Below are 57,671 nucleotides of genomic sequence, written 5' to 3' on the forward strand. Positions count from 1 at the left end.
AGATGTGTATAAGAGACAGCCCCCAGGCCCTTCAGGACCGTCCTCACAGATTATCTCGACGCTACCATCCGGATTGACAACTTCACTGCAACCTTCTGGTGGGTCAGCGCTTGCTGGAGCGGACACCCCGAAAGCGATAAACGCAACCCCAATCAAGACACCAAGGACTTCTCTCAGCATTCTTGCTCCTGATTGCGCTCTTCGGAAATTAGCGTCCACTTGCTGCCTACGCCTTGATGGCGAAGGCCATATGCGAAATGGTATCGAGTGGGCACGGAAGCATCGCGCGGAATTCTGACACCGTCTCCATCGAACGTCTTTACAGGACCAAAATCGATGCAGACATCTAGGACGATTTCCTCCGAGCCTCGCGTATAGGGCTCGTACTTATTGGCCGTCATCGACACCACTTGAGCAGCGCCCTCGGTGTGGATGCCGCTCTCACGGTTTCGCTCATACACGGTAGTTATTGCTTGCCACGAAGACCTAGTTCCCCAGAACGGCCCGAGCTTGTCCTCCCAATCACGATATGAATCGTTGGCAACCTCGGCCACCGTCGCGTAGTACTCGACGAGGCTCGCCTTCGCATCCGCAATATTCTTTGCCTTGATCTGCGCTGCCGTGCTCGGCGAGGGCGATCCGGAAGGCGATGGCTCGATGCCCGATGCAGTCTGCGACTTCCCCGGGGAGGGTTCCGAGGTGTCGGGTTCAGTCGGGCTGGCCCCGAGAGCTCCCTGGACCCATCTGCCCTCGCCAGGGCCGTACGCATAGACGAGGCCGGCCGCAACCACGACGACCACGCCCAACACGACCGCGCCCACGCGCAGCGGCGTACTGAAGCTGTTCGACATCCTGGGCCTCCGCTGGGGATCGGGCGGCTTCTGGCTTTTCCTAGGCCTAGTGTCCGCGTCCAGCGCGTATGCGCCACCGGGCACCGCATACAGGGTCCAGCAGAAGGCCTGTGCCAGGCAATGGGTAAGGCGTGATACTTCACAACATCTCGCCAAGAGCGGACGCATCCGGCGGCAGGTGCGAGCGCAGGCACCCATGCTCGCACCGAATGATTGCCAGCGCCACCATAAGTTGGTTTTCCACAGTCATAGTTGCAGATCGGAACCCAAGATGCGAGTGGGCTAGATTGCTATGACGATTGTTCCATGACGATGACGACCACCCTCCCGGCTGCTGCGGAGCCCGTCGGGTACACGGAGTTCTACGATGCCCTCTGCAATCGCCTGCGCGAAGGTCGCCTGCGCGCTGCGCAGGCTGCAAACATCGAGCTGCTGCTCGTCTACTGGCGTACCGGCAAGGAGCTCGTCGAGCGCGACAGTGTGTACGGCTGGGGAACCAAGGCTGTCGAGCGCATCTCAGAGGACCTTCACCGTGACTTTATGACCAAGGGTTGGACTGTCGCCGATATCGTGCACATGCGGCAGTTCGCAGAGGCGTGGCCGGACGACGACGTGATCGCTCGGGGCCCTGTGGGACTCCTGCCGTGGGAACACGTCATCGTCCTGCTCGATCGACTCGACACGCGGGACGGCCGCGACCGGTACGCGGCCAAGGCGATCAAGCACGGCTGGTCCGCAACCACGCTCGCACACGCGATCGAGCACGAGCCGCGCCGGCGGTTGACGGAGTGCCTCATCGATCGACGGGTGCTCGGCGGACACGGATTCGATTCATCGACAGCATGAGACAACTCCCGATTCGCCACGCACGTCGGCGGCGCGCCGTCGCCGACGGCGTGGCGCCTGAAGGATCCGACGGGTTTCTCGCCGATCTGAGGTCCCATTCCCAGAGGTGTCGACACCGTGCCGCGCGCCGTGTCACCGCCGAGATGCTCCGGCTCTACTGGCAAGCGGGCCGGGAGATTCTCGCGCGCAAGAAGAGGCACGCCTGGAGCCTGCGTGAAACGGAGCACATCGCCGCCATGGTCGCCGCTGAACTCGAGCCGCTGCGATGCTTGAGCCGATCGCTGACCGAACCCGTCAGCCACAACCGCGGGCCGAGGCAGACCACGCGCATCACCGAGGCTGTCGAGGACCTGGAAGCGCTGCGCGCGGCCTTCGACGACGCACGCCGTCAGGGAACACCTGATCAGTTCTACGTGAGCGGCTTTCACTCGTACGACATCTGCGTGCGCGAACTGCTGGCCGCGCTGAACGACGAGGGTGAACACGATCCGCCAGACCATGTCGGGGGATCTGTGGCTCCACCCCTCCGGTCTCGCTGACGGCGCCCGTACCGTACCGGATGCCGTTCACTGCCCGTCATGTTTGAGTCGTATCGCGCGCACTCCCCACGCCCGACCGTGCCCGGCAGCGGCCGCACACAGATCTAGGGAGCGAACATTGCGCAGTTCGATCAGTCCCGCACTCACCGGAGTCCGACGCCTGTCCGCCCTACTCACCGGCATACTCCTCACAACGGCGGGCGCTGGGATCGTCAGCACGGTGACCGCAGCACCCACAGAGGCCGCACCCGCTACCCAACTCCAGTCCGCCACCGTCCACCAGAACCGCACGATCAGCATCGTGGGCTCGGGGTTTACTCCCGGTGGCACGGTCACGTGGGATCTCGTCAGCCCGAACGGCAAGGTCGTCTCGGTCGACGAGGGATCGGTCGACGACGACGGCAAGGTCTACCGCCAGGTCACGCCAACCCTGACGACCCCTCCGGGGGACTACACGCTGGAGCTCACGGACACCGCGAGGGGTGGTGTCGCTGACGCCCCGCTCCAGGTGCTCCCGGCCGCGGACGCGCCGCCACTCTGGGCGTCGTTCAGGACGGCGCCGAGCTCCGACGGCCAAGTGCTTGTCCACGTGTCCGGGCTGCCGTCGGACAAGGTGTCGGAACTGGCCCTCACCCGCGAGGGCATCTCCGGCCTGGCACACATCACCTCGTTCCGCGCCGATCACGACGGCCACTCTCGCGTCGTCGTCGACACGGCCGAGCTCAAGGGAAGCTCCTGGGTCCTCGTCGTGAACACCGGAGACGGTTGGTTCACGGACGGGACCACGGTCTCGCCCCCACCGTCCGGTCCGTTCATCCATTTCGGCGGCGGCAAGGCAGCTGTTCATCAAGGACACATCGCGCGGATCTCGGCTCACAACCTGCCGGAGCACAGCTCGGTCACCTGGCAGGTGCACGGACCCGACGGAACCGATGCAGGAACCTGGAGAGGAACCGCGACGGAAGGAAGCGACTCCCAGTGGCTCGCCGCCCCGGCCTGGATGGAGCCCGGCATGTACACGGTCGAGATCGTCGCCCCGTCGGACTCCACCTCCGACGCGGTCACCTGGTCGGCGTTCGAAGTCCTCCCCGCCGACGACGCACCCGCGAACCACTACAGCGCAGAGGTGAGCGCCAACTCCGTGGCACGAGGCGACGTCGTCAATGTGACGGTCAGAGGCGGAGGGATCCACGCGGGCCTGATCCCGGTCAACACGATCACCAACCGGTCCGTCTCCGAAGATCTGAGTCTGCCGGACGAGATCGGCAGGCGAACCGCAGAGCTTGACACGGCGGGACTCCCGCCTGAGTACGACCTCTTCTACGTCGCCGTCCACGACGGACACACCTGGCACCTCACAGGGACAGAGATCTCCGTGGAGGATCCGGGGCACCCCAGGGCTCGCGCGTGACCACCAGAGCGGACCTGGCCCATCGCCGGATCAATGACTCCTGACCGACGACCCTCGCAATCCCCGAAGTGGCCCGGCCAGGACCATCCTGGTCCGGCCCGGGCCACCCCGGGGATGAACCCCATTCGGCCGCCCCGGCGCCGGGTACTGTTCGTTCACCTCGCCCGACTCAGCGGTTCCGTCCTGCGGCGTCGATCTCACTGATCAGTTCTTCTGTCTCCGGCTCCGGCTCCATGTCGAGCTGCTCCAGATGATCGCGCAGACGGTCGATCAGACGTCCGGCCGCATCCATCCGGCCGCTCGCATACTCCGTACGGATCGAGTTGCGCCAGGAGCGCTCGTCGGCCGGGTCCGCGATCCGCCCCACGCGCGACGCCTCACGAGCGACAGCGAGATCGCCCTCGGCGAGCGCACGCCGCGACACCTCGTGAGCCACGTCGACAACACCCGCGGCCATCTCCTGCATCAACACCTCAGCCCAGACGTACTTGCGCGGCGGCGTGTCCTGGAACGGCACTCCCCGCACCAGCTCGAGCGCGCGGCGCAGGTCGTCCAGCGGAGTCGCCGTCAGATCCGGACCCACCAGCTCGCAGAACAGGTCCCAGTCCGTTGTCACGCCGCGCAGCCGGTAGCCGGCCTTCTCCTGATCCACCTGCGAACCGTCGTCCGTTGACCAGTAACGCGGGAGGTACTCGAACCCGTAGGCATCCGTGCCGAGCCAGCGCCGCGCGCGCGACACAGCGCTTCGCCTCGTCGCGAGATTCGGGTCCCGCGAAGGCCACAGAGCCCGCGAGATGTCCGACCCGCGCGCCCCCGGATTGAACGCAAGGAACGCGACGAGTTCCATGGCCTGGCGCTGATGGCTGGCAGGCAGGTCGATACCTGCACACCCTGCAAGTTCTACGCCGCCGAGTACTCGTACGACGGGCGTGCGTGCGCCCTGTGGCTCCTCCGGAGCCTCCAGGTCGTCATGAACGACAGCGGTGATCGCGCCGCCGTCGGTGCCACCAGGACCATCCTCGTCGAGAGCTGTCACCCACGGGTTGGCGGCGTCGGCCCATCCCTCAGGCTCGTCGCCCGAGGCCGTCCCCGGACCGACCGGTGCCGGCGCAATGCTCTCGGTGTCCCGCGCTGCCGGCTCCCCGGCCAGGTCCACGGACGCGGATCCTGCCGATCCAGGTGCCGGACGCACATCCGTGCCCCCACCGGCCCCCGCGCCGACCTCGACCGCAATCTTCTCCCCCACCGGAGCCTCCACGACATCCCCTGCAACAGCTTCTGTGTCAGCGCCTTCGTCCGTGCGGACGATCTCGTCGAAGTCCGGCAACGCCCCCGGCTCGACCAGCTCCGGTTCCTCCGGAACGAGGTTGCGCGCCCATGCCGGCCCTGCCACCGGCTCCGGGTCGCCGAGCAGTTCGAGTGCCTGTACGTAGGTCTCGCTGTCGAGTTGCTGCGGCCGCACGGCGATGTAGGCAGGCACGAGCACGCCACGTGACTTGTCGCCGGAGGTGAGCTCGCCACTCAGGTCGAGCATCCACTCACCGATCTCCGCGCACGACGTCACCGCGGCGATCCCGACGCCAGGGACCCGCTCGACCAGGCTCTCCAGTCGCGTGCGCTCGGCAGTTCCGAGCGACTCACCGACCAGGAGAATCTCCGGCGTCCATGCGTCCATGGCCAGGCCACGACCGCGCGCATCAGGCAGGTTGACCGCCCCGACCTGCGCGAGCGTGCGGTCGACGTCGGCAGCCCGAGCCTCCAGCTCGCGCACGATCCCGGCGACCGACGGCACGTGACGGATGCGACCCGTGTCGACGACTCCCGGCAGGTCCCGGAGGGCACCGACCACCGTGACCTGCAGGTCGTCGGCCCAGAGCGACGTGGCCAGTTCGACCGCGAGCGCGGCAAGGGTCGCCTGTGCGGCCGCGTCGCTGCCTCGGATGTCCAGGCAGCCGATGTTCTCGAGGTCGACCATGAGGTGGGCATCCTCGTCGTCGTGGCCGAGGGTGACCAGGGAGGGGTAGGGCGACTCCATGAGGTCGGGTGTGGCTTTGTCGCTGGCCACAGCTGGGTTCTCCCGGGCGGGGAGCTGCCAGACGTAGCGGTCGGTCGTACTGACCCAGGGTGTCGGGAGATCGGCGGCGCGGTCGAGGTAGAGCTCGAGGAACTCACCGGACTTGAGCCGCGCGACGCGGACGCCAGGAAGGGCGAGTCCACGTTCGCGATGCCAGCCGGCGAGGGTCCGCAGCGCGATGTCGACCTGCTCGCGTCCGAGCTCGTCCGAGACGGCACGCAGATCCGTCTCGAGCTCGGCGGCCGGCGATCCGGACGGTGGCAGGGCAATCCGCTCGCCGGGCTTGCGACGCCGGCGGGCGCGACCGCGGCGCGCTGCGAGCAGGCTGAGGATGCCAGCGGCGAGCAGCCCGCCGACGCCGGCCGCGGTCCGGACGTCGAACGCCTCGAGGAGTTCGTCGGAGAGATTCGCGTCGACCAGCGCTGCGCTGACGGCGGGGTCGGGCTGCGGCGCCGCGGTAGACCCTGCGGTGGAGGACTCGGACGCCGCGACGCCGACCGGGCCCCCACCGCCGCTCCCCGCCGGTGCGGACTCGGCGATCTCCGGGACAGCTTGCGGGCCGCCTTCGAGCGTCGGTTCGGCGGCCAGGTCATCGGGTGTGACTTCCTGGTACGCCGGAACAGGGGTGTCCGTCCCGGCCGACCCCCCTGAAGAGGTGGGGGCGGTCACGCCGTCGCCCGACGCTGACTCACCGTCCCGATCCGACGTCTCGTCGGTCGCTGCTCCAGGCGGTACGACGGCGGCCGCCGTCTCCTCGTCGGACGGGGTGTTGTCCTCGACGGGCCTCTCCGTGACCGGAGCGGACTCCTCAATCTGCGGGGACTCGGTGTCGGATGCCTCGACCTGGTCGAGCGCAGGCGCCTGCGGCTCGGGCGTGGGCTGAGATTCCGTCGCGTCGCCGTCTGCCGGGCCGCTGGACTGCTTGGCTTCCGTGGGAACGGCATCCTTCTCGCCGCGCTGTGCTCCTCGGGTGACCACCTCGGCCCCGTCGTCGGCGCCGGCGTTCTCGACCCCCTCGGCCGACCGGTCCGCAGGAACCTCGTCGGACGGCCCCGGTTCGTCGGCGCCGGAGGCCTCGGCCGGCTTGTCCGCCCGTTCAGCCGATCGTTCAGCACCCTCCGGTGCTGGCACCTGCGGTGTGGCCTCGGCGGCGTCCTCAGGTGTGCTGGGCGTGTCGTCCCCCGACGACGCGGCGTCGGTGGCGACGTCGGGCTCTTGCGCGCCCGCGGAGTCACCGGACGTGTCGGCCGCAGATCCGGAAGCACTGTCGTCGGCCCCGGCTTCCGGCGCCGACTCGCGGTCCGGCGTGCCTTCGTCCGTCCCATCCGCGGCCGGAACGGTGACGTGCCAGCCTGGGTAGATCGTGTCCGGATCGGTGAGCTTCCGACCGTCGGGCTGTGGCGTGGAGCGTGACGCCTCATACAGTTCCGGATACTTCGACCCGTCGCCGAGCTGTTCCGCAGCGATGTCCCACAGCGTGTCCCCGCGCTCCACCGTGACGTCGCGCGTCTCGGCGGGCGTGACGTCCGAGACGGATTCGACGTCCACGACCTGATCGACGGACGGTCCCGAGGCGTCGTCGGGCAGCGTCAGGACCCATCCAGGCCGCACCCAGTGCGATCCGTCGAGCGCGCGGCCGTCGTCCTGCGGCACGCCGTAGTTGAGGTGAGCGATCTCCTTGAACCGCGTGCCGTCGCCCAGCATCTCCTGTGCGATCCGCCAGAGCGAGTCTCCCGGCTGCACCGTGTAGGTCTTCGTGTTCGCGTCCGACGACGCCCGCGCGCTCTCCGCCTTCGTCTCGGCCCTCGTCTTCGTGATCCGGGCCTTCGACGTGTGCGGTCCGTCATCCGCCTGCGTTTCCGGGTGCCCGGCCGGTGCCGAGACAGCCCCTTCCGTGGCCGGACCGTCGCCGCGCTGCCCGGTGTCCGGCGAGGCGTCGCCACCCGGGACGGACTCCAGCACGCTGCTGGCGACCGGGTCGGTGGCCTGCCCGTCCACGGGGTCCACCACCTGCGAACTCGCCACGGCCTGGCCGGAGACCGGCGTGACGAGCACCATTGCCACCACGGCACCGATCAGCAGGGCGGCAAGCCGCTGCTGCAGCCCGAGCCCGTGCAGTCGGGGTGCTCGCACGCCACGTACGACCGCGAACAGCTCCACCAGCACGGCAACGGCGAACGTTGCCCACGCGACCCAGCCCACGACGGTCACGAGGCTGAGCAGCACCTCCCCCGTCACGTCCGGGGCGGACATGACTGACACGAGCCTGGCCCATGACAGGTCACCGTTCAGCACGGGGACACCGGTGAGCCACAGTCCGATCGGTATACCGACCACGAGGGCGGCCAGCACCAGCACGGAGACCAAGCCGCGGACCACACGACCTGCGAGGCCGCCGGGCGAGGGTCCGTGCGACGGCGTTCCGAAGGGCACCTGCGACGGTGCGGCCCCTGCGTTGCGTTCGGTCGTGGTGCTCATCAGGATCCCTCCTGGGTGATACCGCGCACGGCTCTGGCTTCGGCGGACCCCTCCGCGGACAGCGAGGGAATCCCGATCAGGGAAAGGAACTTCGTCTCATAGGTCACGGTGGCGCGGACGCGGATGGACGCGTCCTGCACGTATACGACCTGGCCTCTGACGCCTGCCGCCGCAAGGTGAGCTTCGGCGGTCGCAGCGGCTGCTGCCGGATCGAGCGTGGGTGGCCGGCCGTACTGCGCCTCGGAGATGTCCTGCTCCTGGGCTCCGGCGCGGGCGGCCTGCTCCGCCGCGTACTGCGCCTCGTCGGCTGCCTGGAGCCGGCCCCCTCCGTCCACCACCAGGCCGATGGCGATGATCAACGCAGGAACGAGCCCCGCGACGAGGATGTTGATCTCTCCTCGCTGCGACGCCGTACGAGCCGCCGCATCCCGGTCCTCTGTTCCGAAGGCACGGTTCCTCACGTCAGCCCCTTCCCCGGTAGGCATCCAGCACGGACGTCGCCGTCGCGTGCATCTTCCGGGTGCCCGGGGCGCCCGGAAGTCCGAGATCCGCGAGCGGGACCACGCACGACACCTCGACGCGAACCTCGCCCACCGTGCCGAGGGGCAGGGTGAAGGCGTCCAGCACGGGAGTGACCTTCGTCGACGAGCAAGAGATGCCCGAGTTGTTCAGCGTGCTGCGCGCCGTCTGGGATGCCGAGATCTCTGCGGCGGCGGCGGTGCGACTGATCGATGCCGACCGGGCCGCCTCGTTCGCCGCCGACTGCACCGCGCCCTGCGCCAGCACCATCCGGCCGGCCATGAGCAGCAGCATCGCGATGAGCAGCACCATCGGGAAGACGACAGCTGTGTTGATCGCGACGTTGCCACGCTCACCGACCGGGTCACCCGACGATCCGCCCCCGATGCGACGACGCGCTACGGCGGCGCGGAACGGCACGACGCTCCGGTGACGTGGGAAGTCTCTGCTCCGTGTCATGGGCCCACCGCCGGTGTGAAGCGCTCCACCGGACCGGTCGCGGTCTGCTCGATGCGCAGTCCCCGGAACCCGGGCACGAGCGACGGCGCCAGACCCACCACCGTCGCCGTCGCGACCTCGTCCCCGCGTTCCACGAGGATGTCCACCGAGGCGAACACATCCCGTCCTCGGTCGAGCCGAGCCGCGGCCTCGGCATACCCGTCGGCGACGGTGCCGTTCTCGAGCCGGGCCGCCTGAACCGCCCCGTTCGCCACCGAGCGGGCGACGTTCTGGGCGTGGTAGTAGATCACGCCCTGCACCATGCCGAAGATCAGCAGGAGCACCACGGGGTAGGTGATGACTGTCTGGATGGAGGCAGCCCCGCGCTCCCGCCAGGAACTCGGCTGGGCCGAAATCCGAAGCGGCAGTTCAGGGCGTCTGCGCTCCCTCACTCATCCTCCGCGTACTAGGTCGGCCATGTAGCTGTCGACGAGTCCCTTGATCGCGAGGCCGAGCCCTACCGCGATGCCGAGGCCCACCACGGACAGCACGACGACCTCGATCGACTCGAGGCCGGCGTCCTCAGGCAGGCCCTGCCGACGCGCGGCGAGGCGCGCGCGCAGCTCGGCGGTCCGCTCGGCGAACCGCGCGGAGGTCCGGCCCATCAGGCCGCTGACCCCGGTCAGGCGAAGGTGCGCTTGCACGACGCCGGACGCCGCGGCGTCGATCCTTCGGCCTGGCCGGTGCTCTTCAATGGACATAACAGCTCCTGGGGTGCTCTCGAAATCAACAAATGGGCAAGATCCGGTTCGTGTGACACGTGCGACACGAGTCTTCGCGGAAATCGCGCGGCTGTGAAGACCTGGGCATGATCTGTTGCCCGCAGTTCACCGAAGGCGTCGGCGTTCGCCGAAGCAGATCGTCACGGAAGCTGCTGGAACATGGTCACGCCGATCGGGAAGATCAGCATGATGAAGTAGACGAACACCGTCAGCGTCCCGGGCACCGTCATGCGGACCGTCGCGTCGTGCGCGAGCTGCTGCTCCACGTCGAGCTGCGCATCACGCATGGCGGCCGCCTTCGACTGCAGCTGATCGTGGATGGCCGAGCCTTGCGTACCCGCCAGTTCGACGATCGACGCGACCTCACCCAGCGCGTCGACCTCCACCTCCCTGCCCAGGTCCCGCAGTGCCGTCCAGGGCGGCTCGCCCTCCCAGCGCCCTCGTTCCAGCGCCTCCGCGATCCGCCGGAACGGCCACGATTCCGCCACCTGCGCGGCGGCGAACGTCGCCTGGGTCGCCCCGGCACCGGAGATGCGCTCGATCGCCAGGAGTTCCAGGTAGGTCGATACGGCACGGGTGAACTCCTGCCTCGCCCTGCGTGCCTTGCTCCGCGCCTCCAGATCCGGGAGGAACCAGGCACCGAGGGCAAGTACGAGGGCCGCACCGAACGGCAGGCCCACCGGAAGGCCGAGCTTGAGCAGTCCTGCCATGAGCCCGATGAACGGCACGCCCACCAGGACGACCACGGCTCCCAACGCCTTGGCCCCGTAGTGCTCGGTCGCGGTCTTGCCGATGAGGTCGAGATCGGCCGCACTCGGACCTGCCCGCATGAGCATCGGCAGCGGTAGCCGTCGTTGTGCCCAGGCCCCGAACCTCTGCGTCATCTGCTCGGTGCGGCTGAGCCCGGAGCCGTCGTCGTCGGACACCTCGATCGCGGCGAGCTTGTCCTCGCCGCTCAGCCGATCGAGCGCCGACTGCAGTCCCGGCTGTGTCGGCACGAGGGTCCGTACCACCAGCCACAGCCCGAGGCCGGCCACGGCCCCCGCGACGGCGGACGGCCAGATGCTGCCGAGAATCATCCCAGGCCTCCCTCGTGCGGGAGGAACCGCGGGATCGGCTGCCCCATCGAGATCCGCCGCATCCACAGCAGGCAGCCGCAGTACGCCGCGAACAAGGTGATAGCCACGATCTGCCCTACCGGGGAGTCGTACCCGTCGAGGTAGCCCGTCATGGCCGTCCCGCCCAGCACCACCAGGGTCACGACCGTCACCCAGCGAACCGTCGCGCGGCCCGTCGCCCGTTCGGTCTCGATCTCACGCCGGGCGCGTGCCTGGGCAGAGAGCGACTCCGCGAGCTGCTTGAGCGCCGGGGCGACCGCACCGGTGCGGTTGTCCGACTCGAGGATCAGTGCCGAAGCGATCATGTCCGACGAGTAGTCGTCCATCTCGTCGGCCCAGCGGTACAACGCCGGTTTGATCGGCTGCCTCGCCTCCAGGCGCGCGACCAGCCGGGCGAGTGACGGCCGCACGGAGGGCGCGGCCGAGGGGAGCGTCGCCGCGATGCCCTGCTCCAGTCCTACGGCTCCACCGCTGAGCACACCGATCAGTGAACGTACCCAGGCCGTGAGGTCGATGAGCTTCTCGACCTCGCTCGACTGCGTGGTGGTACGGAACAGCGCCGGGAGTCCGACCACCATGACCGGCACGATCACGGTGAGCGACCACCAGCCGGTCAGGATTCCGACCACGAGTCCCGCAGCCGCGCTGACCAGCACGGTCCTGCGCTTGGAGTGGAGCGGACCGCCCTCGTCGAGCCCGATCAGCCGCAGCAGCCCCTCGAAGGGCTTGCGGCTGGACGACGGCGGCCGCGGGGTCGCCTCGCGCTTCAGCAGACCGACGATGACGAGCCAGATCCCGATCCCCACGCCGAGACCGGCGGCGACGGCGAGAAAGGTGGTCATCGGGTGACCTCCCAGAGGCCGTCGTGGAAGTTGAGCAGGTTGGGGTCGAACCCGACCGCCGTCAGATCGTCGAGGAACGACGGCGTATGTGCGGGCACCGCGCGACCGTCCGGGCCGGGACGGAACACGTCGGTGATCGCGACCGGGTTGCCGGCTTCACCGCGGGTCACCTCGATGACCTCCGAGACGTAGCGTGTGCGCAGCCCGGTCTCCGGATCGATGTTCACCCGGAGGAACACGATGAGGTCGATCGACTGCGCGACCTGCCGATACGCGTACGTCTCACTGAGGGTGCTGTCTTGTACGGCCATGCCGACCAGACGCTCGACGACGTCGCGAGCGCCGTCCGCGTGCACGGTGGACAAGGAGCCGTTACCCATCTGCATCGCCTGGAACATCGAGACGATCTCCGGCCCGCGGACCTCGCCGACGATGACCCGGGAGATGTTGTGGCGGAGCGACTCGTACACATTGATGTTGGTGTCGATCTCCCCGACCCGGCGGCCGGCCGTGTTCATCTCGCCCGAGCCCTCACGGGTGCGCAGGGCCACCACGCGGCGATGCTTCTCGGGCTCGAGGTGCAGGTAGAGCTCGTAGTCGGTCTCGATGGTGGCGACGGACTCCCAGGGCGAGAGGCTCGCACAGAGCGCGCGGAGCAGAGTCGTCTTGCCCGAACCCTGTCCCTGCCCCGAGACGACGACCGACTTGCGCGCGCGCACCGCGGCGCCGAGGAACTCCTCCAGGACGGTGTCCACGGTTCCCGTCCCGCGGAGCACCCCGAGATCCACCGACTGCAGGCGCTGAAGACGAATGGTGACGCGCGGCGAGGGCACCACCCAGCCCACCGCCGCCAGGCGCACACGGCCGGGCAGGTCCAGGTTGAGAAAGGGGTTGGCGCGGGTGAACGAGCGCTCGTTCGCGGGATCGCGGGCCGCGAGGAACTGCAGGAAGTCGATCAGCTCGGCGTCGGAGTCGGCGATGGGGTCGGTGTAGATGCGACGACCGTCGCCCATGAGCATCAGCACCGGCTGCGTACCGGTGATCTCGATGTTCTCCGCCTCGGGGGTGTCGATGAGGGGCTGCAGCCGCCCGAGCCGGAACAGCGCGTCGAACAAGGCTCGTGTGATCTCGACCTGGTACTCGGCGGTCCAGGGCCGCTGACCTCCCGACAGCATCCCGTCGTTGTGGTCGCGGACCACCTGCTGGATGAGTTCTTGGCCGAGTGCCTCGCGCTCCTCCTCGTCGAGCTCACGTGCGGCCAGGGCGTTGGTGAGGCGAGAGGACACCTCACCGCGGAGGCTGTTCACCTGGCGCCAGAACTCGGCGTCCCGCATCCCTCCGGGATTCGATGCCTCGAGCGTCCGTACCTGACGTCCGCCCGCAACCCACGCGTCGATCCCACCACCGCCGGCCGGGACCTGGGAGTCCCCGCCCGGTCCGCCGTCGGGACGGGCGAGTGGGGTCGTAGCGGGAGAGGCTCCCGCCGGACCACCATCGTGGCCGGCCGAACCCTGCGCGGCCGGCTCCGCAGTCGGAGCGTGCGCAGTCGGAGTCTCTGCCGCGGCAGGCTGCTCGGTCACCGGCTGCCATACGGGCCGGATGGTGGTCGGAACAGCGCCCGTCCACGGGCCGGCGGAGGCGCGGCGGTCCCCTGACTGCACATCGGCCGGGCGAGCCGACGGAGGTGCCGGGCGACGGCCCGCGGCTACGGCCCCGACCGCGCCGCTCAGACCTCCGGCCGAGGGCGGCGGCTGCGTGGTCCGGGTGTCCGGGTCCTTGGGGTCCGCCGACCCGGCCGTCGCGGGACGCCCCTTCTCCGGTCGGCGTGCCCGTGACCGGCCGTCGCCGCCGAAGATCGGAAGCCCGTCCAGATCCTCACGCTTCCGGCTCATCGCCCGATACCTCCGGTCGAGCCGTTCCCCGTCGACGTGCCTCGGGCCGGGCTGCTCGTGGAGAACCGCTCCCGCCGGGCTGCCGTTCGCTCCTGGATCGCCGAGATCACCGGGCCCGCGCTACGCACCAGAGGAGACGACCCCCACTTGCGCCCCGTCGGCGATCCGACGGACAGCACCTCGGCGTTCACCGGGTCCCAAGCGAGCGAGCCGAGCGACCCGAGTCCCAGCGTCCTCGCGATCTCCTTCGTGTCGTACGGCCGGCCGGGGCCGATCGTCAGGGTGGCCAGGTTGGTCAGGTCACGCGCGGCAGCTTCGATGACGGACGTGCGCGACCGGACCAGCTCGCGGCTGACGGCGATGTCGGGCAGACGCGATCCCGTCGTGACGATCACCTGGTCGGCAAGACGGAGAAGCGGCTCGCGATCGTCCCGGCCGGCCGGCCCCAGCCTCCCGAGGTCGACGATGACGTCCATGCCTCCGCGCTCCAGCGCGACGAGCTGGTTCGCGAGCGCGGTCCAGAGATTCGCCACCGATGGTGCGAGGTGCGGGGACACGATGCCGGGCAGCAGCTTCTTGTCCTGACTGTTCTGGACGAGCGTGAGGGTCTGGTCCCACAGTGCGGTCTCGAGCTCACCGTGGCTGTGCGCGATGGCGAGCTGGCTCAACCCGCGGTCGTGCACGAGCTGGCCGCGGAAGTATCCCGCCAGGATCGAGGCACCGGCGAGATCCGCCTCCACGAGCAGGACCGGCCGGGGCCAGGAGATGGCGAGCACCAGCGCCGTCGTGGTCGTTCCCGGCGAGCCCTTCGCGTTCGCGAGTGCGACGAGGGCCACTGGATCACCCGTTCCCGTCGGACGCGACCGTGTCGAGCACGAGAGCCACCCGCCCGGTCGCGGCGCGCGCCGCGAGCGCTCCGGCCTGGTCCCGGGCGACCTCGACGTTGACGATCTGCTGGTCGCCGATCTCGGCCGGATGCGCCTCGACGACGACGGCGGCAATCGCAAGGGGTTCCTCGACCGGTGCGTCACCGCCGCTGACCGGCGTCTCGATGATGCGTACCGAGTCACCCGCGTGCAGCGGCGGATATGCAGGCATCTGGTTCGGGTTGAGTGCGACACCGACGATGGACCGCCCGGCGGCAGGCTTCAGCTCCGTCGTGTAGCTCTCGGGAGTGAGCAGCGAGCCCGCGGGCAGGTCGACACTGGCGTACTGCCCCGTGACGGCCGCGAACTGTGTCGCGTCCACCGGCTCCAGCAGCGTGGGACTGGTCGGCAGGTCGACGGTGACGAGGACGCTCTCCGTGATCTTCTGCCCGCGCTGGATCTCGGACGTGACGGCCAGGACCTTGTGCGTCTTTCCCAGTGTGGTGGTCAGGGAGACCGACGCGAGAATGCCGAGGGCGACCAGAGCCAGACCGAGGGCAACGACAGCTGGCCGGCGACGGGCGCGCGTCGGTTTCTGGGGCGCGGGAATCCTGGGACTCGCGGCGCGCGCGTCCCTTCCGCTGGGGGGCGGGGTCCCACCCCCGCCCACACCGGTGCGTCGCGCGCCGACGCTCGTCTCACTGCTCACTTGCCGTCCCCTCCCGGTCATGTACTCCCGCAGGCAATCCTGATGCACGCGGGCGAACCCGGCAGGTTGAACGGTAGCCGGATGACTCCGGGCAAGGGAAGGTCAACGAAAGTTCACATGCTGTGGAGATGCCCTGGACGTCGAGTAAACGTCAACAGTGGCGCTGACCTGGGGAAACGCTCGAAATGGGAAGTTCACCCGCGCGGATCAAGCTCGGCCTCATGCGGGCTCTTCCTGCTGGTGAGTGTCTTACCTGTCGACACTCGATCAAGACACGACATGGGGGGCCGCCGACTGGAGGCGGACGACCCCCCATGCCAAGGGACGGGGCTGGTGTGGAACCCCCCGAGAGTCACGCACCCCCCAGTGGTTCTCCCGATGCCGTTCCACGGCCCTCGTCCTTCCGCCCGTTCGGTGATCCCCCAGACAGACCTCCGGTGCGGACGGCTTCCGCCAGTCGGCGAACCGCTCGGCTCGCGCGCTGGCGAAGTGTTGCGTGCGAGATGCCGAGCTCGTCGGCAACTCGCTTCTGGTATGTACCTCTCCCGGCGCCAAGCTCGGCGTACTCGGGCAACTCTGGGTCTGGAGCGTAAACGCGAGCGAGAAGTGACGCTTCTTCTGTTGTGATAACACGAACGTCAATGCCCCAGGCGATCACGTCGAGCACCTCGCCCGTGGCCCCTAGCGACGCGCTGGCCAGCGAATATACCGCTGCTGGCCCCTGTTCCTCGGGTTCGGCGCGCTCGAGATGCGGCAGTACGGCCACATCGGTGGGAATCTCCTCGACCTGTGGCGCCCGGCTCGCACGTGTACCGCGCGCGAACGGCGCCTGGTCACCCACCACCCGGGTGAGCGTGTGACCCTGCAGCCGCATCGCGACCTTGTCCTCGCGCGCGAGGTCGTAGTGGCAGATCGCGTCCCACATGGCCGCGGCGGCCTCCTGTTCGAGGTCCTGGAGGTCGCGGTAGTGCCGACGCGAACGACGCACGATGGAACGCACCGCCGGCAGCATGCACTGCAGCACGGCGCGGCCGGCGGCGAAGCTCCCACGGGCATGTTCGACGAGGAGCGCGTGCAGCACGACGTCGGCCTCGTTCGCGGTGAATCGGACGGGACGGCCGTCGGCCAGGCCCGAGAGCTGCGGGAAACGGCGACTGAAGCGATCGATCTCGTCGGCGAAGGACCGGGTCGCCACGAGGTCGGCCCAGTCATGATCGAGCTCGGTCATGAGCGTCCCGGAGGCAGCTGAGGACATGCCTGGCATGGACGTGACTCCTCGGTCGTCTGGGCGGCGAGATGCCGGAGCGCTGGTCAGCGCCTACGGGCCAGTGCACCCGAAGACTGTTGCCCGCTACTGTTGCCCGCAGATTTACCCTTGATGTGACCTAGCTCACATTTCTCTCTTGATCGGCAATCTCCAGGTCACACGAACCCCTCGTGACCCATTTGTTCGAGGTGACGAAGCGACAGCAGCAGGAAGACAAGCAGCCGCACCGGTGACTGGGAGAAGCGAGATGAGCAAAGAACCCGCCCCCGAGCTCCACCACGACGACGTGACCCTGGGGCTCCTGCGCGACACTGCCGAGGTGCATGCCGTCCGCGGCGAGGTCAGGCCAGTCATCGACGCACTGGTGGCCGCACTCAAGCAGGACCCCCTCGGGAACGACGACACCGCACACAAGATTGCCGACGCCCTGGAGAGCCCCCGCACCCGCAGTGCGCGGGCTGCCCGCGCCCGGCTGTCCCGAGACCTCTCGAACGACCTGCCCGACGAGGTGCGCACGCGATGAGTTCCCTCCTGACCGGGCGCCGCGGCAAGAAGCGCGCGGCGTCCCCGTCGACCATCCCGGCGCACCCCCAGCGCGCCGCGGAAGGGGCCGGCGGACCGGTGTCGGCCAACCCCTGGAGAACCGACGGAACGGCACCCGCCGGCCCCGACCCGGCGTTCCCGGCCGACGACGCGCCGCCGCCGCAGGTGGTGGAGTGGTCGCAAGGCTCGGCACTCGCCTCGAAGGCGTGGACGGCACTGCTCGTGCTGGCCCTGGTTTCCGGACCTGTCGCACTCGTATGGACCGCGCTCCGCCCGGAAGGCGGCCCCGTCGCGGCCGGCACGGTCTCGGCTGACCAGGGCGCGGCGGCGGCCGCTGCCGAGAGGGCGGTCGAACTCACGGAGACCTGGCTGCGAGCGGACCGTGACGACCAGGCACTCGTGGCCTCGCTCACCGAGGCGTCGATCAGCACCCTGCCGGCCACCGGTCTGACGATCCGGGACAGCTCGGTCGCGTCGGTCACCGCGGGCGACCCGAGCCCGACAGGCACGACGTGGATGGTGACCGTCGGCGTGGACGTCGCGGAGCCGGCCCCGGGGACGACCGTTCCCGTGCGCGGCGAATCGGGCGACGATTCGGAGGCCTCCGAGCCCGTGCTCGTGTGGGTTCGCCGATATTTCCAGGTACCGGTGCTGATACAGCGGCCCGCGGACGAGGACGAGCCGTTCGCGGTCGCAGCGCTGGCACTTCCGGCTCCCGTGCCGGGACCGTCGGGTGCGGATTCTCCCGGCCTCGACTACCCCCGCACGATCCCGATCACGTCGGACGCGGGCGAGTCCGTCGCGGCGTTCCTGGGAGCGCTCGTGGCGGGCGACGGCGAGATCACCCGCTATCTACGCCCTGGCACGGCGATCCAGCCCGTGACACCCGCGCCATATACGGCCGTGTCCGTGACCTCGATCGGCGGCTCCCACGAGATCTCCGACCACCCGTCCGACGGCGACGGTACGCATGCCCTCGTCACCGCGGAGCTGACCCGCCCCGACGGGGAGAAGACCACCGCCCAGTACGTCCTGACGCTCGTGGCGCGGGACGGCCGCTGGGAGGTATCTGGCCTGGACCAGACCGTCCGCACCGAGATCCCGGTCGCCGGCTCCGGCGATTCCGGCACCGAGTAACAGGAGAGGGAACCATGTTCACCGAGATCGTGACCGCCGCCCCCGAATTGACCGCGACAGCCCAGACAGTCCGCGCCGAGGGCTTCCTCGACCTGATCACCGTGAAGTCCGAAGAGGTCAAGGCCGCGATCGAGTCCGTGACCTTTGTGATCGTCATCCTCATGGTCGTCATCACGGCGGTGAAGACCAAGATGTCGATCGCCGCGATCCTGATGTCGGCGATCGTCGGCGGCGTCGTCCTCTGGCTGGTCAACGGAGGCATCAACGTCACCAAGGAACTGACGGACGACGAGTTCAGCATGCCGGCCGTCGTCAGTACCACAACGGTCTGAGGCCGATCACGCACTAGGGGGTCGTGGTGGACGAACGGGAGCTGGAGACCGCGAAGTTCTATACGCGCGCCCGGCGCATCCCCATGCTGGTGGGGAAGATGCCGAGCGGGGGTCGGATCTGGGGCGGTCCGTACACGATCACGCAGATCGGCGCGGGGGCCCTGGTGGGGTTCGTGCTGTGGAAGACAGCACCCTTGTGGGCCCAGCTCGGCGGGTTCATGAACGTGGTCCTGGCCGCGGGGATCGTGATCGGGACGGTGTGGCTCACCGGCAAGATCCCCAGTACCGGACGCAATCCGGCGACCTGGCTGATGGATGCCCTGAACCTCACGACGAGCCCAGGGAGGCTTTCCGGCGGCCGGCTGGTGATCGCGCGACCCCGCAGGCTCAATCATCGGGTCATGGTGCTGCTGCCCGACGGCGATCGCGCCGCGCGGCTCGCGCGGACGCGCGGCTGGACCGGCCCCGACCTGGTACCGGTGGACGACGTCGACCAGCGCGAGGTCGCCACCGGCACCGGCGAGATGCCGCTGCCCCCACTCACCCCGACCGACCTCATCCGCGACGACGATCGGGAGACCGCGTCGCTGACCGGCGTCGGCGAACTCCTCGCCGGCAAGCTTCGCAGGAAGGACGGCTGATGCTCAGCCACATCTCCGCCCTGACAGACGGCCTCATGTGGACCCGCTCCGGGATCGTATGGGCCGTCTGGCGGGTGTCGCCCATCCCGTATGCCTACCAGCCCGACGACAAGAAGCACGCCGCACGGCGGCACCACACCGCCCTGTACCGCGCACTGCGCGGTGAATCCCTGCACCTGGGGCTGGTCGCGGCAACGGACCCGGTCTCCGTCGTGGAGGCGATGGTCGAGGGTGTGGACGTGGCGGAGCACGAGGCATGGGCCGCGGAGTGCAACGCGACCCTCGACTTCCTGGAGCACATCGAGATCGGACGGCGCGTCCACTGGATCGCGGCACCGCTGCCGAACCCGGGCGCCAAGGCCGTACTCGAACCGCTGCAGGCGAGCTGGGCGGCGCTGAAGGATCAGCTGATGCTCCCGCGCGCGGTTCCCTCCAAGCACGCAATCGGCGAACGCGCTGCTCAGGCGGAGATGTTGCGCAAGGAGATGCCATCCGCGTTCGACCCCCGGCCAGCGTCGGTGGCGGAGATGGCCTGGTTGTTCGGCCACGCGATGCAGCGTGGCCTGGGCCTGGACATGGATGTCCCGGTCCACGGGTCGCTGGACGCCGAACTGCACCTGACCGGGGCTGCCGTGTTGCCGGCAGCACTCATCGACCCCGCGGGGCAGACGGACGCCACCAGGCGCCTCACCCCGATGCAGATCCTCAAGCGCCCGTACGTCAAGGTGATCGACCCGGAGTATCCGGACCGTGCGTCGTACCAGTCGACGCTCGTCGTGAGCGATACGCCGTCCGGCGGGATCGTCTATCCCGGCTGCGAGTGGATCGGGCGCGTGGACGAGTCGAGCGTCCCGTGCGACTGGGCGATCCGGATGACCGTCCGTTCACGCGAAGAGGTGACCGGCCGCAACCGGCGTGCCGTCCGCACCCTGAACGACCAGTTCGACCAACGATCCGAGGAGGAGCGTGCGGGGTCGTCCCTGGACGGCACGGCCCGTGCGCTGGGCGAGTACCAGGCCGTCATGGACGCCGACGAGCTCGAGGTGGAGGTCGACGCCACCACGATGTTCACGGTGTCCGGCCCGAGCGCGGAGCAGGTGCTCGACGACGCCCGCGACCTCACCAAGTACTTCGCGTCCATGCAGTTCAAACTGCGCAACGACCCGACCGTCCAACCTGCCCTGTTCGACGCGACCCTGCCCGGCATCCCGACGCCGCGGGCCGTGCGCGAGTATTCGCAGATCACCACGGCGCGCTCGTTCGCGGCGGCGGTCCCGTTCGCGACGACGGACCTGGGCGACACCTCGGGATCGCTGTTCGCCCTGGAGATCAGCAACGGAGCCTCGCGTCCGAACCCGGTCTTCGTCAACCTGGGTGGGGCGTCCGACAAGCTCGATGTCGCGCTCGCGATGGGCTTCGTCGGCGAGCTCGGGAGTGGCAAGTCCGTCGCCCTGAAGTCCGTCGCCCTGGACAACATCGATCGCGGAGCCACGCTGATCGCGGTTGATCACACCGACATGGGTGAGTGGGGCACCGCGGTCTCGGAGGTGGCCGGCTCCCAGGTGGTCGAGATCGCCGAGGACGCCACTCTGTCGATGGACCCCTTGCGCTGCCTACCGCCGGCCACGGCGCCTCGTGTCACCCGCTCGTTCCTCACGGTGCTGCTCAGCGTCCAGACCAAGTCCGAGCAGAACGTTCTGCTGTCCAAGGTGCTTCAGCCGAGCTACATGGGACGGTACGGGATCACCTCGCTCGGCTCCCTGGCGCGGCACCTGGAGTCCGAGTGCGAACTCGCCGGTGCCCACACCCTGGCGGACGAGATGCGGATCTTCTCCGAACTCGACTTCGGCCGGGCCGTCTTCGACGACACCCTGCCCGCGATCGATCTCGACGCCCCAGCGATCGTGATGCACACGAATCGGCTGCAACTCCCGTCCAGGTCGGACATGGAGCACAGCCACCTGTTCGCCGAGCTGAAGGCGGAAAAAGTGTTCGGTCGCGCAGTGTTCGCGCTGATCGCCGCCCTCGCCCGGCACCGATGCTTCAAGGACCGCACGCGCCTCGACATCTTCGCCGCGGACGAGGCGCACAAGACGATGTCGTCGCCGGAGGCGGCCGAGGAGATCGGCATGTTCATCCGCGACGGCCGCAAGCACAAGGCCGCGCTGCTTCTCGGCAGCCATGACGCCGAGGAGGACTTCGGCAACGAAGTGGTGCGCGGGCTCATCCCGTTCCGGGTGCTGCTGCGGCACCGCGACGAGAACCTCGCCCGCCGCGGCCTGCGCTGGCTGCACGGCCAGCAGTCGGACGCGCAGGTCGACCCTCAACTCATCAAGCTGATCACCGAAGGCACAGCCCCCGTCATGGATGGCGCGGTGGGCGTGCCCGAGGAGCGCCGGGGTGAGTGTCTCGTGCGGGACTTCCAGTCACGGTACGGACGTGCCAAGGTCTTGGCGCCGCTCGTCGTGTCGCGCGCCGAGACCGTGAAGACGACGCCCACCAGCTCCACGGGAACGGTGATCCGCTCATGATCGCAACCCTCGTCAACGCGGCCGTCCACAGATCCGGCATCCTCGAGACGGCCGTCGTCGGCTCCGTGCTGCGTGCGGCGGAGGAATCCGACGGGGCAGGTACTGCGAGCCTCCACCTCGAGGACACGAGCGGCGTCTCCACCGACCGCTTCGTTCTGCAGTGGGACACCGGATCGGCTTGGAACCCGATGAACGTGGACTCCGAGATCTTCTCCACGCTCGCCGGCATGTTCTGGTCGTGGTACCGCGACATCGTCGCGGTTCAGATCTGGGTGCTGGACTGGGTCCTCGGTATGGACTGGCTCGGCTACGTGCTGTCTCCCTTGGCCGGCCTGAGCCTCATCGTGCAGTCGATGATCTCCCAGATCGGCCTGCTCAGCCTGACCCTCATCATCCTGGCGTTCGTCGTCGGGTTCTGGCTGCTCAAGGGCCGGTACGCGGGCGGCTTCATGGAGCTGATCATCGGCTGCGTCATCGCGGCGCTGGCCACGGGCTTCCTCGCCAATCCGATGGGGACGATCGGCGGCGACAACGGCGTCATCATGCAGTCGCGTGACGCGGGCATGGACATCGCCACCGGGTTCGCCACCGAGGGGGCTTCGTTCCAGCGCGACGCCGCGGCCATTCGCGACGGGCTCAAGGGCCAGCTGGTGGACACCCTCATCCGCACTCCGCACCAGATCATCAACTACGGCTCGATGATCGACGGCACCCGCTGCGCCTCCACCTACACCGATGCCGTGGGCACGGACGACGCCGTCGAACGCATCGGTGACTGCGACGAGAGGTATGCCGAGGCGGCGCAGCAGATCGACGCACCGAAGGTGGTCTCCACCCTCAGCCTGCTGAGCACGGGGTTCGTCTTCCTGCTCCTGAGCGTCGTCATCGTGGGCGGGACGCTCTTCGCGGTTGTGCTGCTGGGCTGGTCGGCGATCAAGCTCCTCTGGCAACTTCCCGTCGGCGTGGTCTCCAGCGGCACCCGTGCTCAGCTCTTCCGTACGTTCGCAAGCATCGGACTGGGCTGCATCCTCGTGGCGATGGCAACGATGTTCCTCGTCGCGTGGATGAAGATGCTGCTCGGCTTCTACGACGCCACGGACGGCATGCCCTTCCTGGTCCGCCTGTACCTCTTCAACACCCTGGTCGTCGCCGGCGCCGTGTTCTACGTCCTGATGGGGACGAGCGTACGGGCCGGGCTGCGCAACCTCGCCGACAAGCTGGCCACCGCTGGTGTGCCGTCCCAGGTGGGCGAACCGCAGGCCATGCCCTGGGCAGGCCAGGCCAAGTGGACCGAGCGGTACAACAAGGCGAAGGACTGGGCCGGCATCGGTCTGGGGCCGGCGCCCGCGTCAGGCGACGACGGCGCCGGGTCGGGCGGCGGCTCCGAGGATTCAGGTTCCGACACGACGCCCGGCTCCCCGAACCCCGCCGAGATGGACCTGAACGACAAGGGAGCCGGAGCGGTCGCGGCGGGAGCTCAACGACCCGGCGATGATCACGCGCCGGCGGACGGCGCCGATGCTCGCGGGCCTGGTGCGGCGGGCGGACGGTCCGCCGGGGAGTGGTCCGACGCCGCGAACACCCTGCGCGAGCAGGACCGGGACCACGTCCCGGCGGTCGTCGGAGCGCAGGATCCCGGTTCGGACGCGAACCTGCACGACAAGCACACCGACCAGACCCCGCCACGCACCGAGTCCGAGAAGTTGCGCGACCGCATGGCGAACGCTACTCGGGCTGTCACCCGAACTGGTCTTCAGATGGGCGCGGCCGCCGCCACCGGTGGCACGTCCGCCGCAGCAGTCGGAGGGTCGCGCGCCCTCGGCTTCGTGCAGCGGGCCAGAAAGGTCAGCAGCGCGGTCCGCAGCGGTGCCCGCGCCATGTCGAACTACTACCAGCGCCGAGCCGACCTGGAACGGAGGCTAGGAGGGCGCCGTTCGGGTCAGCGGAGCTCCACGCCGGGCGTCGTGTCCCGCCCGAGCTCGCGTGACCTGAGAGACCTGGGCCGCTGATGCGCAGAGCGACGATCATCGTACTGACCGTTGTCGTGCTGGTGGTGGCGGCCTGGATCGGCTGGCCCCGGGAAGGCACATCGGACCAGGGCAACGAGTTCGCGAGTGGTTCCGGGAACGCCGTCGAACCTGGCAACGGCGGTGCCGTGACGAACGACGACGCCGACGACCCCGGAGCGCGATCCGAGACGGCTTCCGACGGCACGGTCGACCCGGGTGACCCGGCACTCGACGTGGTCGACGAGCCGGAGTTCGACCATGACGGCGAACCCACGACGCAGGTCGAAGCGGCCTGGGACGACGGCGTCCGGGCGTCCGCCCGGGAAGCCGCCACCGCGGCCGTGACGGCGTTCTCCGATGTCGACCAGCCCGCCGATTCCTGGTGGACGGAGTTGTCCCCGCTGCTCACCCCGCAGGCACGTGCCGTGTACGAGGACGTCGATCCGCGCAACGTCCCCGTACGCGAGGTCACGGGGCCGGCGCTGGTCGTCGACGAGTCCGCGGTGCTGCTCACCGAGGTCACGGTGCCGACGGACATCGGTGACTACACCGTCGTGCTCGTCCGCGCCGACGGGGGCTCACCCTGGCTCGCCGAGCGGATCGGGCCACCGTCGTGAACGGATCACAGCTGGCGAAGCAGGGCGGCCGGCTCGCCGCGAAGGCAACGGGGCGGGCAGTTCGCCGGGCGGCGACGTCGGGCAAGGACCCCAGGAAGGACGACCACACGAAGCGGGCTCTGGTCGTGCTCGCGGTCCTGGGAACCGTGACCCTTGCACTGCCGGCTGCCCTCGTCGGCATGGTGGTGCTGGTCGCAGGGATGATCGGCGGGCAGCAGTCCATGGGCGGCGGCGGGTGCGGGATATCAGGCTCGGTCGTCGTGGCGGCCGGCGACCACGTCGAGCAGGTCGCCGCTGGGGGGTTCACGGCCGAGCAGTTGCAGAACGCGACGGTGATCCTACAGGTCGGTGCAGAGCGCGGCGTGCCGGCGAAGGCGCAGGCGATCGCGGTGATGACCGCACTCGGCGAGTCGGGGATGCGGAACCTGACCTATGGCGACGACCGGTTCGGCGTACGGAACCCGGATGGGTCTCTGACCTCTTCCATCGGCATGTTCCAGGAGCAGAAGTGGTTCGGGACGGTCCAGGAGCGGCTGGACCCCGTGGCGTCATCGGGCCGCTTCTACGACCGGCTGCTCGCCGTGGAGGGCTGGCAGGCGATGGAGCCGACCATCGCCGCGCACAAGGCGCAGCACAACGCCGATCCCTACCACTACGCGAGCCAGTGGGACCGGGCGCTTCAGGCGATGCGGCTGGTCAGCGGAGCGGACGAGCAGGACCTGGAGGCCCTTTCCGCGTCGATCCGAGGCGCCACGCCTGCGGCTCCGTGCATGACGGGGGCCATCAGCCAGGCGGCAGTCAGCGCCGGCGGATGGGCGAACCCGGCCGTAGGGTCAAAGGCTTCCGGTTTCGGGCCGCGGAACACGGGCATCGCGGGTGCCTCCCGCTTCCACGAGGGGCAGGACATCGCTGCGACCTGTGGCACCCCGGTGTACGCCGCAGCAGCCGGACGTGTCGTGATCTCCGGTGGGACGGGCTGGGGAACTGGCAACACGATCCGGATCGAGCACGGTCTCGGGCTCGACACCACCTACGGGCACCTTCTGACCGGAACGAATCTGGTGTCCGTCGGGGACGTCGTCCAGGCAGGGCAGCAGATCGCGTCGATGGGGGGAGACTCCCGGGTCGACCCGGCGGGCGCCGGGACGTCGTCGGGCTGCCACCTGCACTACGAGGTGCGGCTGAACGCCAGGGCCGTGGATCCCGAACCGTTCATGGTGCAGCAGGGAGTGATGCTGGGAACGGCTGCGCCGGCGCGAGTGCCGGAGCCGATGAGGCCGGGTGACGAGCCGGCGGTCGATTCGGCCCAGGCAGCTCCCTGAGCAGGCATTCCGTGCGGATGGCTCGAGCATCGGCGGGCAGCCTCGGTACCCCGCCAAGCCACACGCAACCCTGTTCGTGACCCACCGATGAGTTCTGCCCATGGCAGACGTCTCCATTAAGAGGTCGCGTTCGGGGCACGGAATACCTGACCATGAACGTGCGTCGTACTGGCGTAGGTCGTGCGCGATGGTGCTCGCGGTCTCGGCCCCCACACTTCCCAGGAGAGGGACCCCGACATGAGTGCACGAACCGATACGATTGATGACAGTCCGCACGCTCTACCCCCCGGTGAGGGAGCCACGGGGTCGATGACGACCGAAGCACCGGAGGCGGAGGCGGCGATCAAGCTCGCACCCGGCCATTTCCGGGTCATCGCCCTGCTGATGGTGTCGGCCTTCACCGTGATCCTCAACGAGACCACGATGACGATTGCTCTGCCGACAATCATGACGGACCTGGGCATCACCGAGACCACCGGCCAGTGGCTCACGACGGCGTTCATGCTGACCATGGCCGTCGTGATCCCGACGACCGGATACCTCATCAACCGGCTCGGCACACGCAACGCCTACATCCTGGCAATGGCGGTGTTCACCGCGGGCACGGTGCTGGGCGCGCTCGCGCCGACCTTCGGTGTCCTCGTGGGCGCCCGCGTCGTTCAGGCGATGGGCACCGGAATCATGATGCCGCTGCTCATGACCACGATCATGACGATCGTCCCACCCCAGATCCGCGGGAAGATCATGGGGAACATCACGCTCGTCATCGCGCTGGCACCTGCGACGGGTCCGACCATGTCGGGCATCGTGGTCGACCTCGCCGGATGGCGCGCCGTGTTCGCCGTGGTGGCGCCGGTGGCCCTCCTCGTTCTTGTCGCCGGACTCGTGTGGATCCGCGACGTGGCGGAGAAGGAGCTCCAGCCGATCGATCCGCTGTCGGTCCCGCTCTCGCTCCTCGCGTTCGGCGGAGTCGTCTGGGGGCTCTCGCAGCTCGGTGAATCCGGGGACGAGGCATCTCTCGTGAGCCCGTACGTTCCGCTGAGTGTCGGTGTGGTCATGCTCGGTGTGTTCGTCTGGCGTCAGATCGCCCGCCAGCGCACCGACTCGGCTCTCCTCGACCTGCGGACGTTCCGCTCACGGAACTTCCGGATCGCGGTAGGCATCATGGCGATCGCGATGATCGCGATGTTCGGCGCGATGATCCTCCTGCCACTGGTGCTGCAGGACGCCATGGGTTACTCGCCCACGCTCGCGGGACTGGTCGTGCTGCCGGGCGGTTTGGCGATGGGTCTCCTCGGGCCGGTGGTCGGCCGGCTCTACGACAAGGTCGGCCCGCGCCCGCTCATGCTCCCCGGACTTGCCGGAGTGACGCTCGCGGTAGCGCTTCTGGCGACCATCAACGTCGGAACGCCGCCCTGGTTGGTCGTCACGGCGCAGCTGGTGCTGATGGTGGGCCTGAGCTTCACCTTCACGCCGCTGTTCAGCTCGGCGATGGGTGACCTCGAGCCACACCTGTATTCCCACGGTTCCGCCACGATCAACACCGTGCAGCAGGTGGCCGGTGCCGCCGGTACCGCACTCTTCGTCGCGCTCATGACGATCCGTTCCACGACGATGACCGACGCCGGTGCCTCCGACGCGGAGGCACTCACGGGCGGTGCCCGCCTCTCGTTCACCGTCGGGGCGATCATCGTCGCCACGGCAATCCTCCTGGCCAGCCGAATCAAGCGGGTCGAGGGCGGCGCGGCCCACTGATGGTGTCCCCGGAGCCTCGGTCCGGGATGCGGGGTGATGGCGCGGCGGCAGCTTCGGCGGCCGCCGCGTCGTCGTCCCGGTCCGACGGTTCCGCCGGCGGGTCTGGGCCCGCCAACCCGCGCGGGGAACTGCGGTGACGCCTACACTTCGACCATGGCCGAGGTTCGGGTCTTCGCCGGCTCCGCAGGTCAGCGCTTCGCTCAGAAAATGTGCGCTGACCTCGGCGTTCCCTTGAGCCCAGCGGAGATCAGCCGCTTCGCCAACGACTGCCTCCAGGCGCAGCTCATGGAGAACTGCCGCGAACGCGACGTGTTCCTGGTCCAGCCCGTCATCACTCCCACGCAGGAGAACCTGATGGAGCTGCTCCTCATGATCGACGCCGCCAAGGGAGCCTCAGCACGACGCATCACCGCGGTCATGCCGCACTTCGCCTACGCGCGATCCGACAAGAAGGACGCGCCACGCATTTCGATCGGCGGTCGCCTTGTCGCTGATCTGCTGGAAACGGCAGGTGCCGGGCGCATTCTCACCATGACGCTGCACGCGCCGCAGGTGCACGCCTTCTTCCGCGTCCCGACGGATCAGCTGAATGCGTTGCGCGAACTCGCCTCGCACTTCGCCTCGAACGACCTGTCCAAGACGACGGTCGTCTCTCCTGATCTCGGCAACGCCAAGCCGGCCAGTGCGTTCGCGAAGATGCTCGGAGTCCCTGTGGCCGCAGCGGCAAAGGAGCGTTTCCATGGCGATCGCGTCGAGATCACGTCGCTGATCGGTGACGTCGGCGGCCGGGACATCATCGTGCTCGACGACGAGATCGCGGGCGGCACAACGATCGCGGCCATCCTCGACCTGCTCCGCGAGCACGGCGCCCGCTCGGTCCGGATCGCCTGCACCCACGGCATCTTCGCGGGTGATGCCGTGTACCGCATCGCCGCCGACCCGGACGTCGTCGAGATCGTGACGACGGACACCGTCCCGTCCACGGAGCTCATCGTCCATCACAAGCTGACCGTCATCAGTGTCGCCGCGGCCTTCGCCGAAGCGGTGCGCCGCATCCACTCGGGCGAGTCCGTCAGCGCTCTCTTCGACCCCACTCACGTCTGAGCCCCACGGGTCAGCTCTGCCGCGCCGTCCACCACTTCTTGAGTTCCTCGGTCGCGGCCTCCTCACCCAACGGGCCGTGCTCCATCCGCAGCCCGAGCAGATGCTGATATGCCTGCCCCACCTCACGACCGGGTGCGATACCGAGGATCTCCATGATCCGGTTCCCGTCCAGGTCGGGCCTGATGGCGTCGATCTCCTCCTGCTCGCGGAGGACGTCGATCCGCTTCTCGAGGTGCGTGTACGCGTCCGAGAGTCGCTTGGCCTTGCGGCGATTGCGGGTCGTGCAGTCGGCACGCGTCAGCCGGTGCAGACGCTCGAGCAAGGGGCCGGCGTCGGTCACGTACCGCCGTACGGCCGAGTCGGTCCATTCCCCGTCGCCGTAGCCGTGAAACCGGAGATGCAGCTCCACGAGCCGGGAAACGTCCTTGACCACCTGCTTCTCGTACTTCAGGGCACGCAGCCGCTTCGACACCATCTTGGCGCCGACCACCTCGTGGTGATGGAACGACACTCCCCCACCCGGCTCGAACCTGCGAGTGGCGGGCTTGCCGACGTCGTGCAGGAGCGCCGCGAGCCGCAGCACGAGATCCGGTGCCGGAACCGCCCCGTTCGGTCCGGTCTCCTGAGCGATCGCCTGCTCCAGCACGATCAGGGAGTGCTCGTACACGTCCTTGTGTCGATGGTGCTCATCGATCTCCAGCTGCAACGCCGGCAACTCAGGCAGCACATGGTCGGCAAGGCCGGTGTCGACGAGAACCTCGAGCCCGGCGCGAGGGTTCGGTGACATCACGAGCTTGCTCAGCTCCGCCTGAACCCTCTCGGCCGAGACGATCTCGATCCGCCCGGCCATCGCCACCAGCGCGGCCAGCGTTCCTTGTTCCACGTGAAACGAGAGCTGGGCGGCGAACCTTGCCGCCCTCAGCATTCGCAGCGGGTCGTCATCGAACGACCGTTCAGGCGCAATGGGCGTGCGCAGCACCTTGCGCGCCAGATCGGTGAGCCCGTCAAAAGGATCCACGAATGTCAGGCCGGGCAGACGTACCGCCATCGCATTGACAGTGAAGTCGCGTCGGGACAGATCGCCGTCGAGCGACGTACCGAACTCCACCAATGGCTTGCGGGAGTTCGGGTCGTACTTGTCCGTGCGGTAGGTGGTCACCTCGACGATGACATCGCCCTTGCGCGCGCCGATGGTGCCGAACTCCTTGCCGATGTCCCAGTGGGCATCGCCCCACTTCGCGAGGAGCCGCTGAGTCTCATCAGGCGTCGCGGACGTCGCGAAGTCGAGGTCGTTGCTTGCGCGGCCCAGGAACGCGTCCCGCACCGGCCCGCCGACCAGCGAGAGCTCGTGACCGGCCGCCCGGAACACTTCACCGAGGTCGACGGCGGCCGGAGCCATCTCGGTCAGCACGCCAAGTGCGCGGCGCAGGAGTTCCAGCTCGGGCTTGGCACCAGAAGGGGTTGACACGAGCATCGATTCTCCCAGACGACCGCGCGTGTACGTAGTCCAGGAACGCGGCAGACCGCGTTCCGTGCGGTGCGTGTGATCGGGAACGGTCCGCGTAGTCGGTAGTGTTGGGGCATGTCCACCCCCGCGCCGGCTGGCGATCGACACATCGGTCGCCCCGACGTGCCCACGCCACCTGGCGGGGCGCCTCTCCGGGTGGATCCGTCACGTGTGGTCGCCATGCCCGCCGCGACAGCACATCTCCCCGTCGTGGACGAGACGTCCGCCGGCGGGCTCGTCCTGCGCTCCAACCACGGACGTGCCTCAGACCCCGACGGATTCGATGCCGCCGTACTCCTGCGCCGCAACCGCAGCGGACGGATCGAGTGGTGTCTCCCGAAGGGACACCTGGAAGGCGAGGAGACCCCGGAGGAAGCGGCAATCCGCGAGATCCGGGAGGAGACCGGTATCTCTGGCTCGATCCAGGTCGATCTCGGCGTCATCGACTACTGGTTCACCGGCGAGGACCGGCGTGTGCACAAGGTAGTGCACCACTTCCTGCTGCGTGCGGACGGAGGCGCCCTCACGGTGGAGAACGATCCTGACGGTGAGGCCGAGGACGCCGTCTGGGTCGGTATGCGCGACCTTCCTGACAAGCTTTCCTACCCGAACGAGCAGCGGCTGGCCGCCGTCGCCGCCGAGCGCCTGGGTTCGTCCCCCGAACTGCTCGCGGCCCTGCGATCCGGCATGTCCCACCTGGAGACTCCAGACCACCCATGACGCAGCATCACGGTGCCCGACGGCGTTGCGCCCGCACCACCGCAGGAATCCTCACCGCGTGTCTCGTACTCCTGGGCACCTACCTGCCCATGAGCACGTCATCCGCCACCGCGCGCCCGGCCGGGAACGGTTCGGTCGCGGACGCCGCGACGGTGGCGTTCGCGAACCAGGCGTCCGCGGACCAGGCGCACATCTCCGCGGCCGGCTCCCCAAGCACCGTCGTCGGCCAGGAGAGCGACTCGGCCGCTCCCGTCTCGGTGGTCCTGCGGACCGTCTCCCCCACGGTGGCACGGCCAGGCGACCAGGTGAAGGTCACCGCGGAGATCACCAACGACACCGACCGGGCGCTCACGGGCCTGACCGCCAGGATCGCCGTCAACGCGGTCGCACTCACGCAGCGCTCCGCTCTGTCGGCATGGGAATCGCTGTCGCTCGTCGACCGCGTCGCGGGAAGCGGCCCCAGCCCTCAGGACCTGGGCAAGCTCGGCCCTGGGCGGTCGACGACCATCGAGCTCACCTTCCCCACCGCCACGTACACGTTGCAGGGCTGGGGACCGCGCGAGATGTCCATCGAGATCCGTGATGCCTCAAGCAGGGTCGGCGTGCTGCGCACCTACCTGATGTACGACAACGGAACGACCCGGACCGCGTCACCTCCGATGCGCCTGACCATCGCGGCGCCCGTGACCTCGGGCACCGTGGATCCCGCGGACCTGGAGGCAGCCCGGCTCCGACTGGCCCAGGAGGCCGCCGACGAGGGGCGACTCGATCAGATGCTCCAGGTCGCGAGGACGGGAAAGATCTCGCTGGCCGTGGATCCGAACGTCATCGGTCTCGCACGATCCGCCGAGGACGACGAGTTGCGAGCGTGGGGTGCCCAGTTCCTGGCGGCCACCGAGGCGACGAGCACGTTCGCGCTCCCCTCCTGGGACACGGACATCGCGGCGCTCGCCCATGCAGGGGTCTCGTCGGGCCGCATGCGTGGCATCCTCAACACGCCGGTGGCCGGCGAATGGAAGGTCCCGAAGTCGTGGGGCGAGGGGCTGGCCTGGCCTGCGGACGGGGTCGCCGACCAAGTCACCGTGGCCGCGGCCACCTCCGCGAAGCGGCCATACGTGGTGCTTGCGAACGGAACACACGCACCGCTGGCGGCGAACAGCGCCGAGAGCCGCGCGGACGTGAGCCTCGACGACGAGACGGCACGGACCGTGGTGGCGGACAAGGTGCTCAGCGAGCTCTTCACCAGCGGGACGGACCTCGCGCCGGCACTCCGCGCGGCCGAGTCCGCAGAGGCCGACGACTCCGGAGCAGGCGGGGCGGAGGCAGGACCCGCAGCTCCACAGCGCTCGGGGGCGGCTGCCGCGCAGCGGCTCGTTGCCGAGACCTCGACGATCGTCGCCCAGGCCGCATCGCACCCGCCGCGTGCTCTGGTTGCGCTCGACCGCTCCTGGTACCCCGATGCGGACGCGGTCGACACGATCCTGGCCGCCCTTGACAACGCCGACTGGGTCGACGTCGCCCCACTGGGCTCCCTTCTCGCCTCCGACGCGCCCTCGGTCGAACGTACGCCGCTGCAGAGCGACAAGCCCGCGAAGCAGGAGCTCGACGTACACGAGGTGTCCCTCATCGATGAGACCCGCACAAGGGTCATCGACTTCTCCTCCATCGCGGACGACTCCGCGGAGCTCCGCCGCAATTCTCTGTGGCACCTGGTCACACCACTGTCCATCACGTATCGCGCCGACCCGGAGCAGCGGCAGGCGGCGGTCGACGAGGGCATCAACTACGCCGAAGAGGTACTCGGCGCCGTGACCCTCGTTCCCCGCGAGGGAATCAATCTGATCTCGGACCGCGGCGATCTGCCGATACGCGTCCAGAACCGTCTGGACACTGACGTCACGGTGACCGTCCTGCTGCGGCCCGACAACCCGCGGCTGACCGTGGCACACCCGGTGAGTGGGACGGTTCCCTCCGGCAAGGAGATGGACCTGCCGATCCCTGTCGAGGCGATCGGGTCCGGCGATGTCACCGTGACCGCCGAACTGCTGGCTCCCTCGGGGGTCCGGCTCGGGTCGGAGACCTCGTTCGAGGTGCGCGTTCGTGCCGGGTGGGAGGAGGTCGGCACCTGGATCGCCGCAGGGCTGGTCGGACTGCTGTTTCTGGCAGGAATCTGGCGTACCGTACGGCGCGGGCGTTCTCCGAACCGAGCCACGGTAGAGGACGTCCGGGCGGCGACCGGCGAGATCGAAGCCACGGCCAGGTTCACGGATACCGCCGGGCCGACGACGGCCGGCACCGCGCAGCGGACGGATTGATTCCTGGGGCAGCCCGGGGCGGACGGGAGTAACCCCACATGACCTCACAGGCCACCGGCAACCGCGGGCTGGGACGCAGCTCGCTGGTAATGGCTGCCGGGACAGCCGTGTCTCGACTGGGCGGGCTCGTCCGGAACATGGTAATGGTCGCGATCATCGGCAGCACGGGCCTGGTTGCGGATGCGTTCGACGTCGCCAACAAGCTGCCCAACGTCCTCTTCGCGATTCTCGCGGGCGGCATGCTGAACGCGATCCTGGTGCCGCAGATCGTTCGTGCGTTCCAGGCCAAGAACGCGCAGGAGCGTCTCGACAAGCTGCTCACTCTCTCCGGTGTCGGGATCCTCGCTCTGACCGCGATCCTCACCGGGGCATCGTCGATCATCGTGTGGCTGTACACCGACGGCTGGACCGATGAACAGCTGGCCCTGGGTACGATCTTCGCCTTCTGGTGCATCCCCCAGCTCTTCTTCTACGGGTTGTACACCTTGCTCGGGCAGGTCCTCAACGCTCGCGAGCAGTTCGGCCCTTACATGTGGGCCCCGGTGGCGAACAACATCATCTCCATCATCGGCTTCGGCCTCTTCTGGGTGATCTACGGGAGCGCACCAGAAGGCGGCATCAACGAGGTCAGCTCGTGGGATACCCCCCGCACCATCCTGCTCGCCGGCACTGCCACCCTCGGCATCGCATCTCAGGCACTGGTCCTCCTCGTGCCCTTGATGCGCTCAGGGTTCGCCTGGCGGTTCCGCCTGGGATACAGGGGTATCGGGCTGCGGTCGGCAGGCTCGGTGGTCGGGTGGACGTTCGCCGCAGTCGTGCTGGAGCAACTCGGTGTCCTGTATCTGACACGCGTCGCCTCCCAGGGAGGCGCGGAGAATGCGGTCGCCGGCGAGCTCTCGAACGCGGCCGCGGGCAACGCTGCCTACACCCAGGCACTGATGATCTACCTGCTCCCCCACTCCCTGGTCACCGTCTCCATCGCAACCGCGTTGTTCACGGGCCTGAGCAAGGCCGCTGCCAGCGGCGAGACCGACAAGGTCCGCTCGGATCTGTCGCTCGGCCTGCGAACGGTCGGGGTCTTCACGGTCTTCGCCACGGCTGCGTTCACCGTACTCGCGGCACCTCTCACAGCGACGATCGTGCCGACGGCCGGCGCAGCGGGCACGGCAGCGATCGCACCGGTCCTCTTCGCCTTGTCCCTTGGTCTGATTCCTCTTGGGGCCATGGTCCTCATGAAGTGGGTCTACTTCGCATACGAGGACGGCCGCGGCGTCTTCTGGATCACTGTTCCTGCGACCGTCGCACTCGTGCTCGGTCTGCTCGCCGCCCAACTCTGGCTGCCCCGCGAGAACTGGGTCACCGCTGCGGGCGCGTCGTTCGCCCTCGCCAACTGGGTGACCTGTGTCCTGCGCACCCACGGCCTGCGCAAGATGCTGGACGGCCGAATGGACGGCCGCCGTGTCCTGCTGTTGCACTCCTGGGCACTGCTTGCGGGCCTCCTGGCTGCCTGGGCGGGCTGGGCTCTGTACCAGTGGATCGGTGGGTTCGACGCATTGCAGTTCGACCGCGGCGTCGGTGGCACCTTCCTCAGCGGCCTGTGGATCACCGCGGCCTGCGGACTGGCGATGTTGATCGTCTACGTCGCACTGCTCAAGCTGTTCCGCGTACGTGAACTGGACACGCTCATGGTCCCGCTGCGCCGCCGTCTCGGGCGGTGAGGACAGGGCCGACGGAGGCCGTGGCGAACCACCGGAGCGCGACCCGCGAAGGGACCGCATCGGCGCACTCTGCCTTTCGGTCGTGTCGTTCCTGAATGCCGGGGCCAGCCACAGCCGTCCGTGCACACGCTGTGGACGAACCTTGCCGGATCCACGGATTGTCGGTATCGCCGCGTAGCATTGCGGGCAAAGATCCCGCCGTCCACCGACGGCCGTCTGATCAGCGAGGGAGGCAGTGTGGGTACGCCCGGACCCGGCGACGTCGTCGTCGAACGCTATCGCCTGGGCTCCAAGCTCCGGACCGACCTCGCAGCCGCCGTCGCCTGGGAGGCCTTCGACCAGGTGTTGGACCGCCAGGTCCGGCTCACCCTGGTGGACGGGCCACGGGCCGCCGATGCCCTGGACTCCGCGCGGCGGGCGGCCCTGGTGGTGGACCCGCGGATCTGTCGGGTCCTGGACGTCGGCACGGCGGACGTCGGGTCCTATGTCGTGACGGAGCCGTACCCGGGCGAGACGCTCACCGAGGTCGTCTCACAGGGTCTCGTCGACGAACAGCAGGCTCGCGCGATCGCCGGTGAGGTCTCGGCCGCGCTGGCCGTCGCAAGTGCCCGCGGTGTGCACCACACGGTCCTGCGGCCCGAGGCGATCCGCATCGAGCGGGACCGTGTCGTGGTCACGGGTCTTGGCCTTGACGGCGGCATGGCCGGCCGGGAGATCGATCAGTCTCCGGCCACGGGAGATGCGCAGGGAGCGCTTGCACTGCTCTATTATGCGATGACGGCGAGGTGGCCCGGCATCGATCTCGAAGTGCCGTGGGTCACGAAGGACACCGTGATCCCGCTCCCCGCACGGCGTGACGAGGACGGTGCGGTGGTCCGTCTGTCATCGCTCGTGCCGCACGTCGATGCGATGGTCGACGCCCTGGTCGCCCGAGCGTTCGCCCCTGTCCCAGAGGCGGGCACCCCCAGGACTCCGGACGATGTCGTCGCGGCCCTCGAGCCGTGGGGTGAGGTGTCGGTCCTGGCATCCCTTCCCTCGTTCGTCCAGCAAGAACCCGAAGCGACCGAGCGGCAGGCGCCCCCGGCGCCGCCGGTCCGGAGGCCGGTGGTGACCGGCCGCATCGCCAGAGCCGAGGAGGCACCAGCAATGTCATCCGTCCCGCCCGAGGGAGCTCCGCAGGGGTACCCGCCGCCGGTGCCCCCGCCCCCGCCCGGCTACCAGCCTCACCAGCAGACCGCTCAGCAGTCCGGCTACCAGCAGCCGCCCCAGTACGCACCTCAGCAAGGCTACGAGCAGCAGTACGCGCAGCCGCAGAGCTACGACCCGTCGTCGTATCAGGCTCAGCCGCAGGCGTACGCCCAGCCGGGTTACGAGCAGCAGTACTACAACCAGAACCAAGGATTCCAGACGCAGCCGGCGCCGAAGCGCGGCGGGGTCAATCCCACGCCAATCGTGCTCGGGGTTGTCGGTGTCGCCGTCGTCGCCGGACTGATCTGGGCGGTCATGGCCATCCTGGCGCCTTCGGAGAACACGCCGGTCGTCGGGGCGGGCTCGACCGCGAACACCGACACCGATACCGGCAACGGCGATGGCGACGGCCAGAACGGAGGCGACGGCTCCGCCAACGGCGAGGAGTCACAGGCACCGACGACCGAGGCCCGGCCGGTCATCACCGGTTCCACGCTCGTGGCAGCCGACGGCGCTCCGGTCGAAGGCGAGGACGCCGACCACCCGGAGACCGCAGCCCGCGCGTCGGACGGTGATCCCACGACGTTCTGGTACACCCGCACGTTCTCGTCACCCGACTTCGGGGGAATCAAGAGCGGCAGCGGTGTCGCGCTCACGCTGCAGGAGGCAGCGGCCGTCTCCACGATCGAGCTGTCCACGAACAGCGAAGGCGGAAACGTCCAGATCCGCGCGACGACACCCGACGATCCGGCCGGTGGAGAACTGCTCGCCGAGGGGCCCGTGTCGTCGAGCACGACGTTCTCGCTGGACGAGCCGGTCGTCGGTAGCTCGTTCGTCATCTGGTTCACGGCTCTGCCCGAGTCCGAGCCACTTCCTGATCTTCCTGATCTCAAGTACCGGATCGAGCTGAAAGAGGTCACCTTGAGCTGACCCGCCAGGCGACCGCCGGAGGGCCGCCTTCGAGGTGGTTTCCAGGAGTGCTCGACAGAGCGCAAACGGAGACCACCTCGAAGGCGGCCCTCCGGCATGCCGCGAGCCTTCCGGCGAGAGCGTCGCTCAAGACGGGCGCACCAGGAGCACTCGACGCTGTATTGACAGACTTCGATATAGTCGGGTGTGCCGCGCTTCACGCGCTTGAAAGCCCGGATCCCGCGGTCGGCTGGAACACTGGGAGCGCCATCCGTGTTGACGCGGGCGAGACTCGAGGAGAAGACGTTGACCGAAGAGCAGACCATCCACGATGTAGTAATCGTCGGGTCCGGCCCCGCCGGGTACACCGCCGCCGTCTATGCTGCGCGCGCCGGGCTTGCGCCCGTCGTGCTGGCCGGCTCCGTGACCGCGGGCGGGGCGCTCATGAACACCACTGACGTCGAGAACTTCCCCGGCTTCCCTGAAGCCGTCATGGGCCCTGACCTCATGGACAACATGCGCGCGCAGGCCGAACGGTTCGGCGCCCAGGTGGTCTGGGACGACGTCGAGCAGGCAGAACTGACGGAGGACGTGAAGGTTCTCACGACAGGGCTCGGCGACGTGTACCGCGCACGTGCCGTCATCCTTGCGACCGGTTCGGCCTATCGTGAGCTCGGTCTGCCGGACGAGAAGCGACTCTCCGGTCGGGGCGTCTCCTGGTGTGCGACCTGTGACGGATTCTTCTTCCGCGACCAGCACATCGTCGTCGTCGGTGGTGGGGACTCCGCGATGGAGGAGGCGACTTTCCTGACTCGCTTCGCGTCCAAGGTCACCGTGGTGCACCGGCGTGACGAACTGCGAGCCTCGAAGATCATGGCTGATCGCGCGAAGAACGATCCGAAGATCGAGTTCGCCTGGAACAGCAAGGTCGTCGAGATCTCGGGCGAGGAGAAGGTCGAGTCGGTGACCCTGGAGGACACCGTGAGCGGTGCACAACGTGTGCTCGACGCGACGGGCCTGTTCGTGGCCATCGGACACGAGCCCCGCACGGACCTCGTGAAGGGACAGGTCGACCTCGACGAGAACGGCTACATCCTTGTGGAGGGCCGCTCCACACGCACGAACCTGCCTGGTGTGTTCGCCAGCGGTGACGCGGTCGACCACACGTACCGCCAGGCGATCACGGCTGCCGGCTCCGGATGTGCCGCAGCCCTCGATGCGCAGGCATACCTCGACACCCTGAACGACAGCACCCCATCAACTGTCTGAACGTCACTCCAACCACAAGTTCCACATCACCTGAGGAGCAGGCCATGAGCACAGTCAAGGTCACCGACGACACCTTCAAGAGCGAGGTCCTCGACTCGGACGTCCCCGTCCTCGTGGACTTCTGGGCCACCTGGTGCGGCCCGTGTCGCATGGTCGCGCCGATCCTCGAGGAGCTGTCGGAGGAGTACGGCGACAAGATCAAGATCGCGAAGCTCGACACCGATGAGAACCAGGCCACTGCGATGGCCTACAACGTGGTCTCCATCCCGACCCTGAACGTGTACCAGGGCGGTGAGGTCGTGAAGTCGATCGTGGGTGCTCGTCCCAAGCGCGCACTCACGGAGGAGATCGAGAGCGTGCTCGCATCCAGCAGTTCACAGGGCGCCGTCTGACCCGTCCCACGGCTTCATGCGCCGGGAAGGCCCGGGCTCCGATCAATCTGATCGGAGCCCGGGCCTTCTCTCTGCCCTCAGTGGTCCACCCGTCCACTGAGCTGGGTCATCTCCTTGGGCGCATGGAGGTCCACATGGTCGACGCCGGGCTATGCAGGGTCTTCACCACTCCTGAGCAGACCTGGATCGTTCGGGGACAGCACTCCCAGGATCCGATTCAGGTCGCTCACGTCAGAGAACTCGATCGTCATGCGGCCCTTGTTCTTGCCGAGTGCGACCTTGACGCGTGTCTCAAAGCGATCGGACAGTCGTGTCGCAAGCTCGTCCATCGCCTCAGTCCGGGCTCCCGCACGTGGAATCTTGCGCGCGTTACCGGCCTTGTCGCTGCCATCAGACATCGTGACGAGTTCTTCGGTGGTACGCACCGAGAGTCCCTCCGAGACGATGCGCTGGGCAAGGCGTTCGATCTCTGCACCATCCGTGAGCCCGAGCAGAGCGCGGGCATGTCCCGCACTGAGCACTCCGGCCGCGACCCGGCGTTGGACCAGTGGCGGGAGCCGGAGCAGTCGCAGCGTGTTGGAGATCTGCGGCCGGCTGCGAGCGATCCGTGTGGCGAGCTCTTCATGCGTACAGCCGAAGTCGTCAAGCAACTGTCGGTAGGCCGCAGCCTCCTCCAGCGGATTCAGCGCCGCACGATGCAGGTTCTCCAGGAGCGCGTCCCGGAGCATGTCACCGTCCTCGGTGTCACGGACGATTGCCGGGATCGTGTCGAGGCCTGCGGCTTGTGTCGCCCGCCAGCGGCGCTCACCCATGATGAGCTCGTACTTGCCGGGATCCTGGGGATCCGGGCGAACGACGATCGGCTGCAGGACGCCGATCTCCTTGATCGAGTCGACCAGCTCATCGAGTTCCCCGTCGTCAAAGACGGTACGTGGCTGCCACGTGTTCGGCCGGATCGCGGCAGGGTCGAGCTCGGTGAAGCGTGCGCCAGGAACCGGAAGAAGGTCTACCTCGGTTCCACGTGAAACATCTGACTCCTGGGATCTGAAGAACGCGGAGTCAATGGCTGTCTCACCGGACGTCCCCTCCCCTGACACCGAAAGGCGTCCACTTGCGATCGCCGAGTCCCAGTTCTCTGTGGAGTTGCGGCCCAGGCCACGGGCACCACGTGATTCACCGGCAACGCTGCGTACGGACGACGTTGATGGAGTTGGGTCCTGTGACACATCTGCTACCACCGGCGTTCCGCTTCCGGAGGCGACCGATACCGGGGCCTCAGCGCCAGCCAGGGCCGTGGGTTGGTCTCCAAGGTCGGAGTCTGCAGGCAGTGTGGCAACCGCCGACTCTGATGGGAACGCCCCCTCGTCCCCGTCAGGCCCTGTGGGAATCAGGGCGCCGAGCCCCCGGCCGAGGCCTCGCCTCTTCGCACTCATCGCTTCTCCTCATTCGTCTCCACCGTGCAGCAGCCATGCCGAGCGGACCGGTGGTGCTCCGTTGCGTTCAGGACCGCGCCTCTTGCATCTGCGCCGGCCGACGAGGACTTGACGACCCCTGGCCGCGCTCAGCAAGTTCGCGCGCCGCCTCAAGGTATGCGAGTGCACCGGTCGATGTCGCGTCGTAGGTCATCACCGTCTGCCCATAGCTCGGCGCCTCGGAGATCCGGACTGAACGTGGAATCGTGGTCCGGAACGTCTCTGCCGGAAAGTGTGACCGCACCTCTCCAGCCACCTGCTGCGCAAGGTTTGTGCGTCCGTCATACATCGTCAGCAGGATCGATGACACTCTGAGATCAGGGTTCAGATGCGAACGGATCAGGTCGATCGTCTTCAACAACTGGCTCAGTCCCTCCAGGGCGTAGTACTCGCACTGGATCGGGATGAACACTTCCCGGCCGCCAACGAAGGCGTTGACGGTCAGAAGGCCCAGGCTGGGAGGGCAGTCGATGAGCACGTAGTCCATCTGCGACTCGCCTGCCGCCTCACGATCAGCAATGAACCTGTCGATTGCCTTCCGCAGTCGCGTTTCACGTGAAACGAGAGACACCAGTTCGATCTCGGAGCCCGAGAGGTCGATGGTTGCAGGCACGCCCCAGAGGTTCTCGATGTGGGGGCACTCCTGCATGGTGTTCACCAGCAGCTCGTCTTCGACAAGGACCTCGTACACCGAAGGAGTACCCGCACGATGTTCGATGCCAAGGGCTGTGGATGCGTTGCCCTGTGGGTCGTTGTCGATCACCAGGACGTTGAGCCCAGACATGGCAAGTCCGGCGGCCAGGTTGACGGTTGTGGTTGTCTTGCCGACCCCGCCCTTCTGGTTGGCCACGGTGATGACCCGGGTCTTGGAGGGTCGGGGGAATGTGCGACCTTGCAGTTCGATGCGACGCCGGGCGTCCATCGCCAGCTGTGCAGCAAGGGGGGTGGATTCGTCGACGGCGGGAACCGACGCGATCAGAGCCTCTCGGCGCTCATCGTCGCCGTCGTACCCGCCGTCCGTGGACTCTGGATTCGAGGGCGCGCCAGCACCGGGCGTTTCACGTGAAACGCCCGGACCCTGGAGCCCTTGCACAAAGATCGGATCGGTCACGCTGACACTGTAATCCGTTGACGTGTCCCTGTGACCGGACTCGCCTGAACTTTCCACAACATCACCTGGTGCCTCTGAGCTCTGACCGACACCAGGAGTGCCTGCCGCACCAGGGAGGACTCGCACGGTCGTGACCCTTGCAGCTTCTGCGAGTGCGGCTGTCATCCTCACCTTGTTGCTCGGCCCCTCCATGCCTGACAGGTGATTACCTGCAACAACACTCCGCGGCGTGGCAGCGCCTGTGCCCTCAGCTGTGTTCTGGGAGACCCCTGTTTCGGGGACCACCGTTTGAGGAGCCCCTCTGAGGCGGGCTACTACAGCCGGGTCGAGCACTCGTGACGTCCGATCTGGCCCTGCATCTGTGTCACCTGGTGAGAACTCGGCCAAACCAGTCGAACCTGGGAGCGAACGTAGGTGCTGGACCCTCCTGGAGTCATGGTGGTGATCAGAGCCCTCACTGCGGTCCCTGACCTCCGACTCCGGAAGGGCCCACTCCCCTGGCATGTGACTCCCAAGGCTGGTGCCGTCGCCATCAGGCACGTCCATAGCCGTCGCCATCCCCTCTGGGTTCTCATGAGCGCTCTGAAACTCCGTTGCCCGACCGGTTCGCGGCTCAGTGTCCTCGATGTGATCGAGCGTTTCACGTGAAACGTCGCTCACGTCTGACGGTAGCTCCACACAGCCGGCGGGAGTGGGCCTGGACGTCATGCCGCCAAGGCCTGACTCCTCCGGTTCAGCCTCCACGTCACCCGCTTGATCGGCCAGGACCATCCTGCCCAGGCCCCCGGGTTCGCCATGATGACCGCTTGGCTCGCTCTCACTGCCCCCTGGGCCGTGCGACTCAACTGGCCCTGGCTCCACACGATTCTCGGCTCTTGTCGCCTTGGACGCCGTGCCCTCGTCGACCTTGCTGCGTGCAGTTGCCTGCTGCCTGATCCTCCGCTTCAACCATCCCCAAATTGAGTGCACCCACTCACGCTAGGCAGGTACGCCCTGACCGGCCTGTCGAAGCGTCAATATGCAACAAGGCCGACAACGGCCTCGTGCCCGTTTCACGTGAAACGCTCGACCCGCCATGTGACACTCCCCCACTGATGTCCTGTTGATGCCCCGTGGGCATGCGAGTGACAGCATTGACGCCCTGGGTCCGAGCTGAATCACCTCATCCCGCTGCAGAGCTCGAGACGGACTCAGCGCCCAGCCCTGAATGCAGGGGCGGCAGAGAACTCGGCCGGCACAGCACGCCCCGACCACCAACCTCCGGGCGGCACGGCAACATGCCCCGTCTGATGACGGGTGGCTTGCGAGAGTTGAGTGTGCTCCCTGTCGACCGTCCATGGCGTTTCACGTGAAACCGCTTGGCTACTTCCGCCTCTCCACCCGGAGGACCGTCGTCACCTCAACCCCCTCGATGGTCTTCCCCGGCAGTACCTCTGGATCCCCCGCACCGAACTTCCGGAGCACCTTGCGTGCCGCATCGAACTCATCGCGCACGTTCCGCCCCTTCAGCAGCACCAGCTCCCCACCGACACGAACCAGAGGCATGGAGACGCGGACGAGCTTCGACAGCGCGCCCACGGCCCGCGACGTCACTGCGTCCACCTCAAATGCCCCGCCGTACTCCTCGGCACGGCCGCGCTTCACCACGACATTCGACAGCTCGAGCTCCTCGACAACCTCCAGCAGCCAGGTGGTACGCCGCTCCATCGGCTCCACGAGGAGCACCTCGGCATCCGGCCGCATGATCGCCACCACCACGCCGGGCAACCCGGCCCCCGAGCCGACGTCGGCCACTGACCGTGCCTCCGCGAGATATGGCACCACGGCAGCGGAGTTCAAGATGTGCCGCTCCCAGAGGCGTGGCATCTCCCGCGGCCCGATCAGCCCTCGAAGCTCACCCTGGTCCAGGAGCATCTGTGCATACCTGTGCACCGTGTCATACCGATCTCCGAAGTACTCACGGACAGCATTGCTCCTTCCGAGCGTCTCCATGTCTGGCACCAGATCATCCATGCCCTCAGTCTTCATCACTCACTCCCCTCACGCGCACGTGCATTCGGTCTGTCACCTTGTGATGGCCCGACCAACATGGTGAGGGCCGGTGCGACACCGCACCGGCCCTCACTCGTTCCACCGTCCGGTCACCACCGGACGTCGTATCACTCCACCATGCCGGCCGACTCCGTGGGCGCATCGGACGTCGCCTCTGCCACCTCACTACCTGATCGGACGGATCCGGCGGCTGACTCGGTGTGCGCGTCGTCAGCTGAAGACGTCCCTTCCGCGGCATCCGCAGGGTGGATCACCACATGCCGGTGTGGCTCGTCGCCCTGGGAGTCGCTCACCAGTCCAGCAGCCGCGACGACGTCGTGCACGACCTTCCGCTCGAACGCGTTGAGCGGCTCCAGGGCCACCTTCTCACCGGACTTCCGGACCTCGGCGACCGCCGACTCCCCCAGCTTCGTCAGCTCGGCGCGCCGTGCCGCACGGAAACCTGCGACGTCGAGCATCAGCCGAGACCGCTCACCAGTCTTCACCTGAACGGCAAGGCGCGTCAGCTCCTGGAGCGCATCGAGTACCTCACCGTCACGCCCCACCAGCCGGTCCAGGTCCTTGCCGCCGTCCTCCGAGAGCACCTCGACGGCGGCCCGGCCGAACCTGATATCCAGGTCGATGTCGCCGTCGAGGTCGGCGATGTCGAGCAGCTCCTCGAGGTAGTCGGCCGCGATCTCGCCCTCTTCCTCGAGGCGGACGGTACGGTCGTCAGTCGTCGACGCACCGGCAGTGGACTCGCTCATCGCACTCCTCCTACTTCTTCTTCCGCTTGCCCGACGGCGTGCTGCCGGCAGGCCTCGTCTTCGCCTTGCCCTTGTCCCCGTTCGGCGACCCGTTCTCCGACGTACCACCTGCCGACGCTGCGTTCGACGTGGACGACGACCCGGCCGTGGCACCAGGGGCACCATCATCATCCGACGACTCGTCCGAGGGCGCGGCCTGAGCTGTTGCCACGGGCTGACGGGGAGCGCCCTTCCGGCGGTCCTTCCGCTTGGGCTGAACGCGCTGACCGCGCTGCTTCGGCTCCAGGACCTCGACGACCTCCTCCGGGACGGGCTCACCACGCTTGAGCGCCCGCTCCTTGGCCTTGCGGGCCTTGCGCTCCTGCATTTCCTTCTCGGCCCTCGATCCGGGAGCCGGCATGCGCTTGATCGTGTAGTACTGCTGGCCCATCGACCACAGGTTCGTGACCGTCCAGTAGATCAGCACGCCGACCGGGAAGTTCACACCAGAGATCATGAAGATCACCGGCAGCATGTAGAGCATGATCTTCTGTGTCTGCGCCATCGGCCCCTCGAGGGCCGCAGGCGGCATGTTCTTCATGGTCAGCTGACGCTGCGTGAAGAACGTGGTGGCGGACATCGCAAGGATCATCACGGCAATGACGATCTTCGCCGTGACCGTCGAGTCCTGCATGAAGACGTCGGACAGGTGTGCACCGAACAGAGTGGACTGCTCGATGTCCGAGGCGACCTCCTGCGTGATGGGAGTCAGTGGCTCGCTCTGGCCGTCCGCGATCGGCTTCAGGCCGCGAAGCACACTGAACAATGCGAAGAAGATCGGTGACTGCAGCAGCAGCGGCATGCAGGAAGCGAACGGGTTGGTCCCGTGCTTCTTGTAGAGATCCATCGTCTCGCGGGTCATGGCCTCGCGCGACGCCGGGTCGGTCTTGCCCTTGTACTTCTTCTGCACGGCCTGCAGCTCGGGCTGCATCATCTGCATCCCGCGGGACGCCTTGATCTGCTTGAAGAACAGCGGGATCAGCAGGATCCGCATCACGATCACCAGCATCACGATCGCGAGCACCCAGGCAACGCCCGGGCCGTCCGGCAGACCGAGGAACGTGAACAGCTCGTGCGAGCCGACCATGATCCAGGACACGCCTTGCTTCAGCCAGACCCAGAGGAAAAAGTCACCCATCGGTCTCAGTCACTCCTGATTGTTGCGGAAGTCGGGGGAAACCGGGGCCGCTGCCCGGCAGCCACGCGCGACGACGACCCCTCAGGCCGTCGTCGCGCACGGACGAGTCTGCACGAGCGGTGCTCAGTGCAGGTGCGGCGCGGCGGGCGTGGCGCCGTCGTTCGGGGCACCTGCCCGACGACGACGATCACGCGCGGGCGGGACGTCGTCGACACCGCCCAGGCTCCAGGGGTTGCAGCGCAGCAGGCGCCAGAGAGCAAGGCCCAGCCCACGGAGTGCACCATGGCGACGCAGCGCAATCACCGCATATCGCGAGCAGGAGGGGTAGTACTTGCAGGTGGGACCACTCATCGGCGAGATGAATGCCTGGTACACCCGAATCATCGCCACCAGCACGATCACGGGAAGGTCACCCAGGCGACCACCTGACGACTCGGGCCGGAGCGCCGCGAGCCGGAAACCATCGGTCCACGAGGTCATGCTGTCGTTCCGCCGTTCATGGGGTTCGTCGGCGCCGTTGTCGGGTCGGCCGCCGAGCCGGCCCTCGTCTCAGCCAACGACCGTCCGGAACCGCTGGTTCCCCGTGCATCTTTCTTCACGGCGCGCCACAGGCAAGAACGGAGGTCATCGTCGAGCTCCTGGTAGGAGGCCGACGCCGACGGCGGCAATGCCCGCACGACGACGCTCGCACCGTGTGGCAGTGCATCGACACAGGCGGCAGCAGAGGCGCGGATGCGCCTCTTGACCAGGTTGCGATGCACGGCATTGCCGACCGCCTTGGAAACGACAAGACCGACCTGAGGCGGTCTTCCACTGTCCTCACCGCGATCGGTGAACAGATGGACCACCAAGGTCGGTCGTCCCGCACGCGTGCCGCGGCGCACCGTCCGTTCGAAGTCAACGGAACGGCGCAGTCGGTGCGCCGCTGGCAGCATGATCAGGCGGAAAGCTTGGCGCGGCCCTTGGCGCGCCGGTTGGCGAGGATCGCGCGTCCCGCACGGGTCTGCATACGCAGACGGAAGCCGTGCGTCTTGGCACGACGACGGTTGTTCGGCTGGAAGGTCCGCTTGCTCACGAGGTACTCCTGGAAGACGTCGGGAAGGGCACAGCCTGTCCTCGACGAACAAGTCGATGCAGGGGCGAGTGCCGATGCAGGGTTCGTCCGGTCGACACTCACATCGACCGGGCTGCCGACCCGGGCCCGGCCACGCAGCCCGGCGGATGACCGGCGGCGAGCGCGCAAAAGTACCTGGAACGGCTGTCTGACGTTACGCTTTCGGGCGGCCTTCGGTCAAACCCGAACGGCGTTCGACGGTGTCGTTCCTGCCACACCGACAGCTCGCCACCGGGCTCCTGCGACGCCACGGGTCCTGCCCGCATAACCGCCGTCCACAGTATCCACAACCTGTGGACAACTGTGTGGACGGTGCCTCATCATGGCAGACTCCGGAGAGTCCCCGCGCTACGAGACGACGTCGAGCGGACGGGCTCTCCGTCACAGATTCAGCACCGGTCTCGCAGCATCGCGCGACCCGACCCGTTAGGAACGACCGTGGCCGACCCGGACGACAACCTCGCCGATGTCTGGGCAAAAGTGCTGACCACGCTCGAGGCGCGTCCCGACATGAGCCCACGGCAGCTCGCCTTCATCCGGCTGGCGAAGCCGATGGCGATCGTCCACGACATGGTGTTCGTCGCGGTCCCGCACGAGCAGACCCGCACGTACCTCGAGACCGCGGTCCGTGACGAGCTGTCGTCTGCCGTATCGGAGGTGCTCGGGCGGGACGTACGTTTCGGCATCACGGTGGACCCGGAGCTGAGCAGTTCGTCGCTTGCCGGACCGTCGCAGATCTCCCACGCCCCGACCAGCCTGACCGACGAGGCTCCCGAGCCGGCCGAGGCGCAGATGCCGGTGGCTCCGCAGCCTGCACCGAAGCCGACGGGCGAGCAGACGCGTCTGAACCCGAAGTACATCTTCGAGACCTTCGTCATCGGCTCGTCCAACCGGTTCGCGCACGCCGCCGCCGTCGCGGTGGCTGAGGCTCCGGCCAAGGCGTACAACCCGCTGTTCATCTACGGGGACTCGGGACTGGGCAAGACCCACCTGCTGCATGCGATCGGGCACTACGTCCACAACCTCTATCCGCACATCCGCGTGCGGTACGTGAACTCGGAGGAGTTCACGAACGACTTCATCAACAGCATCGGCGAGGGCAAGGCAGGCTCGTTCCAGCGCCGGTACCGCGACGTCGACGTCCTCCTCATCGACGACATCCAGTTCCTGCAGGGCAAGGAGCAGACGATGGAGGAGTTCTTCCACACCTTCAACGCGCTGCACAACGCCAACAAGCAGGTCGTCATCACGTCGGACGTGCCCCCGAAGCAACTGAGCGGCTTCGAGGACCGGCTGCGCTCCCGCTTCGAGTGGGGCTTGATCACGGACGTCCAGCCGCCGGATCTGGAGACGCGGATCGCCATTCTGCGCAAGAAGGCCGCATCCGAGCACCTGGACGTGCCCGACCCGGTGCTCTCCTACATCGGCTCACGGATCTCGACGAACATCCGCGAGCTGGAGGGTGCGCTGATCCGCGTGACGGCGTTCGCGAACCTCAACCGGCAGTCGGTCGACCTCACGCTCGCTGAGATCGTCCTCAAGGACCTCATCACGGACGACGACGACACCGCGGAGATCACACCTGCCGTCGTGATCGCCCAGACCGCTGCCTACTTCGGTCTGCCGATCGAGGACCTGTGCGGCACCTCGCGTTCACGCGTGCTGGTCACCGCCCGACAGATCGCCATGTACCTCTGTCGTGAGCTGACCGAGCTCTCGTTGCCGAAGATCGGCCAGCAGTTCGGCGGCCGGGACCACACAACGGTCATGCACGCGAACAAGAAGATCGCCGGGCAGATGGCTGAACGCCGGTCCACCTACAACCAGGTCACAGAGCTCACTGCACGGATCAAGCAGCAGCACCGCGTGTCCTGACACCTCAGGCGGCCCCCTGAGGGCTCCTTCCGCGCGACTTGGTGTCATGCACCCTCGCCGGCCTGTACACAACCACGCTCACACTCCTGACCTGTGACGACGCTGCTGTGTCGCTCGTTCATCCACATCTCCACAGGCCTGTGGATTGCGGTGTGGATAACTCTGGTCCTGCTCCACACCCACGAATCCACAGACTTGTGCACAACCAGATCCGCAGGATTCCGGGGGTGACTATCCTCCATCCCCAGGCCTGTGGACAGAATCTGTGTATAACCTCGCTTCGAGGCGATCCATGGAGGAACACCCCTGTGGATGAACCTGTGGAAGACGTGTGGACAACCTGCTGAAACCTGTGGGCAACAGAGCCAGAACTGGGGATGGCTTGTGGGTAAAAATCGGCCGTCCACATGTACCCCTAGTTTTCCCACAGCTCCACCCACAGGCTGTCCACACCCGCAAACCCCGCCTGACCAGCGAAAACAGCGGTTATCCCCAGTATCCACAACCCCTACTACTACGACTACAGATTTCTTAGAAGGGGAACTCGAACGCCTTCATAGGCTGTGGGAGCCGAATCTGACCATTCGAACATTAGTACGACTCATCGCTGTGAGCAAGCACCTCCATGCGAACGCTCCTCCCCCGTCGTCAACGTCAGTCACCTCGCGTAGGCTCTGGCACGTACGGAACGAGGCTCTGCGAGGGAGATGGAACGGGATGAAGTTCAGGGTCGAGCGTGACGTGCTGGCGGACGCCGTCACGTGGACGGCGCGCACTCTCCCCACGAGGCCTCCGGCACCGGTTCTGGCCGGCGTCCGGATGGAGGCGGATCCCTCCGGCATTCTCAACCTCGCCAGCTTCGACTACGAGACCTCTGCTCGTTCCGAGCTTCCCGCGGAGGTGGCAGAGCCCGGAACGGTTCTGGTCTCCGGCAGGCTCCTCGCCGAGATCTCCCGTGCGCTCCCGAGCAAGCCGGTCGATGTCACTCTCGAGGGCAACAAGGTCGTCCTCACCTGTGGCGCGAGTCGCTTCACCCTGCTGACGATGCCGGTCGACGAGTACCCTGCGCTGCCGGCCATGCCGGAGCTGAGCGGGACGGTTCCAGGTGAAGCTCTGACTGCCGCCGTTGCACAGGTCACCGTCGCCGCGAGCCGGGACGACACTCTTCCGCTCCTCACCGGCGTCCGTGTGGAGATCGAGGACGAGAAGATCACCTTGCTGGCCACGGATCGCTACCGGCTCGCCCTGCGGGAGCTGACCTGGACTCCGTCGACCCCTGGGTTCTCCGCCATCGCGCTGGTCCGTGCCCGCACGTTGAACGACGTCGCCCGCTCGCTCGGCGCGAGCGGCGGCGCGGTGAACGTCGGCCTGTCCACAGGGAACGGTGTGGATCTCGTGGGCTTCGAGGCCGGCGGACGCCACACCACGTCCCAACTCGTGGATGGCGACTACCCGCCAGTTCGCCGGCTCTTCCCCGACAGTTCGCCGATCCACGCGGTCGTGGCAACGGCGCCGCTCATCGATGCGGCCAAGCGGGTCAGCCTGGTGGCCGAGCGGAATACGCCGATCCGGATGTCGTTCAGCGAGGGTCAGGTCGTGCTGGACGCGGGCCAAGGTGACGATGCCCAGGCCTCCGAGGCGCTGGAGGCCGTGCTTACCGGCGAGGACATCGCCGTGGCGTTCAATCCTCAGTACCTGCTCGACGGCCTCGGTGCTCTCGGCACCGACTTCGTGCGTCTCTCGTTCACCCACCCGAACAAGCCGGTCGAGTTCACCGGGCAGGACTCGCTCGACGGCGAGGACGACTCGACCTACCGTTACCTGCTGGTCCCGATTCGCTTCACGGGCTGACCTCCGCCCGGCCGGTCGTGCGCTCTCGTCGCCTGACAGGCCATGTGTGTCGTGCCCGCGAAGGACTTCCTGGAGGAAATACATGGTCAGCCACATCGGCCTGGTCGGTCTCGGCAAGATGGGCAACAACATGCGGGAGCGTCTCCGGCGCTCCGACATCGAGGTCACGGGATTCGATCCCCGCCCGGAGGTGTCCGACGTTGCCTCGCTCGCCGACCTCGTCGCCGCACTCCCTGCGCCTCGTGTGGTGTGGGTGATGGTCCCGGCCGGCGACCCGACCCGGGGCGTCATCGACGAGCTGGGTGGCCTGCTGACCGCGGGCGACATCGTGGTCGAGGGCGGCAACTCTCACTACGTCGAGGACCAGGAGCGAGCTGCCGAGCTGGCCGAGCTTGGCATCGGGTACGTCGACTGCGGCGTCTCCGGTGGCGTCTGGGGTCTGGACAACGGGTACGGACTGATGTGCGGCGGTGAGGCGTCCCACGTCGCGACGGTCATGCCGGTCTTTGACGCGCTGCGTCCCGAAGGTCCGCGCGAGGAGGGCTTCGTTCACGCGGGGACCGTCGGCGCGGGTCACTTCGCGAAGATGGTCCACAACGGCATCGAGTACGGCCTCATGCAGGCGTACGCGGAGGGCTACGAGCTGCTCGCAGCCAAGAAGGACGTCGTCACCGACGTGCACGGGACGATGAAGGCCTGGCAGCGTGGCACCGTCGTTCGATCCTGGCTGCTCGACCTCATGGTCAAGGCACTCGAGGAGGACCCGGGCCTCGCAGGTCTCGACGACTGGGTCGACGACTCCGGCGAGGGCCGCTGGACCATCGACGAGGGCGTGGACAACGCCGTGCCCCTGCCGGTGATCTCGGCCGCTCTCTTCGCACGGTTCGCCTCGCGGCAGGAGTCCTCACCGGCGATGCGTGCGGTGGCGGCGCTGCGACAGCAGTTCGGCGGTCATGCGGTGAAGAAGGCCGAGTAGACCGCTGTACGTCTCCCACCTGAGCCTCCTCGACTTCCGCTCGTACCCGAGCGTCGACGTAGAGCTCGAACCCGGGGTCAATGCGTTCGTCGGGGCCAATGGCCAGGGCAAGACCAACCTTGTCGAGGCCATCGGATACGTGGCGACCCTGGGTTCGCACAGGGTCGCCACGGACACGCCGCTGATTCGTGCGGGGGCGTCTCGCGCGGTGGTACGCACCCGCATCGTGCGGGGAGACCGGGCCAGCACGGTCGAGCTGGAGATCTCACAGGGCAAGACCAACCGCGCCCGGATCAACCGTGGTCAGCCGGGCCGCGCCCGGGACGTGCTCGGCATTCTGCGCACTGTGCTCTTCGCGCCGGAGGACCTGGCGCTCGTCAAGGGTGATCCTGACGGCAGGCGTCGGTTCCTGGACCAGCTCATCGTTCTGATGGTTCCGCGGTTCGCGGCAGTGTTCGCCGACTACGACCGGGTGCTGAAGCAGCGCTCGGCGCTGCTCAAGTCGGCCCGAGCCGTTCGTCGCTCGGGAGGGCCTGAGGCAGCGGCGACCGCAACACTCGACGTGTGGGACGGGCGCCTCGTGGAACTTGGCGCGGAGATCGTGTCGCTGAGGCTTCAACTCGTCGAGGCGCTTCGTCCTGTCGTCGCCACCGCCTATGAGTTGGTGAGCGAGGGCAAGGGCGAGGCCTTGCTCGACTACAAGTCGTCGTCCACAGAACCTGTGGATAACTCTCCGTCCGGAGGCGGCTCAGGCGGTCCCGGGTTGTCCCGATCGGCTCCCGCGCCGGCGGCATCCGGTGGGGTGTCCGCCGGTGACGAGGGGGTGCGGACGGAAGCCTTCAGGGGGTCGGGCGACAGCGTGGAGGGCGCCACGTCGGTGGCTTGGATCCGGGAGCGGATGGTGGCCGCGCTCGACGCGGTCCGGCAGCAGGAACTCGATCGTGGCGTGAGCCTTGTGGGCCCACATCGGGATGATCTGCTGCTCACCCTCGGCGGTCTGCCCGTCAAGGGATACGCGAGCCACGGGGAGTCGTGGTCGTTCGCCCTGGCCCTACGGATGGCCTCGTTCTGGCTGTTGGGAGGCGCTGCGCAGCTCGGTACACCTCCCCCGTCGGCGCCTGCGTTCTGGGACCCGGACCGTGGCACAGATGCGGACCCTGTGCTCATACTCGACGACGTCTTCGCCGAGCTCGACGCCCGTCGGCGAGAGCGTCTGGCGGAGCTCGTTCTTCCTGCGCGGCAGGTGCTCGTCACGGCAGCCGTACCCGAGGATGTTCCCGCATCGCTCGACGGCGTGAGGTTTCACGTGGAACCAGGAGCGGTCACACGTGAGTGACGAGGAGCGGCCGGGGAGGCCAGCGGGAAGGGGTGCCGGACATCGTTTCGGGGCCACTGAAGCCTCCGGAAGTTATCCACAAGATGCTGTGGATAACGGTGGGGCGTCAGGAGCTTCCGGGGTCTCCGACGAGGTCCCTGCGACACCCCCGGAAGAGGTCGCTCGGGCAGCCCTCAACCGTGCCAAGGCCGCCGCGCGGGCCAAGGGGCTTCGCCCCGGCTCCCCTGCACGCCGCTCGCCGCTGGCCGAGCCGCGCAAGGAATCCCAGGGCCCGAATGCGCGGGATCCACAACTTCTGGGCTCCGTGGTCGGGCGGCTTCTTCGGGAGAAGGGCTGGACGCAGGACGTCTCGGTGGGCGGTGTCATGGGCCGGTGGCGGGATGTGGTCGGAGACGATGTCGCGGAACACTGCACGCCCGTCACCTTCGAGGAGCGGGTGCTCGTGGTGCGTGCCGACTCCACCGCCTGGGCGACGCAGCTGCGGATGCTGGTGCCCAACCTGCTGCGACGAATGGCGGAGGAGATCGGAGAAGGCGTCGTCGAGGAGGTGTCGGTGCTGGGACCGGCCGGGCCAGGCTTTCGGCGAGGGCCCAGGTCGGTGCGTGGCCCAGGTCCCAGGGACACGTTCGGTTGAGCTGTTCGCCCGTCCTGTCTGTCATCGGCTGTCGATCCATGCCACCCAGCCGGCAAATGATCAGGTCCGCCGCCCCGACCGGGGCGGCGGACCTGATCATTTGCCGTGTGTCGCGCTCGAGGCGTCAGTTCCTGGCCATGCGCCGCCGAGCGATGACGAGTGCGACGCCGCCACCGACGAGGAGGAGGGCGAAGGTCGCGGCGCCGCCGACAGTGGCACCGGTCGCCGCGAGCACGGGCGGCTCCTCCTCGGCGGACGGCGTGGACGGCTCGCCCGAGGGCTCGGTCTCGGTGGACACCGACGGAGAGGGCTGCGGAGTGGGCGCCTCCTCGCACTTCTCCTCGACCAGGAGGAGGTCGGCGGGGAAGAGCACGGAGCCGTCGTTCTGCGGTGTCCAGGCCCCGAGGTCCTTGATCCACTCGAAGTTGTCCGAGACGAGAGCGGCAACGACGCCCGCGTCGTTCTTCGAGTAGGACACGGTGTCGGAGTTCTCAGGGAGCACGACGTCGTCCATGCTCACGGCGCAGCCGGCGACGACCTCCGGTGTGGCCGGGACCGCGGTCTCCTTGGCCGGTGGCGTGGCACAGGCGGCCACGCTGCCTTGGTCGGCATAGTCGTACTGGTCGTCGTCGTACGCGTCGACCGTGACGGACCACGTGTGCTCGACGGTGTCGTCCTCGAACGGGTACTGCTTCACGAAGCTGCTCCAGTACTCGGAGCCACCGGGGAACTCGGTCGAGTCGACGACCTTGTCGTCGATCACGACCTCGATGGAGCCGCCGTGATACTGCTTGAGGTCGACGTTGAGGCCGTTGCAGTCGGCAGTGGTGTTGGGAATGTGGGCGGATGCGGCGGGAGCCATGGCGACCATCCCACCGAGTGCGACGGCGGTGAGAGCGCTGCCGGCGAGGAACTTCTTCACGGTGTCATCCTTCGAAGTTGCGAACATTGCGCTGGGGGGGGCGCTGCCGGGGATCACGTCGGATTAGACCAGAAACCTGCCAAAATAGGAAATAAGGTCTAAGACCATATTGTCCGATTACCCTGCGCGCATCGAGCGCTTGCGCTTGCAGGTCCAGATCCCCTCGCGCGGGAGTGAGGAGCGTCAGCTCCTGGGTCTTCACCGCCACCGAGCGGAGCACTGCCACGACGCGGGTCAAAGGTTCGTCGCGGGAGCGACGTCGAGTGCGTCACATCCGGTGCCGGCCGAGGGCTCACTGGGAGTGGCAAGGGGCCCGCGGCGCCCGCTCCGACAAGCAACGCACGGGTGTCTCCCGCGGCGAGTCCGTTCGAGTTCCTTGCCCGTTGGCTGATCGGAAGGCATCGATCCCGACAAAGCGATCCGTACTGCTGGCCACCCATCCGACTGCTTCGAGCGCGAAGGGCAAAATTTCACCCACTACTGGGGTGACAACCTGATCAAAACGTGTATTTCACTCAACAGGAGACCCTGTGGAGAGTTGCCCCCAGACGGCTCGGAATCCAGTGTTTTCCGCGTGCTGGCGGTAGACTGACATGGACAATCACGCCGGGCCCGGACCACTCCTCCAGCCCGGCGTGCGCCTGAAAGACGAGGAGCTACACCGCCCGTGACAGAGCGAATCGACGGCGGCTACGACGCCGGGAACATCACCGTCCTGGAAGGTCTCGAGGCCGTTCGCAAGCGACCGGGCATGTATATCGGTTCGACCGGCGAACGTGGACTGCACCACCTGGTCTACGAGATCGTCGACAACGCTGTCGACGAGGCCCTCGCGGGCCATGCCACCGCCATCGACGTCACCCTGATGGCGGACGGAGGGGTGCGCGTGGTCGACGACGGTCGCGGGATCCCCGTGGCGATGCACCCGACGGAGGGCAAGCCGACTCTCGAGGTCGTCATGACGATCCTGCACGCCGGCGGCAAGTTCGGCGGAGGTGGTTACGCCGTCTCCGGTGGCCTGCACGGTGTCGGCATGTCAGTGGTGAACGCGCTCAGCACTCGTTTCGTCTCCGAGGTCATTCGTGACGGCTTCCACTGGAAGCAGGAGTACCGCGACGGCGGCGAGCCGACCAGCGAGGTCCAGCGCCTCGGACCGATGGCGGACGGCGAGCGGACCGGCACCATCCAGACCTTCTGGGCGGACGACTCCATCTTCGAGACCACCGAGTACGACTTCGAGACGCTGAGGTCCCGCTTCCAGCAGACGGCCTTCCTGAACAAGGGCCTGCAGATCACCCTCACGGACGAGCGTGCCGGCCACGCCGGCAACGAGGACGAGGTCACCGGTCAGATCCCGCAGGTGACGCCTGAAATGGTCGAGGACGGCGACGTCGCCGGCACGATCACCACCACGGACGGCGAGGCCGTCGCCGGGGACGGTGCGCCGGGCGTGGAGGCGGACCGGGCCTCGTCGTCGGGCGGCCGGACGGTCACCTACAGGTACGACGGCGGCCTCGTCGACTACGTCACCCACCTCAACGCGGCCAAGAAGGTCGACCTGGTTCACCCCGAGGTCGTCGCCTTCGAGGCGGAGGACGAGGGGCGGAACATCTCGGCCGAGGTCGCCATGCAGTGGACGAGCGCATACAGCGAGTCCGTGCACACCTTCGCGAACATGATCTCCACTCCGGAAGGCGGCACGCATGAGGAAGGCTTCCGCACCGCGCTGACCAGCCTGGTCAACACCTACGCACGTGACAAGGCCATCCTCAAGGAGAAGGAAGACAACCTCACGGGTGACGACATCCGTGAGGGGCTCACGGCCGTCATCTCCATGAAGCTGAGCGAGCCGCAGTTCGAGGGCCAGACCAAGGCGAAGCTCGGCAACACCGAGGCCAAGACGTTCGTCCAGCGCGTGGTGCGCGAGCAGCTCACCGACTGGTTCGACGCCCACCCGAACGAGGCCAGGGACATAATCCGCAAGGCGATCCAGGCGAGCCAGGCGCGTATCGCGGCACGCAAGGCACGGGAGGCCACGCGCCGCAAGGGGATCCTGAGCAGCGGTGGGATGCCCGGCAAGCTCAAGGACTGCCAGTCGCGACGCCCGGAGGAGTGCGAGGTCTACGTCGTCGAGGGTGACTCGGCAGGCGGCTCAGCGGTCCGCGGGCGCAACCCGCACAACCAGGCGATCCTCCCCATTCGTGGCAAGATCCTCAACGTCGAGCGCGCGCGGTTGGACAAGGCTCTCTCGAACCAGGAGGTGCAGGCGCTGATCACGGCGTTCGGTACCGGGATCGGTGAGGACTTCGACATCGCCAAGCTGCGCTACCACAAGATCGTCCTGATGGCTGACGCCGACGTCGATGGTCAACACATCTGCACGCTGCTGCTCACACTGCTGTTCCGGTACATGCGCCCGCTCATCGAACACGGGCACGTGTACCTGGCGCAGCCGCCGCTGTATCGCTTGAAGTGGTCGAACGCTCCGCACGACTACGTCTACTCCGACCGCGAGCGGGACGCCTTCCTCGAGGCGGGCATCGCCCAGGGCAGGCGGATCCCGAAGGAGAACGGCATCCAGCGGTACAAGGGTCTGGGTGAGATGGACTACTCGGAGCTGTGGGACACCACGATGGATCCGGAGAACCGGACCCTGCTTCAGGTGACGATGGACGACGCCGCTGCGGCGGACGAGATCTTCGCGGTGCTGATGGGTGAGGACGTCGAGTCGCGCCGCAGCTTCATCCAGCGGAATGCCAAGGACGTGCGGTTCCTCGACATCTGAGCGAGTTCGCGAGCCCGCACGATGCCGTCAGAACGGCAATGGGTGGAGCGAGCGCGGCCCGGCCACCGCGTGACGAGGTACCGGGGAGACAACAGCGCGCCGTCGGACGGCGTGGGAAGGAAGAGACGTGACGGACGAGACCCCCGGCGTGGAGGACCTCCCCGACGGCGTCGGTGACGCCGCGTTGGCCGTGCACCACGGCCGCGTGGAACAGGTGGACCTGCAGCTCGAGATGCAGCGCAGCTATCTGGACTACGCCATGAGCGTGATCGTGGGGCGTGCCCTGCCGGACGTGCGCGACGGCCTGAAGCCCGTGCACCGTCGCGTGCTCTACGCGATGTACGACGGCGGCTACCGGCCGGACCGCTCGTTCAGCAAGTGTTCCCGCGTGGTCGGGGACGTGATGGGTAAGTACCACCCGCACGGCGACACCGCGATCTACGACACGCTGGTCCGGCTCGTGCAGGACTGGGTGCTGCGGTATCCGCTGGTCGCCGGCCAGGGGAACTTCGGCTCCCCCGGCAACGACCCGGCGGCTGCCCCTCGATACACCGAGTGCCGTATGGCACCGCTCGCGCTGGAGATGGTGCGCGACATCGAGAAGAGCACCGTCGACTTCCAGGACAACTACGACGGACGGACCCAGGAGCCGACGGTCCTCCCGTCGCGTTTCCCGAACCTGCTGGTCAATGGTTCCGCCGGGATCGCCGTCGGCATGGCCACGAACATTCCGCCGCACAATCTGCGCGAGGTGGCTGACGGGGCCAAGTGGTATCTCGACCATCCGGAGGCCTCCCGCGAGGAGCTCCTCGAGGCGCTGATGGAGCGCATCAAGGGTCCGGACTTCCCCACGGGGGCGCAGATCCTGGGCCACAAGGGCATCGAGGAGGCGTACCGCACGGGCCGCGGGTCGATCACGATGCGCGCCGTGGTGAACGTCGAGGAGATCCAGAACCGGATCTGCCTGGTCATCACCGAA

47 protein-coding genes and 1 pseudogene (1 of these 48 running past the window's edge) are annotated in these 57,671 nt (G+C 67.7%); 26 read left to right on the plus strand and 22 right to left on the minus strand.

Annotated features, from left to right (window positions below):
• Positions 1 to 173: 173 nt before the first annotated feature.
• Entirely contained in the window at positions 174 to 851 is a 678-nt protein-coding gene (locus HGK34_RS13705) for a hypothetical protein (RefSeq protein WP_201848272.1), read from the minus strand.
• 306 nt (positions 852 to 1,157) lie between these two features.
• Between HGK34_RS13705 and HGK34_RS13710 the strand changes: the two genes are divergently transcribed.
• The 3 genes from HGK34_RS13710 (at position 1,158) to HGK34_RS13720 (ending at position 3,647) form a co-directional block, all read left to right on the plus strand.
• Positions 1,158 to 1,697 (plus strand): DUF1016 N-terminal domain-containing protein, encoded by a 540-nt coding sequence (locus HGK34_RS13710; RefSeq protein WP_201848275.1) that lies wholly within the window; start codon positions 1,158 to 1,160, stop codon positions 1,695 to 1,697.
• 143 nt (positions 1,698 to 1,840) lie between these two features.
• A complete protein-coding gene (locus HGK34_RS13715; protein WP_244666730.1) occupies positions 1,841 to 2,236 on the plus strand; it encodes a hypothetical protein in 396 nt (131 codons plus the stop codon).
• 220 nt (positions 2,237 to 2,456) lie between these two features.
• Positions 2,457 to 3,647: a hypothetical protein gene (locus HGK34_RS13720; RefSeq protein WP_201848281.1), complete on the plus strand. Its 1,191-nt coding sequence runs from the start codon at positions 2,457 to 2,459 to the stop codon at positions 3,645 to 3,647.
• Positions 3,648 to 3,816: 169 nt separating this feature from the next.
• Here HGK34_RS13720 and HGK34_RS13725 read toward each other — a convergent pair whose 3' ends face one another.
• The 11 genes from HGK34_RS13725 to HGK34_RS13775 all read right to left on the minus strand — a co-directional run bounded on the left by HGK34_RS13725 (position 3,817) and on the right by HGK34_RS13775 (position 16,593).
• The gene (locus HGK34_RS13725; protein ID WP_201848291.1) at positions 3,817 to 8,199 is read right to left on the minus strand and encodes a LysM peptidoglycan-binding domain-containing protein; all 4,383 of its coding nucleotides are present in this window, start codon (positions 8,197 to 8,199) and stop codon (positions 3,817 to 3,819) included.
• Positions 8,199 to 8,660: a pilus assembly protein TadG-related protein gene (locus HGK34_RS13730; protein ID WP_201848293.1), complete on the minus strand. Its 462-nt coding sequence runs from the start codon at positions 8,658 to 8,660 to the stop codon at positions 8,199 to 8,201. The genes HGK34_RS13725 and HGK34_RS13730 overlap by 1 nt, the downstream gene beginning before the upstream one ends.
• 1 nt (position 8,661) lies before the next feature.
• The gene (locus HGK34_RS13735; protein WP_201848295.1) at positions 8,662 to 9,177 is read right to left on the minus strand and encodes a TadE/TadG family type IV pilus assembly protein; all 516 of its coding nucleotides are present in this window, start codon (positions 9,175 to 9,177) and stop codon (positions 8,662 to 8,664) included.
• Complete coding sequence (locus tag HGK34_RS13740) at positions 9,174 to 9,608, minus strand: TadE/TadG family type IV pilus assembly protein (protein ID WP_201848298.1); 435 nt, start codon at positions 9,606 to 9,608, stop codon at positions 9,174 to 9,176. Before HGK34_RS13740 ends, HGK34_RS13735 begins: the two co-directional genes overlap by 4 nt.
• Positions 9,609 to 9,917 (minus strand): hypothetical protein, encoded by a 309-nt coding sequence (locus HGK34_RS13745; RefSeq protein ID WP_201848300.1) that lies wholly within the window; start codon positions 9,915 to 9,917, stop codon positions 9,609 to 9,611.
• Between the two features lie 161 nt (positions 9,918 to 10,078).
• Positions 10,079 to 11,017 carry a type II secretion system F family protein gene (locus tag HGK34_RS13750; RefSeq protein ID WP_201848302.1) on the minus strand — a complete coding sequence of 313 codons (939 nt, stop codon included), beginning with the start codon at positions 11,015 to 11,017 and terminating at the stop codon, positions 10,079 to 10,081.
• Positions 11,014 to 11,898 carry a type II secretion system F family protein gene (locus HGK34_RS13755; RefSeq protein WP_201848303.1) on the minus strand — a complete coding sequence of 295 codons (885 nt, stop codon included), beginning with the start codon at positions 11,896 to 11,898 and terminating at the stop codon, positions 11,014 to 11,016. Before HGK34_RS13755 ends, HGK34_RS13750 begins: the two co-directional genes overlap by 4 nt.
• Positions 11,895 to 13,232, minus strand: a complete 1,338-nt coding sequence (locus HGK34_RS13760; RefSeq protein ID WP_201848304.1) for a TadA family conjugal transfer-associated ATPase — start codon at positions 13,230 to 13,232, stop codon at positions 11,895 to 11,897. The genes HGK34_RS13755 and HGK34_RS13760 overlap by 4 nt, the downstream gene beginning before the upstream one ends.
• Before the next feature lie 554 nt (positions 13,233 to 13,786).
• Positions 13,787 to 14,626 (minus strand): CpaE/TadZ family protein, encoded by an 840-nt coding sequence (locus tag HGK34_RS13765; protein WP_201848305.1) that lies wholly within the window; start codon positions 14,624 to 14,626, stop codon positions 13,787 to 13,789.
• Positions 14,627 to 14,630: 4 nt separating this feature from the next.
• Positions 14,631 to 15,365: an SAF domain-containing protein gene (locus HGK34_RS13770; protein WP_201848307.1), complete on the minus strand. Its 735-nt coding sequence runs from the start codon at positions 15,363 to 15,365 to the stop codon at positions 14,631 to 14,633.
• Between the two features lie 352 nt (positions 15,366 to 15,717).
• Positions 15,718 to 16,593: a sigma factor gene (locus tag HGK34_RS13775; RefSeq protein WP_201848309.1), complete on the minus strand. Its 876-nt coding sequence runs from the start codon at positions 16,591 to 16,593 to the stop codon at positions 15,718 to 15,720.
• A 286-nt stretch (positions 16,594 to 16,879) separates the two neighbouring features.
• Between HGK34_RS13775 and HGK34_RS13780 the strand changes: the two genes are divergently transcribed.
• From HGK34_RS13780 to HGK34_RS13825, 10 genes are all read left to right on the plus strand, one after another.
• Entirely contained in the window at positions 16,880 to 17,155 is a 276-nt protein-coding gene (locus HGK34_RS13780) for a hypothetical protein (protein WP_201848311.1), read from the plus strand.
• On the plus strand, positions 17,152 to 18,312 hold the full coding sequence (locus HGK34_RS13785) for a conjugal transfer protein (RefSeq protein WP_201848313.1): 1,161 nt from the start codon (positions 17,152 to 17,154) through the stop codon (positions 18,310 to 18,312). Before HGK34_RS13780 ends, HGK34_RS13785 begins: the two co-directional genes overlap by 4 nt.
• 14 nt (positions 18,313 to 18,326) lie before the next feature.
• Positions 18,327 to 18,644: a hypothetical protein gene (locus HGK34_RS13790; protein ID WP_201848314.1), complete on the plus strand. Its 318-nt coding sequence runs from the start codon at positions 18,327 to 18,329 to the stop codon at positions 18,642 to 18,644.
• 26 nt (positions 18,645 to 18,670) lie between these two features.
• Positions 18,671 to 19,285 (plus strand): hypothetical protein, encoded by a 615-nt coding sequence (locus tag HGK34_RS13795; RefSeq protein ID WP_201848317.1) that lies wholly within the window; start codon positions 18,671 to 18,673, stop codon positions 19,283 to 19,285.
• Positions 19,285 to 21,816 (plus strand): ATP-binding protein, encoded by a 2,532-nt coding sequence (locus tag HGK34_RS13800; protein WP_201848318.1) that lies wholly within the window; start codon positions 19,285 to 19,287, stop codon positions 21,814 to 21,816. The genes HGK34_RS13795 and HGK34_RS13800 overlap by 1 nt, the downstream gene beginning before the upstream one ends.
• Positions 21,813 to 23,825 (plus strand): hypothetical protein, encoded by a 2,013-nt coding sequence (locus HGK34_RS13805; protein WP_201848320.1) that lies wholly within the window; start codon positions 21,813 to 21,815, stop codon positions 23,823 to 23,825. Before HGK34_RS13800 ends, HGK34_RS13805 begins: the two co-directional genes overlap by 4 nt.
• The gene (locus HGK34_RS13810) at positions 23,825 to 24,442 is read left to right on the plus strand and encodes a hypothetical protein (protein WP_201848322.1); all 618 of its coding nucleotides are present in this window, start codon (positions 23,825 to 23,827) and stop codon (positions 24,440 to 24,442) included. Before HGK34_RS13805 ends, HGK34_RS13810 begins: the two co-directional genes overlap by 1 nt.
• Complete coding sequence (locus HGK34_RS23560; RefSeq protein ID WP_201848324.1) at positions 24,439 to 25,764, plus strand: M23 family metallopeptidase; 1,326 nt, start codon at positions 24,439 to 24,441, stop codon at positions 25,762 to 25,764. The genes HGK34_RS13810 and HGK34_RS23560 overlap by 4 nt, the downstream gene beginning before the upstream one ends.
• Positions 25,765 to 26,073: 309 nt before the next feature.
• Complete coding sequence (locus tag HGK34_RS13820) at positions 26,074 to 27,519, plus strand: MDR family MFS transporter (protein WP_201848326.1); 1,446 nt, start codon at positions 26,074 to 26,076, stop codon at positions 27,517 to 27,519.
• A gap of 153 nt (positions 27,520 to 27,672) precedes the next feature.
• A complete protein-coding gene (locus HGK34_RS13825) occupies positions 27,673 to 28,623 on the plus strand; it encodes a ribose-phosphate diphosphokinase (RefSeq protein ID WP_201848328.1) in 951 nt (316 codons plus the stop codon).
• A gap of 10 nt (positions 28,624 to 28,633) precedes the next feature.
• Here HGK34_RS13825 and HGK34_RS13830 read toward each other — a convergent pair whose 3' ends face one another.
• Positions 28,634 to 30,097, minus strand: a complete 1,464-nt coding sequence (locus HGK34_RS13830; RefSeq protein ID WP_201848330.1) for a CCA tRNA nucleotidyltransferase — start codon at positions 30,095 to 30,097, stop codon at positions 28,634 to 28,636.
• 108 nt (positions 30,098 to 30,205) lie between these two features.
• Between HGK34_RS13830 and HGK34_RS13835 the strand changes: the two genes are divergently transcribed.
• From HGK34_RS13835 to trxA, 6 genes are all read left to right on the plus strand, one after another.
• Positions 30,206 to 30,850: an NUDIX hydrolase gene (locus HGK34_RS13835; RefSeq protein WP_201848332.1), complete on the plus strand. Its 645-nt coding sequence runs from the start codon at positions 30,206 to 30,208 to the stop codon at positions 30,848 to 30,850.
• Complete coding sequence (locus HGK34_RS13840) at positions 30,847 to 33,165, plus strand: DUF6049 family protein (RefSeq protein ID WP_280517916.1); 2,319 nt, start codon at positions 30,847 to 30,849, stop codon at positions 33,163 to 33,165. The genes HGK34_RS13835 and HGK34_RS13840 overlap by 4 nt, the downstream gene beginning before the upstream one ends.
• Positions 33,166 to 33,308: 143 nt before the next feature.
• Positions 33,309 to 34,883, plus strand: coding sequence for a murein biosynthesis integral membrane protein MurJ (murJ, locus tag HGK34_RS13845; protein WP_244666733.1), 1,575 nt, complete (start codon positions 33,309 to 33,311; stop codon positions 34,881 to 34,883).
• A gap of 237 nt (positions 34,884 to 35,120) precedes the next feature.
• The gene (locus HGK34_RS13850) at positions 35,121 to 37,001 is read left to right on the plus strand and encodes a protein kinase family protein (RefSeq protein ID WP_201848338.1); all 1,881 of its coding nucleotides are present in this window, start codon (positions 35,121 to 35,123) and stop codon (positions 36,999 to 37,001) included.
• A 285-nt stretch (positions 37,002 to 37,286) separates the two neighbouring features.
• Positions 37,287 to 38,249 (plus strand): thioredoxin-disulfide reductase, encoded by a 963-nt coding sequence (gene trxB, locus HGK34_RS13855; RefSeq protein ID WP_201848340.1) that lies wholly within the window; start codon positions 37,287 to 37,289, stop codon positions 38,247 to 38,249.
• 44 nt (positions 38,250 to 38,293) lie between these two features.
• Complete coding sequence (trxA, locus tag HGK34_RS13860) at positions 38,294 to 38,641, plus strand: thioredoxin (RefSeq protein ID WP_201848342.1); 348 nt, start codon at positions 38,294 to 38,296, stop codon at positions 38,639 to 38,641.
• 149 nt (positions 38,642 to 38,790) lie between these two features.
• Here trxA and HGK34_RS13865 read toward each other — a convergent pair whose 3' ends face one another.
• From HGK34_RS13865 to rpmH, 8 genes and pseudogenes are all read right to left on the minus strand, one after another.
• On the minus strand, positions 38,791 to 40,074 hold the full coding sequence (locus tag HGK34_RS13865) for a ParB/RepB/Spo0J family partition protein (RefSeq protein ID WP_201848345.1): 1,284 nt from the start codon (positions 40,072 to 40,074) through the stop codon (positions 38,791 to 38,793).
• 67 nt (positions 40,075 to 40,141) lie between these two features.
• Complete coding sequence (locus tag HGK34_RS13870) at positions 40,142 to 41,224, minus strand: ParA family protein (RefSeq protein ID WP_307815959.1); 1,083 nt, start codon at positions 41,222 to 41,224, stop codon at positions 40,142 to 40,144.
• Between the two features lie 1,362 nt (positions 41,225 to 42,586).
• Positions 42,587 to 43,252, minus strand: coding sequence for a 16S rRNA (guanine(527)-N(7))-methyltransferase RsmG (rsmG, locus tag HGK34_RS13875; protein ID WP_244666735.1), 666 nt, complete (start codon positions 43,250 to 43,252; stop codon positions 42,587 to 42,589).
• Positions 43,253 to 43,515: 263 nt separating this feature from the next.
• Positions 43,516 to 44,022: pseudogene (locus HGK34_RS13880) on the minus strand (Jag family protein); the annotation flags it as partial.
• Between the two features lie 10 nt (positions 44,023 to 44,032).
• Positions 44,033 to 45,199 (minus strand): membrane protein insertase YidC, encoded by a 1,167-nt coding sequence (gene yidC, locus HGK34_RS13885; RefSeq protein WP_201848349.1) that lies wholly within the window; start codon positions 45,197 to 45,199, stop codon positions 44,033 to 44,035.
• Between the two features lie 123 nt (positions 45,200 to 45,322).
• Complete coding sequence (gene yidD / locus HGK34_RS13890; RefSeq protein ID WP_244666741.1) at positions 45,323 to 45,583, minus strand: membrane protein insertion efficiency factor YidD; 261 nt, start codon at positions 45,581 to 45,583, stop codon at positions 45,323 to 45,325.
• Positions 45,584 to 45,675: 92 nt separating this feature from the next.
• Positions 45,676 to 46,134, minus strand: a complete 459-nt coding sequence (gene rnpA / locus HGK34_RS13895) for a ribonuclease P protein component (protein WP_201848353.1) — start codon at positions 46,132 to 46,134, stop codon at positions 45,676 to 45,678.
• A 2-nt stretch (positions 46,135 to 46,136) separates the two neighbouring features.
• On the minus strand, positions 46,137 to 46,274 hold the full coding sequence (gene rpmH / locus HGK34_RS13900) for a 50S ribosomal protein L34 (protein ID WP_201848355.1): 138 nt from the start codon (positions 46,272 to 46,274) through the stop codon (positions 46,137 to 46,139).
• Positions 46,275 to 46,751: 477 nt separating this feature from the next.
• On the opposite strand from rpmH, the gene dnaA reads away from it, so the two are divergent.
• The 5 genes from dnaA to HGK34_RS23565 all read left to right on the plus strand — a co-directional run bounded on the left by dnaA (position 46,752) and on the right by HGK34_RS23565 (position 52,985).
• Positions 46,752 to 48,188 (plus strand): chromosomal replication initiator protein DnaA, encoded by a 1,437-nt coding sequence (gene dnaA, locus HGK34_RS13905; protein WP_201848358.1) that lies wholly within the window; start codon positions 46,752 to 46,754, stop codon positions 48,186 to 48,188.
• A 717-nt stretch (positions 48,189 to 48,905) separates the two neighbouring features.
• Positions 48,906 to 50,039: a DNA polymerase III subunit beta gene (dnaN, locus tag HGK34_RS13910; RefSeq protein ID WP_201848361.1), complete on the plus strand. Its 1,134-nt coding sequence runs from the start codon at positions 48,906 to 48,908 to the stop codon at positions 50,037 to 50,039.
• An 82-nt stretch (positions 50,040 to 50,121) separates the two neighbouring features.
• A complete protein-coding gene (gene gnd, locus HGK34_RS13915) occupies positions 50,122 to 51,015 on the plus strand; it encodes a phosphogluconate dehydrogenase (NAD(+)-dependent, decarboxylating) (RefSeq protein WP_201848363.1) in 894 nt (297 codons plus the stop codon).
• Positions 51,016 to 51,019: 4 nt separating this feature from the next.
• Positions 51,020 to 52,351: a DNA replication/repair protein RecF gene (recF, locus tag HGK34_RS13920; RefSeq protein ID WP_201848379.1), complete on the plus strand. Its 1,332-nt coding sequence runs from the start codon at positions 51,020 to 51,022 to the stop codon at positions 52,349 to 52,351.
• An 88-nt stretch (positions 52,352 to 52,439) separates the two neighbouring features.
• Positions 52,440 to 52,985 (plus strand): DciA family protein, encoded by a 546-nt coding sequence (locus HGK34_RS23565; RefSeq protein WP_201848366.1) that lies wholly within the window; start codon positions 52,440 to 52,442, stop codon positions 52,983 to 52,985.
• Positions 52,986 to 53,109: 124 nt separating this feature from the next.
• On the opposite strand, the gene HGK34_RS13930 is transcribed toward HGK34_RS23565, so the two are convergent.
• Entirely contained in the window at positions 53,110 to 53,907 is a 798-nt protein-coding gene (locus HGK34_RS13930; protein ID WP_201848368.1) for a hypothetical protein, read from the minus strand.
• A gap of 667 nt (positions 53,908 to 54,574) precedes the next feature.
• Between HGK34_RS13930 and gyrB the strand changes: the two genes are divergently transcribed.
• Both gyrB and gyrA read left to right on the plus strand, forming a co-directional pair.
• The gene (gene gyrB / locus HGK34_RS13935) at positions 54,575 to 56,692 is read left to right on the plus strand and encodes a DNA topoisomerase (ATP-hydrolyzing) subunit B (RefSeq protein ID WP_201848370.1); all 2,118 of its coding nucleotides are present in this window, start codon (positions 54,575 to 54,577) and stop codon (positions 56,690 to 56,692) included.
• Positions 56,693 to 56,819: 127 nt separating this feature from the next.
• Positions 56,820 to 57,671, plus strand: partial view of a DNA gyrase subunit A gene (gene gyrA / locus HGK34_RS13940; RefSeq protein WP_201848372.1) — the 5' portion only. The gene runs 1,818 nt beyond the window's last position; the window shows 852 of its 2,670 coding nt (coding positions 1-852); the start codon lies at positions 56,820 to 56,822; its stop codon lies off the right edge, out of view.

It is taken from the genome of Myceligenerans indicum (genome assembly GCF_016742955.1).
Lineage (GTDB): Bacteria > Actinomycetota > Actinomycetes > Actinomycetales > Cellulomonadaceae > Myceligenerans > Myceligenerans indicum.

Coding starts and splice junctions, on each gene's coding strand:
- HGK34_RS13710 (WP_201848275.1), top strand. CDS start 1,158: ATGACGATGACGACCACCCTCCCGGCTGCTGCGGAGCCCGTCGGGTAC.
- HGK34_RS13800 (WP_201848318.1), top strand. CDS start 19,285: ATGCTCAGCCACATCTCCGCCCTGACAGACGGCCTCATGTGGACCCGC.
- rsmG (WP_244666735.1), bottom strand. CDS start 43,252: ATGAAGACTGAGGGCATGGATGATCTGGTGCCAGACATGGAGACGCTC.
- HGK34_RS13825 (WP_201848328.1), top strand. CDS start 27,673: ATGGCCGAGGTTCGGGTCTTCGCCGGCTCCGCAGGTCAGCGCTTCGCT.
- HGK34_RS13775 (WP_201848309.1), bottom strand. CDS start 16,593: ATGACCGAGCTCGATCATGACTGGGCCGACCTCGTGGCGACCCGGTCC.
- HGK34_RS13785 (WP_201848313.1), top strand. CDS start 17,152: ATGAGTTCCCTCCTGACCGGGCGCCGCGGCAAGAAGCGCGCGGCGTCC.
- HGK34_RS13835 (WP_201848332.1), top strand. CDS start 30,206: ATGTCCACCCCCGCGCCGGCTGGCGATCGACACATCGGTCGCCCCGAC.
- dnaN (WP_201848361.1), top strand. CDS start 48,906: ATGAAGTTCAGGGTCGAGCGTGACGTGCTGGCGGACGCCGTCACGTGG.
- yidC (WP_201848349.1), bottom strand. CDS start 45,199: ATGGGTGACTTTTTCCTCTGGGTCTGGCTGAAGCAAGGCGTGTCCTGG.
- HGK34_RS13715 (WP_244666730.1), top strand. CDS start 1,841: ATGCTCCGGCTCTACTGGCAAGCGGGCCGGGAGATTCTCGCGCGCAAG.
- HGK34_RS13745 (WP_201848300.1), bottom strand. CDS start 9,917: ATGTCCATTGAAGAGCACCGGCCAGGCCGAAGGATCGACGCCGCGGCG.
- HGK34_RS13705 (WP_201848272.1), bottom strand. CDS start 851: ATGTCGAACAGCTTCAGTACGCCGCTGCGCGTGGGCGCGGTCGTGTTG.
- HGK34_RS13820 (WP_201848326.1), top strand. CDS start 26,074: ATGACGACCGAAGCACCGGAGGCGGAGGCGGCGATCAAGCTCGCACCC.
- trxA (WP_201848342.1), top strand. CDS start 38,294: ATGAGCACAGTCAAGGTCACCGACGACACCTTCAAGAGCGAGGTCCTC.
- HGK34_RS13750 (WP_201848302.1), bottom strand. CDS start 11,017: ATGATTCTCGGCAGCATCTGGCCGTCCGCCGTCGCGGGGGCCGTGGCC.
- HGK34_RS13865 (WP_201848345.1), bottom strand. CDS start 40,074: ATGAGTGCGAAGAGGCGAGGCCTCGGCCGGGGGCTCGGCGCCCTGATT.
- HGK34_RS13735 (WP_201848295.1), bottom strand. CDS start 9,177: ATGACACGGAGCAGAGACTTCCCACGTCACCGGAGCGTCGTGCCGTTC.
- HGK34_RS13725 (WP_201848291.1), bottom strand. CDS start 8,199: ATGAGCACCACGACCGAACGCAACGCAGGGGCCGCACCGTCGCAGGTG.
- HGK34_RS13810 (WP_201848322.1), top strand. CDS start 23,825: ATGCGCAGAGCGACGATCATCGTACTGACCGTTGTCGTGCTGGTGGTG.
- yidD (WP_244666741.1), bottom strand. CDS start 45,583: ATGATTCGGGTGTACCAGGCATTCATCTCGCCGATGAGTGGTCCCACC.
- HGK34_RS13760 (WP_201848304.1), bottom strand. CDS start 13,232: ATGCGGGACGCCGAGTTCTGGCGCCAGGTGAACAGCCTCCGCGGTGAG.
- HGK34_RS13790 (WP_201848314.1), top strand. CDS start 18,327: ATGTTCACCGAGATCGTGACCGCCGCCCCCGAATTGACCGCGACAGCC.
- HGK34_RS13780 (WP_201848311.1), top strand. CDS start 16,880: ATGAGCAAAGAACCCGCCCCCGAGCTCCACCACGACGACGTGACCCTG.
- HGK34_RS13840 (WP_280517916.1), top strand. CDS start 30,847: ATGACGCAGCATCACGGTGCCCGACGGCGTTGCGCCCGCACCACCGCA.
- HGK34_RS13805 (WP_201848320.1), top strand. CDS start 21,813: ATGATCGCAACCCTCGTCAACGCGGCCGTCCACAGATCCGGCATCCTC.
- HGK34_RS13755 (WP_201848303.1), bottom strand. CDS start 11,898: ATGACCACCTTTCTCGCCGTCGCCGCCGGTCTCGGCGTGGGGATCGGG.
- rnpA (WP_201848353.1), bottom strand. CDS start 46,134: ATGCTGCCAGCGGCGCACCGACTGCGCCGTTCCGTTGACTTCGAACGG.
- murJ (WP_244666733.1), top strand. CDS start 33,309: ATGGTCGCGATCATCGGCAGCACGGGCCTGGTTGCGGATGCGTTCGAC.
- gnd (WP_201848363.1), top strand. CDS start 50,122: ATGGTCAGCCACATCGGCCTGGTCGGTCTCGGCAAGATGGGCAACAAC.
- HGK34_RS13830 (WP_201848330.1), bottom strand. CDS start 30,097: ATGCTCGTGTCAACCCCTTCTGGTGCCAAGCCCGAGCTGGAACTCCTG.